The sequence below is a fragment of the Muribacter muris genome (genome assembly GCF_001038205.1).
Classification (GTDB): domain Bacteria; phylum Pseudomonadota; class Gammaproteobacteria; order Enterobacterales; family Pasteurellaceae; genus Muribacter; species Muribacter muris.
Genome location: NZ_JWIZ01000012.1, coordinates 1 through 57,671 on the forward strand (window position 1 = coordinate 1; position 57,671 = coordinate 57,671).

Consider the following 57,671-nt stretch of genomic DNA (forward strand, 5'->3'; position numbering starts at 1 on the left):
TTTTATCCTATTGAAATAATTTGATTTTTATAAAGGACACACGCAGTGTGTCCCTACATTCTGTTAAAATGTCTATTTTTGTGCATTTGCTACATATACCGCATTATGCAACAACAGGCGCGCCCTCTGTCTCATCAGAAAGTCAAATTTATGCTGCTGCACGTTTTATCGTGCGCTAATAGTAACATTTTTTTATGAGGGAAATTCACTCACCGCCAAATTACCGACACCATTTTGCCACTCGACTTCGGCGATCACCGCAGGGTAAAAATGCACGCTCTGCTGGTGTTGTGTCAGCCGTTGCACCAGATCGAATACCAAGGGCAGATGAGAAACCAATAACACATTTTCCACGCCGTTCTGTGCTAAAAAATCAAGGTAATTCAATACATTATCCGGTTCACCGTCCGGCGTAATACCCGCCCAACTTTCACGAATATTTGCAAAACTTTGCACAGAACCGACTGCTTGCATTCCCTGTTGCACAAAATCCGCCGTTTGCTGCGTTCGCACATAGGGGCTGACAATCACTTTATCCAAGCTAACATTTTGATTTTCCAATCGTTTTGATAGCCATTGTCCTTGTTTGAACGCCATTGTCTGACCTTTTTCCGTCAGCGTTCTTGCACTGTCTGTCGCCGCATTAAAGCCTGCTTCACCGTGCCGCATTACCCAAATCTTCATTTTGTTCCCCCTTCGGTTGTTTAAACTGAACCAATTTGGGCGTATAATGCACGGCGTTTTGAGCGGTGGCAAGCCGCAATGAAAAGATTTTTATCATTTTTACTTATGGAGTAACTCAATAATGTCTCGTAAACTCAGAAGAACCAAAATCGTTTGTACAATGGGGCCGGCGACAGACCGTGGCAATACCTTAGAGAAAATCATTGCGGCGGGTGCAAATATGGTTCGTATGAACTTTTCTCACGGTGTGCCGGAAGATCACATTGAACGTGCGAATAAAGTGCGTGAAATCGCCAAACGTTTAGGTAAACACGTGGCGATTCTCGGCGATTTACAAGGCCCGAAAATCCGTGTTTCTACCTTCAAAGACGGTAAAATTTTCCTCAATATCGGCGATAAATTCACCTTAGATGCGGATCTGCCTCGTGGCGAAGGACACCAAGAAGCCGTTGGTTTAGACTATAAAAACCTGCCGAATGATGTTGTGCCGGGCGATATTCTGTTGTTAGATGACGGTAATGTACAATTAAAAGTGCTTGAAATTCAAGGCGTTAAAGTTCTAACCGAAGTGATTGTCGGCGGCCCGTTATCCAACAATAAAGGGATCAACAAATTAGGCGGCGGTTTATCTGCACCGGCATTAACCGATAAAGACAAAGAAGATATTAAATTAGCGGCTAAAATCGGCGTGGATTTCTTAGCGGTCTCTTTCCCGCAATCCAGTGCCGACTTACACTACGCCCGTCAATTAGCCTTAGAAGCCGGCTTAGAAACCAAGATTGTCGCAAAAGTAGAACGTGCCGAAACCGTTGCCACCGAAGAAGCAATGAACGATATTATTTTAGGGGCAGACGTAATTATGGTTGCCCGTGGTGATTTAGGGGTGGAAATCGGTGATGCGGCGTTAGTCGGCGTGCAGAAAAAATTGATCCGCCGCTCGCGTAAATTAAACCGTGTGGTGATCACCGCAACGCAAATGATGGAGTCAATGATCAAAAAACCGATGCCGACCCGTGCGGAAGTAATGGACGTGGCAAATGCGGTCTTAGACGGCACAGATGCGGTGATGCTCTCCGGTGAAACGGCGAACGGCGATTATCCAGTTGAAACGGTTAAATCAATGGCGGAAGTGTGCTTAGGGGCAGAAACAATGCCGAGCATTAACGTTTCCCGTCATCGTATGGAAGATTCATTCACCACCATTGAAGAAGCCACTGCAATGTCGGCAATGTACACCGCTAACCACCTTGAAGGCGTGAGTGCGATTGTCGCATTAACTCACTCCGGCGAAACGGCAAAATTGATGAGCCGTATCAGCTCCGGCTTGCCGATTTATGCGATGTCCCGCAACGAAAAAGCGTTAAACCGTTGTGCGTTGTACCGTGGTGTAACGCCGGTATTCTATGACAAAGACAGCCGTACTATTGAAGGTGCAAAAACCGCAATCGCCCTCTTAAAAGAGCAAGGTTACTTAGTCAGCGGTGATTTGGTACTTCTCACCCACGGCGATGAACTAAGAGAAGGCGGTACTAACACTTGCCGTATCTTACGAGTTGAATAATCTTTTCATTTCAGTCAAAATCCACGCTTGGCGTGGATTTTTTATTAACGACAAACCGCTATGCTCACTCTGCTTTCGCACTTAAAATCCGAAAACCTGATTTCCGAACTTAATTACCAATTTGCCAAGCTCATCGACCGTAAGCAGCAAGCCTACGCCTACTCACCCTTGCAGCAGAATTTGGCTGTGCTGCTTAGTGCCTTAGTGTCGTTTAATGTGATGCAAGGTCATAGTTGCATACGGTTGAACTCCGCGTTGGCACTCAACCCGTTCGGGCTGAAAGGCAAAACGCTTACCCAAGATTATACGCTTTTGATTTTGCAAAAAATTGAGCATATCTCACCGCTTGAATGGCAATCAGTGTTGGCGGATCATATCGCCTTTAGCAGTAGTCCCGATCAGATTGCTCCACTCTTATTCCAACACGAACGGCTCTACTTTTATCGCTATTGGCAAGCGGAACATCGCATCGCCCGTTATTTTCAACAAGCAGTCAATTCGGCGGACGAGTTTGCAAATGATGATCAACACTCCGCTATCCTTGCTCGCTTTTTTACCCCACAAACGCAGATAGACTGGCAGCAAATTTCGGTGGCAACCGCCCTTGCTAAGCCGTTTTGCCTGATTTCCGGCGGGCCGGGTACGGGCAAAACCCGCACCGTTGCGATCTTACTGGCGGCGTTACAACTTAAACAATTAACGCTAAGCCAACCGCTGCTCAAAATGGCGTTAGTTGCCCCAACGGGCAAAGCGGCGGCACGGCTGAAAGAGTCGATTACGGCAAATATGGCACAGCTTGATATTCCGCACAGTTTGAAAGAGAGCGTACCGCAACAAGCCTCGACCATTCACAGTTTAATCGGGATTCGTCCCGACCGCGATACGCCCCGCCACCATCCTAAAAATCCGTTACATCTTGATCTGGTGGTAGTTGATGAAGCCTCAATGATCGACCTGTTTGTAATGGAAAAATTGCTCAACGCACTCAAGCCTCAAACCCGTTTAATTATGCTGGGCGATAAGGATCAACTTGCCTCGGTCGAAGCCGGCAACGCAATGGGGGAATTGGGAACGCTTACCACGCTCGGTTACAGCCAAACGCACAGCCAATATTTAACCAAGGCAACCGGCTACCCGATTTTCTCGCAAAATCAGCGAGTGCCGCCGATCTGCGATACCCTTTGCCACCTTCGCCACAGTTACCGCTTTGATGAAAAATCGGGGATCGGGCAACTGGCGGCACACATCAATGCTAAACAAGCGGTCGGATCTTGGCGGATTTTAGCAAATCGGGACTATGCTGATCTCAACTTACAGCCCTACCCTGCGGTAACGCAATTTTCGGATAAACGCCAATGGCAGCAAGCCTGCGTTAATCAGGTGGTAGAACAGGCAGTGTATTACTATCGGGACTATTTAACACTGGTCAAGCAAAGGCTCACATCACCTACACAGGTTTCAGTGGCAGATATTTTTCAGGCATTCCAAAAAGTGCGTTTTTTATCGGCATTGCGGGTCGGTGAATTAGGGGTGGAACGGCTTAATCAAACCATTGCCGAAGCCTTGCAAACCGCCCGTTTGGTACAGTTTAAGCAGAGCCGGGAAAGCTATCTCGGTAAGCCGATTTTAATCACCGAAAATGCCCCGCAGCAACAGATTTTCAGCGGCGATGTGGGGATTATTCTGCCGGACGAACAGGGCAAACCTCGCATCTATTTTGAAACGAACATAGACGGCAAACCGCTCAGCATTTCCCCTAGCCGTGTGCCGAGCTATGAGCCTGCCTATGTGATGACAGTGCATAAATCGCAAGGCTCGGAATTTGAACATACCCTGCTCATTATGCCGCTGACCTTTTCGCCGGTATTAACGAAGGAATTACTCTACACGGCAGTTACCCGTGCGAAATGCCGCTTTACCCTGTTCAGCGAAGAAATGATTTGGAAAAAAGCCGTACAAGCAGATATTCAACGCCAAAGCGGTTTAAATGCCCAACTGCTACAACTTTTTGAACAACAAATTTCAGAAGTGTGATATAGACCAAATTTTTTCCGGGCAAAACAGCGTAGAATAGCGACTATCATACGCTTAAGACAAATAAGGAAGTCAGATGATGGGCGAAAAACAACGTGTCGGGTCATTACTTAAACAAAATTTCTCATCGGGGCTGGTGGTGTTTTTAGTCGCACTGCCGCTCTGTTTAGGGATTGCCTTAGCCTCCGGCGCACCGCCCCTTGCTGGCGTGATTTCCGGCATTGTCGGCGGTATTGTCATCGGTTCGCTCAGTACCTCACCGATTAGTGTCTCCGGCCCGGCGGCAGGGTTGGCAGCCATTGTACTCTCCGCAATTGCCGAGCTGGGTTCGTTCGAGCTTTTTCTATGCGCCGGTTTAATTGCCGGCGTTATTCAACTTATTTTCGGTTTTATACGAGCCGGCAGCCTCACCAACTACATTCCCCTCTCGGTCATTGAAGGAATGTTAGCCGGTATCGGCGTACTGATTATCCTCAAACAAATCCCCTATGCACTCGGCACAAGCCAAGATAGATTACTGACACTAATAGACCTTGATATCCATTTCGGTTCGCTACTCGTGGCAATCGTCTCCCTCGTGATTATGCTAATTTGGGAACGCCACCCACGTTTCAAATACTATAAATTATTACCGTCTGCGTTAGTCGCCGTCGTTGCAGGTATTCTGCTTAATCAACTGTTTATCACCTTAAACAGCCGCTTAGCCATTACCGATCACCAACTCGTCCAACTGCCTGTGCTGCAAGATACCGCACATTTCGACCATTTTCTCCGTTTTCCGCACTTTGAAGGGCTAATGGATAGCCGTGTATGGCTAATCGGCATTACGATTGCGATTGTCGCCTCCATTGAAACATTACTCTCCATTGAGGCGGCTGATCGGCTAGACAAACATCGCCGCATTACCGACACTAACCACGAATTACGGGTACAGGGCGTGGGTAATCTTTGCGCATCGTTGATCGGCGGCTTGCCGATGACATCGGTAATCGTGCGTTCTTCTGCCAATGCCAATGCCGGTGCGACCCATAAACTTTCAACGATTATTCACGGTCTTTTACTGTTGGTCTGCGTCTTAGCAATGCCGATATTGCTGAATAAAATTCCCCTTGCAACCCTTGCGGTCGTGCTTATTTTAGTCGGGTTTAAACTCACTCACCCGAAAGTGTATAAGCAATTTTGGCAAAAAGGCATTTACCAATTTGTGCCTTTTATCGCCACAATGGTAGCCGTGGTCTATTTAGATTTATTGAAAGGGGTTGGTATCGGTTTGCTCATCAGCATTCTGTTCATTTTACACGGCAGTATGAAACGCTCTTACTATTTAAGCCGTGAAGAATTAGCCGCCGCCGATGAAATCGTGTTAGAACTGGGGGAAGAAGTGTCATTCCTGAATAAAGCAGCAATAAAGAAAACCCTAAAAAACGTGCAACCAAACTCAAAAATTACGATTAATGCCGAACGCAGCCTCTACATTGCCAGCGATGTGCTAGAGCTGTTGGAAGACTTTACCAATGTGTATGCGCAAGAAAACGATATTCAAGTTACCCTACGGGGATTTAAATATGATTATGAAGACCAATCCAGCCACGGCAGCCACATTCGTGTCGAACACCGTAGTCGGATTTAAGGTAAATTTAAGTACTTTTTAATTTTTTATATTTCTCACAGCTCCATAAACTTACCGACCACAGCAGCTATTTTCATCGTTTAGTCTTGCTTATCTATCAAAACAATTTACCTTTGGAAAAGGGCTGTCCTAGATAACTAGGCTAAGTCTCCTTTAACTACTTGTTTTAAAATTAAAACTTGAGTTTTATGTCACTGTCATTAAAACGCTATTCACATTCCTTTAAATAAAGCGCAAAATGCACTTTTGGAATACAATTAAACTTGCGCAAATGGCGTTTGGCTTTACCCCAAACCTTCTCAACTCCATTAATGTGGTTATGATGTTCGGCAAAATATGTGCTGAGATTGGGGCGGAAATGACTAAATTCACTGATACAAGTACATCATAACTACGATCAGTATCGGTATAAACAATACTGTCCGCCTTTACTTGTCTCGTATAATCGGTAACAATACAGTGGCAAGTTTAAATTGTAAAAATAGATGTCAGAGCATTTGAGGTAAGGTAGCCTAATAACTTCGAATACTAATCTGAAGGCTTATTTTCCATAAAAATTCCCTTGAGTATAGAGTAATTTAGATAATAAAGAGAAATATCAGTCAATTTATTTATTAACTCTTTAAGCAACAGAATATTTAAAAGAAATTTAAACAGCCTTGCTCCCTAGTGATAAATTTCCTAGTTTTATTAGTTCCCCCCATTTAACGGATGGATTGTTATTACCCCCTCAAATCACTCGCCTGCTGTAATAGATTACGGCTCTCTTTTAGGAATTGAGCCGAGTAATCGCCGAACCATTGGCGGACATTTTCAAATGCGTTGAGAAATCCCTGTTTATCATTCTGTTTGAATAACGCCAAACTCTCGGCAAAATGCTGTTGTAATGCTTCGATCACGGCTAAATTCTCCGGCTTATCCGCAATAATATCGGCATATAATTCACCATCTTGGGCAAATAAGCGCCCAATCATTGCAAGTTCTAGGCGGTAAATCGGCGAAGACAAAGCTAATAATTGCGGGAGCTTAACCGCTTGTTGAGAGAGATGCACACCGTAAACAAACGTGGAGAAATGGCGCAATGCTTGAATATAGGTCATTGCGTGATCGTGTTCGTTTGCATCAATCGACTCAATTTTACTGCCCCAAATCATCATTTGATCGAGCAGCCATTGGTAACGTTCCGCAAAGCGTCCGTGGCAACAAGCAATAACCTGCTTTGCCATACTGGTAATATCAGGCCCGAACATTGGGTGCAGTCCGACCACTGCACCTTGATGCACTTCCAACATCTTCGCAAGCGGCTGTGTCTTAACGGAGGTGAGATCCGCTAAAATCATATTTTCCGTTAAATACGGCTGCAGTCGCTCTATTGTTTCCAACGTTTTATCTATTGGCACACACACGATGACAATATCCGCATTGGCTAAAATTGCCTGTGCATCGTCCCAATCTTGCCGATCCAATACCTCAACATTGTAGCCGGATTGCTTAAAATAATGGGCAAACAGTCCGCCTAATTTACCTCGCCCACCAACGATAACCATTTTCTCAATATCAGTATTGATCTTTTTGAAGCCGTGCCGATTTTCATTCGCGTAAGATTCCCTCATCACTCGGCGCAGAACATCTTCAATTAAGTCGCCTGAAATTTGCTGCTTTTCCGCTTCCTGACGGCGGGCTTGAATCATTGCCGCTTCCCGATCAGGGGCATAAACAGGCAAACCGTACTGATGCTTAATTTTGCCGACCTCAGCAACTAAAGCGAGGCGTTTTGCTAAAAGTTGGATAAGTTGTTGATCAACCTGATCAATCTGCTCTCGGATAGGGGCTAAAGAGTTAAAATCGTTCATATTATCACCAAAAATAAAACAAGCGGTTAGTTCCTTCGCATTATTTGCAAAAATTCGGTATTATGTAGCAAATGCACAAAAATAGACATTTTAACAGAATTGTAGGGACACACTGCGTGTGTCATTTATAAAAATCAAATTATTTCAATAGGTTAAAATCCGGACACTTGCAGTGTGTCCCTACAACCTAACAAAAAACAACTTTGTGCAACTGCTACATAATATTGCAAAAATTAAAGCAGAACCGACCGCTTGTTAATGTTATCGATTGAGTTGTTGGGCAAAATTCGTCAGTAATGTTTCGGTCGTTTGCCAGTCGATACAAGCGTCCGTAATGGATTGACCATACTGCATCGCACTAAACGGTTGCTCCGAAGATTGATTGCCGGCAACCAAATGGCTCTCTAACATTAAGCCGATAATGGACTGATTGCCGGCATTCAGTTGTGCCAACACATTTTCTGCCACTAACGGCTGGCGGCGATAATCTTTGTTAGAATTACCGTGGCTGCAATCAATCATTATCGCTTCCGGCAATCCGGCTTTACGCAAAGCCAATTCGCATTCTTCGACAAACGGTGCTTCAAAATTCGGGGTTTTGCCACCCCGCAAAATTACGTGCCCGTCCGGATTTCCTTTCGTTTTGAGTAATGTAACCTGTCCCTGTTGGTTAATACCGATGAAACTGTGCCCCATTGCCGAGGCCTGCATCGCATTTATCGCCACCGCTAAATTGCCGTCCGTCCCGTTTTTAAAGCCCACCGCCATTGATAATCCTGATGCCATTTCCCGATGGGTCTGCGATTCGGTTGTTCTCGCCCCGATTGCCGACCAACTGAACAAATCGGCTAAATATTGCGGGCTGATCGGATCAAGTGCTTCTGTCGCAAGCGGCAAGCCCATTTCCGCTAAATCTAACAATAATTTACGGGCAATGCGTAACCCTTTCTCTACATCGAAAGAGCCGTCCAAATTCGGATCGTTAATCAGTCCTTTCCAGCCGACCGTGGTTCTCGGCTTTTCAAAGTAAACCCGCATTACAATGTAAAGTTTATCTGACACTTTATCCGCTAACGCTTTTAATTTTCTGCCGTATTCCAACGCAGAAATCGGGTCGTGAATCGAGCAAGGTCCGATCACGATCAACTGACGCTTATCTTTTTTGTGAATAATATTGGAAATGACTTGGCGGGAAGCCTCAATCTGCTTACGTAACGTATCGCTTAACGGAAACTCCTGTTTCAAGCCCTGTGGTGTGAGTAGCACTTTTTCATCAGAAATATTAACATTGTGAAGACTATCTTGGTTGATGACCGTGTTCATTTTTGTTTCCTTACCTGTAAATTATTTAGTACGAGATAATTTACAGCTTTACCGCTAAGGTTTCAAGCACTTTTTCAACCACTTGTTCAACTTTAATCTGTTGCATTAGCTCCTTCCCCTTCGCTTTAGTTGCCCAAGGCAATGCCTGCCAAGGTTTGCCATATTCTGCCAATATTGCCTCATCATAGACGGAAATCACCTTATCCAAATCCCGATACGGCCCAGTACGGCGGGGATTATGCACCGCATAAAGCCCTATCACAGGGGTATGTTGGGTTGTCGCAATGTGGGCGGGGCCGGAGTCGGACGACAGCACTAAATCCGCTTGTCGAATCAATGCCGCTAATTGTTTTAATGTTGTTTTACCCGCAAGATTAAGGCAGTTAGGCGCAAGTTGTTGAATTTTTTCAGCCGTTTCCATTTCATAAGCTGAGGGAGAACCGCAAATGATCACGTTGATATTATGGGCTGCCAGTATATTGGCAACCGCTGCATAATTTTCCGGCAGCCAATCTTTTTCTATCTTGCTGGAACAAGGGGCGATCAGGATATTTTTGCGAGCGGGCGCCAAAAACTGTGCCGTATAGTCCAAATCTTCTTGGGTAACAGGCAATGCCCAATGCGGTGTTAAATCTTGCACACTAAGGGCTTTGGCGAACATCATCTGTCCGTCTAAAACGTGGGGACACGCGGTCTGTTCCACTTTAACATTTGTAAACAGCCACTGCCCTTCCCTTGCTCTATCACGGTTAAATCCGATTTTCATTTTTGCCCGAATACCGAGAGATAAAACAGACGCACGCAACGCCGTTTGCATATTCAGCAGCGCATCGAACCGCTTGTGGCGTAGCATTCGCCAAAGTGTCAAGATACCTTTCCAGCCCGATTTTTTATCATAGGGAATCAGGGTAACATTTGCTATTCCTGACATTAAAGCAGCTTCGGTTTTCCCGATAATCCAATAAATTTCCGCTTCAGGATAGTGGCGCTGAATCGCTTGAATGACCGCGAGGGTGTGGCAAACATCACCGATAGCGGACAGACGTAATACACAAAGGGAGAGAGGTTTTTTCATTAAAATTCACGGTTCTTGAAATAGTAGCGACGATCGTCATCGTTAAGCATACGCAGCACCCGACACGGATTACCGGCGGCAATGCTATTGTCTGGAATATCACGGGTTACGACACTGCCTGCACCAATCACCACATTATTCCCAACACGCACATTCGGCATTATCACCGCATTACCGCCAATCCAGACATTATCGCCGATTCTGATCGGCAAGGCGAACTCTAGACCGCTGTTGCGTTTATCCGGATCAAGCGGGTGGGCGGCGGTAAATAATGACACATTCGGTGCAAACATCACGTTATTGCCGATCACAACTTCGGCACAATCCAAAATTGTGCAGTTATAGTTGGCGAAAAAATTATCGCCAAGCTTGATGTTATCGCCATAATCACAACGGAACGGCGGTTCAATATGAAATGTACCGCTTTGCCCAAATAATTCTCGGAACAACGCATTGCGTGCATCCACCTGATCCGGTGGCAACTGCGAAATCTTAAAACAGCACATTTTGGCACGCAAGCGGTCGGTTTGCAGGCTTTCATCGGCAGGATCATAAAGCTGCCCTGCTAACATTTTTTCACGTTCGTTCATTGTCATACCCTATAAACATTTTGCCGGCTTCGGCAAACCGGCAATTTTAGTCGCCTGTTTTGCCGGGCCGTCAGGAAAAAGGTGTTGCAAATAACGGCTGTTACCCTTTTCTTCACCAAATTTTTGGGCAAGGGATTTGACCAACATTCTGATCGCAGGCGAGGTTTTATACTCTTGATAAAATTCCCGCACAAAAAAAACGATTTCCCAGTGTTCCGGCGTAAGTGTAATGTTCTCTGCCTTGGCGATTTCTTCTGCCAACTCAGGCGACCAATCGGCTAAATTTTTCAGATAGCCAAATTCATCGGTGGCAAATTGTTGTTGATTTAATTGAATAAAATGATCCATAGTCCAATAAAAAATGCCACATTACTGTGGCATTTGTCAAAATCGAAAACTTAGTCGTCGCTGCCGAGTACCCCAAAAATATTGAGGAAACTCACAAATAAGTTGTAGAGAGAAACGTATAAATCCACTGTCGCACGGATATAGTTCGTTTCGCCACCGTGGATAATATTGCTGGTTGCAAGCAAGATCGCACCGCTTGAGAACACAATAAACAGCGCGCTAATCGCAAGGCTTAATGCCGGAATCGCTAAGAACAGGTTAGCAATCACCCCAACTAATAGTACGACAAACAACGCAATCATCATTCCGGAGAGGAAAGACATATCTTTTTTGGTGGTCAGCACATACGCCGAACAGGCAAAGAAAACCAATGCGGTTGCCCCAAAGGCTAATGCCACCACATCGCCTAAGCCGTGGCTGAGGTAAGCGTTTAAAATCGGCCCAAGGCTATAACCGAGAAAACCGGTCAAAGCGAAAACGCTGGCAATACCCGCCGCACTATTTGCGGTGGCGTTAGTTAAAAATAATAAACCGTAGAAACCCGCCAACATTCCCCACCAAGGTAAACGCGGCAGGTTCAACGTCATCGCCACGAAAGCGACAACCGCCGAAAAAGCAAGGGTCAGCCCTAATAAAAAGTAAGTATTGCGTAACACTTTGTGGGTGCTCAGCAGGGATTCACTGCGTGTATCCGTTACTAAACGATCTTGCATAAAAACTCCTGTCAATAAAAGGATTTGAGATGAAAAAACACGGATAAATTAGCGGTAAATTCAACCAAAGTCAATAGAAAACCGCCCGTTTAATTTACGCTACGTTTAATGCGCTTCGTCCCAGTTTGTGCCGATACCGACCTCGGCAATCAGCGGGACGGTCAGCGCTATTGCGCTCTCCATTTTCTGCTTAATCAGTGCCGAATAATGTTCAATACGTTCTGTTTTGACTTCAAATACCAGTTCATCGTGGACTTGCATAATCATTTGAATGTCATCGCAATCCCGAATTGCTTCATCAATCGCAATCATTGCCACTTTGATAATATCTGCCGCTGTGCCTTGCATTGGTGCGTTAATCGCAACCCGCTCGGCTGCTTTGCGGCGAATTTGGTTGCTAGAACGAATATCCGGCAAGTATAAGCGGCGACCAAACAGCGTTTCCACATAGCCTTTTTCAGCCGCACTTTCCCGAATATTCAGCATAAATTGTTGCACTGACGGATAACGTTGGAAATAGCGATCCATATAATTTTGCGCTTCGTTACGCCCGATATTAAGCTGATTTGCCAAGCCGAAAGCCGACATACCGTAAATCAGTCCGAAGTTGATCGCTTTGGCACTGCGGCGTTGCTCGCCGGTAACGGCGTCTAACGCTACGCCAAAAATTTCGGCGGCAGTGGCTCGGTGAATATCTTTGCCCTGCTCAAAGGCAGCAATCATCGTTTCATCGTTTGCCAAATGCGCCATTATGCGCAGTTCGATTTGGGAATAGTCCGCCGCTAAAATTTGATAACCTTCGCGGGCAATAAAGGCTTGGCGGATACGTCTGCCTGCGTCATTGCGGATAGGAATATTCTGTAAATTCGGATCGCTGGAAGAGAGCCGCCCGGTTGCCGTTACCGCTTGATGATAAGAGGTATGCACCCTGCCTGTGTGAGGGTTGATCATTTGCGGTAATTTATCCGTATAAGTGGATTTCAATTTGCTCAAGCCCCGATGTTCAATCAACAAGCGTGGCACACTATGCCCCATCGCTGCCAGTTCTTCCAACACCTCTTCATTAGTTGAAGGTGCGCCTTTCGGGGTTTTCTTCAACACCGGTAAATTTAATTTTTGGAATAAAATATCTTGGAGCTGCTTGGTCGAGGCAAGGTTAAACACTTCTCCCGCCGCCTGATGCACCTGTTGTTCCAATTCTGCCAAACGCTGTTCAATTTCGTTAGATTGTGCGTGCAATAAACTCGGATCAATCAACACCCCATTCCGTTCTACCCTTGAAAGCACCGACACGAGCGGCATTTCCACTTGCTCGAAAAGCTGTTGCAGGCTTGGCACGTCAGCTAGCTCGGCGGATAACACCTGATGCAATTTCATTGTAATATCCGCATCTTCGGCGGCGTATTCGGTTGCCTTGTCCAACGCAATATAATCGAACGTTTTTTGATGTTTCCCTTTACCCGCCAGTTCTTCAAACGGGATTGTTTGATGCCCTAAATAACGATCGGCAAGCTCGTCCATATTATGCCGCCCCGTGCTGTTAAGCGTGTAGGATTCCAGCATTGTATCAAACGCCACGCCTTGTAATTCAATACCATTTCGGGCAAAAATGGTTAAATCGTACTTGATATTCTGTCCGATTTTGTTGATCTGCGGGTTTTCCAAGATCGGCTTGAGGCGAGCTAAGCAATCGGCTTTATCAAGCTGTTGCGGTAACAGTGCCGCTTGCGGCTCAAGCTCGTCAAACAGATCATTCTGCTCGCCCGCAGCCCCTTTATGGGCAAGCGGAATATAGCAGGCTTCGCCGTTTTCAAGGGCAACGGAGATGCCGACCAAATCGGCAGACATTGCATCAAGGCTATTGGTTTCGGTATCTACTGCAATTAAATCCGCCTGCTGTAATTTCGTCAGCCATTGTTGGAACAATCCTTCACTGTTTACACATTGGTAAGCGGTGCGATCGATACTGATTTTTGCAATCGGTTTTGCAAGGTTTTGCTCGGTACTGACCGCTTGCGTAGCAGCATAGCGGTTAGGAATGGCTTCCGGTGCGGTTTGGGTAACCGGATTGGCATCGTTCATTACTTCATTCAACCAGCGTTTAAATTCATAACGCCCGAACAACTCCACCAGCTGATCCCGCTGCTGCGGCTGGGTCAATAGCTGATCGTGGCTGACCTCAAGTGCAACATCGGTTTTAATCGTCGCAAGACGATACGAGAGATCCGCCATTTCCTTATCAGCTGCCAGTTTCGGCGCAAAGGTTTTCGCCCCACGAAAGCTCAAAGTCGCCACTTTGTCTAAATTCGCATAGATTTCCTGCATTGAGCCGATCCCTTGGAGCAACGCCAGTGCGGTTTTTTCACCCACGCCTTTCACCCCCGGAATATTATCCGAGCTGTCGCCCAATAAAGCGAGATAATCAATGATCAACTCCGGCGGAATACCGTATTTTTCAACCACGCTATCACGGTCAAGTAGCGTATTGTTCATTGTGTTGATCAACATAATATGATCGTTCACCAGTTGTGCCATATCCTTATCGCCGGTGCTGATCAGCACGTTTTTGCCTGCCTGTGCCGCCTGCACGGCGAGAGTGCCGATAACATCATCGGCTTCCACCCCTTCCACCGAAATCAGCGGAATGCCGAGTGCTTTAATCATTGCGTGTAACGGCTGGATTTGTGCGCGTAATTCGTCCGGCATCGGCGGACGATGAGATTTATAGGCATCATAAAGCTCGTCCCGAAAGGTTTTGCCTTTGGCATCAAACACCACGGCAATATGGCTCGGCTCGACCTGCGCAATCAGGCTTTTCAACATATTCAACACGCCATACATCGCACCGGTCGGTTCGCCCTGCTTATTCGTCAAAGGCGGAAAAGCGTGAAACGCACGGTAAAGGTAGGACGAGCCGTCCACTAAAACAAGGGGGTTAGCTGCAATGGTTGCCATTTGGATTCTCTCGGTTGAACAAAAAAGAAAGCATTATAACGGAAAGTGGCAGGGCTGATAAATAGTTGCAAATATTTGACGATCGGCGACCGCTTGCACGCAAATTTATTCAAATAAAATCCTCCTGAAACGCACGACTAATAGATTAAGCCATCGTTACAGAGGGATAAGCACTTAGCACTTTTCAGTGATCGAACATCACTTACGTTGCAGGCTGCCTAATCGTCAATTAGTCAGACTGGGCTAATTGCAACGGCGGCACGTCCTTGCCGATGCGTTGATAAAATTCAACCACAAAATCGTCAAATCGGTCATCTTCAATCGCTTGGCGGATTTCCGCCATTAAACGTTGGTAGTAGCGTAAATTGTGAATAGTATTGAGCCGTACGCCTAAAATTTCATTACACTTATCCAAATGATACAAATAGGCTTTAGTGTAGTTTTTGCAGGTATAGCAATCACATTCTGCGTCTAACGGGGTGGTATCATTGCGGTATTTGGCGTTGCGGATTTTCACCACGCCGTTGGTAACGAATAAATGACCGTTTCGTGCATTGCGGGTCGGCATTACGCAATCAAACATATCAATGCCGCGGCGAACCCCTTCGACCAAATCTTCCGGTTTACCGACCCCCATCAAATAACGGGGCTTGTCCGCCGGAATTTGCGGGCAAACATACTCTAAAATGCGGTGCATATCCTCTTTCGGCTCACCGACCGCCAAGCCGCCAACTGCATAGCCGTCGAAGCCGATCTTTACTAATCCCTCAACGGAAATTTTACGCAGTTCTTCATAAACGCCCCCTTGGATAATCCCAAATAACGCGTTTGGGTTTTCCAATTCATCAAAACGATCACGGCTGCGTTTTGCCCAACGCAACGACATCTCCATTGATTGTTTGGCATAATCAAAAGTGGCAGGATAAGGCGTACACTCATCAAAAATCATCACAATATCCGAGCCGAGATCGTATTGGATCTCCATTGATTTTTCAGGGGAAAGGAAAATTTTCTCACCGCTAATCGGGTTTTGGAAATGCACACCCTCCTCTTTAATTTTACGCAATTTACCGAGACTGAATACTTGGAAACCGCCGGAATCGGTTAAAATCGGTCCGTGCCACTGCATAAAATCGTGTAAATCGCCGTGCTGACGCATCACTTCCTGCCCCGGACGCAACCATAAATGGAACGTATTACCCAGAATAATTTGCGCCCCCGTAGCCTGCACTTCTTCAGGAGTCATTCCTTTGACCGTACCATAAGTACCAACCGGCATAAACGCCGGCGTTTCCACGTGAAATTCACCTTTCGGGCGACTAAAAGTCAAACGCCCACGGCGTGCATTACCGCTGGTTTTTTTTAATTCGTATTTCATAAAGCCTCAAATGAACACTCTGAGAAATTCCCCTTATATTTCAATAACATATTAATAAATAAAGGTGATTTATTGATAAATATAGATAAATAAAAATTTCAACTACAGTTTTTACAGCCTATGGTTGGGCATAGGGTATCGCAATATTGATGTTTGTATGCCTCAAAATATCTTTCAGCACTAAAATATTGCCACCATTTACCATAGTGGTGGATTGCAAACCTATGCGTAAAATTGTCCACGAAACCAACCAATCCCCGCCAATTTAATTAACTTTCGGGTCGATAGACAAATATTTTTAATCACACCTAAATCTGATAAATACTGCTCACAATCCACTAAGAAGTACCTAATATAGTTATTGAGTAGAAAATATAGCTCTCTTTAATCTTAAATTCCCAAAACTCTTTCAACAACTTTGTCTATTTTCACTTTTTAGTCAAATCAAAACATTAATCATTGAAGTAAAAATACGCAAATTCATATTTTCCATATTAAGGGAAAACTGCCACTACAGTTGTTTTAAAAGAAAAAATTTTAAACATTTTCATTGACACTAAACAGTGGGATACGGCAAGGTATCCCTCTATAATCACGCTAGGCTTACCCAAACCCTTTTAAACCAACTACGTGGACGTATTCTTGGTTGTTGGTGATTTTTCGTACCAGTTTGTAGGTTGTGCCACGTTCCGGACTGATGTTTTCCGGCGCAGCAATAAGTAATTGCATATCCAGCCGTTCGCACAATTCAAATAAGGTATTGATTGAGAGTGCGTCTAAGCGTGCAGCTTCATCTAGGAATAACAAACGGCACGGTAGAATATCTTTGGCACGCAAGCGGCGGGATTCTTCTTCCCAACTTTGCACCACCATCAGTAAAATCGACATTCCCGTTCCGATCGCTTCACCGGTGGATAACGCACTACTTTCCGCTTTCAACCAGCCGTCTGCGCCGCGGAAGGTTTCCACTTCCAAATCCAAATAATTGCGGTAATCCAACAGTTCCTCACCAATGGTCTGCGGTGTACGTTGTCCCATTTCGATATGCGGATTGACCCGTTTATAGAGCATTGCCAACGCTTCGGAGAAGCTGAGTTTTTGGTTCTCAAATAAATCGCTGTGCTGGCTTTTATCTTGGGAAAGCGCATTGAGCAAAATGGCGTGGGTATCACGGATATTCACCACCAAACGCACCCCTTTCACCTGTCCGAAGGCAATATTTTGCAGCCCTTGGTTGAGCTGTAAAATGCGGTTTTGTTCGCGCTGAATTGTTTTACGCAGAATGTTCGCCACGCTTTCGGCGCTGATCGCTAATTTTTTCTCACGGCTGGTTAATTCATTGGTGAGGCGGGAAAGCTCGATTTCCATTTGCTCAATCGCATCAATCGGATCATCGGTTTTGATAATATCTTGGCGGATACGCTCACGCAAATGTTGATAAACCGAAATGAAGAACGCCACTTTATTTTCCGGTTTACGGCTGTCTTCGGACGCTCGCAGGCTATCCCGCAGATATTCGTTATTCTCCACCGCCGTGCGTAATGCGCCTAAGGCTTTATCGGAAATCGAACGTAATTCTTCGGCACTTTGGTAAGCAAATTCACCACAATAGAGCCGTTTTTCCACATCGCTGTTGCGGGATAATTTCAGCACCAAGCACCAACTGATCTTCGCTTGTACCACCATTTCCCGTTGAGTGTGGTAATCCTGCTCGGCTTTGCGGAGGGCTTTGGTGAGCGTTTTCATTTCCGCTTCAATCACGGCGATCTCTTTTTCCAAATACGATTTACGCATTCGGTGTTGGCTGAGACGTTGTTGCAGCTCATCTTTGCGCTCTCTTGCCCGCTGCTCTGCACCGGCATCATTTTGAATGCCGAACTCGTTCATCTCTTTAATCAGCTCTTGCAACATCTGATTTTTCGCCTCATAAGCACTGCGTAACGAGGTCAGTACCTGATGATATTGGCTAAATTGTACCTGTTGCTGACGCAGTTGATCCCGTGCCCGCTCCCGCTCACGTTGGGCAGTTTCAAGACGCTGACGAAGCTGTTCGTTTAAATTTGATCCCGCAGCGTCAAGGGTATCTTGATAGCTGAAGTGAGCCTTGCGGTTGATCACATCGGCAAGTGCAAATACTTTTTGTTGTAACAATTTTTGTTGTTCAACCGACCGCTTGTAGTCGGCTTGCAACCGGTCAAATTGGGTCGGATCACTCTGTAACGCCGCCGCAATCGGTTCTAACTGCATCAATATCTGCCCAAATTGGCGGATAAATTGTTCATCTTCCTGTGCAATCAATAATTGCTCACGGCATTCCGCTACCCGATCCGCTAAACTCTCGTCCGCCAATAGATTGAGCTGCGGCAGCAGTTTATGCAACAACTGCAACTGGGATTTCACCGTGTCAAGCTGATGACGTAACTGCTGCTCGTGCCCTGTTGCTTGGTTTAGCTCACGTTCAATATCGGTGCGTTGTTGGCTAATCTGCTGCATCGCGGCTTCAGGATCAGCCTGGAAAGCCAACGCAAGATGCGTGCCGACAAACTGGCTTAAATGTTGGTGCAAGCGTTGGCATTTCTGGACATCAAAAGCGCGCTCGGCGTGTTGCTCGGCGGTGTGATCGCGCTCGATTTTCAGTTTGTCTAACTGTTTCTCACGGGAGGCCCGTCCAAATAGCGGCACATCGGGGAATTTGGAGTAACGCCATTGACGCTGCGACACTTTAACCACCACGCCATCGCCCAACTCTTCCGCATTGAACACGTTATCATCGAAGCCATTCGGATCACCTTCAATCAAATAGAGATCATCAGGGCAATCGTCCAAATCTGCTAATTGTGCTTTTGCCGTCTCTAAATCCCGCACCACAATGGCGTGGCGGGCTTCGCCGTACAATGCCGAGAAATAAGGCGCATCTTCGAGGGAAACATCATCATATAGCTCGGATAGCAGCACGCCGCCAAATTTTTCCGCCAACTGATTTAAACGGGCATCTTCAGCCCCGTCCGGCTGACTAAGGCGGACAATTTGCTGCTCAAGCTGCTCTTCAAGACGGGCAAGCTCATCACGCTCAAGGGTCGCTTGCCGCTCTTTGTTGAGCATTTGTTGCATAAACTGCATCACACTTTGGCTACTGCTAAAGGTTTCGCCGCACTGCTCTTGCAAGCGGGCTAACGCCGATTGTGCCGTATGCCACGCCGGTGCAGTTTGGGCAAGCTGTTGATATTGTTGATTTAATTGTTCCCTCTGCTGACGCTGTGCCGAACGATGTTCGACACTGTCTGCCAATTCGGCTTCCAAATCGTCTAAACGGGCTTGTTGCTGCTCGTAGTAATCTTCAATCTCCGCAGCCGTTTCGAGATCCGTTTGCGATTTTTGGTTAAACTCGGCAAACAGACGCTCGGCATTTTGTTGTTGATGCAAACGCTGTTCCAGCTCGGTTAATTTTTGGCGTAATGTAACCGCTTGTTGTGCCTGTAATTTTTGGTTCGGGTAGGCGGCAAGTAGTGCTTTCGCTTCCTGCCACGCTTGCAAGCGGTCGGTTTCGCCGACAATTTTGCAAACCAGCTCATAGGCTTTGTCGAACTGGCTTTTTGCCATATCCGACACGGACAACCGCTGTTCCAGTGCTAATACCTGATCGGTCATTTCATCGGCTTGAGCGGCAAATTCAGCGTGATAATCGGCAATATTAGGCAGATCCAACTGCGGCAAGCCGCAAAGCTGCTTGGCTTTCTCCAAAGCTGCGATTGCCTGTTTATATTGCAACGCACGGGTTTGCTGCGCGTCCAGTGCTTGCTGGTAATCCGCCAGTTCAGCCCGTAACGATTCCACCAAATCTTCACGATCATCGGCGTGGGCTTGGGCGTGTTCCACCAAGTCCTCCATTTCTTCCACTGCCATTTGCTGCTCTTCTAATTTTTCCGCCAGCGTCTCCACTTCTTCTTGATAGCGTGCCATTTTTTCGTGGTGGCGAGCCGCCCCCATCACCAAGTTCAGATGATGATTGGCATTATTGAAATCCTCTTCCAACTGGCTTTCACTCTGGCTCAAATCGTGCAATTCACGGCTAAACTCAACCAAGCGTTGCTGTTCAAGGGTTATATGCGATTTGGCGTTGTACCATTCTTGGCGTTTTTGTAATGCCGTTTGCACATTGCCCCGCCGTTCGTTGGCGTGGCGCATATAGTCGGCGGAGACATAATTGGTCGATTCGGTAATCAACTGCTTAAACATATCCCGATCCGCTTGAGTAACTTTAATCGCCTCAAGGGTCATTCGGTTTTCACGCAGGGCGGATTCCATATCCTGAAACGCTTGACGCACACCGGTATTTTCCGGTAATAAATAATCCCGCAACGATTTAGTGATGACGCTCGAAATCCCGCCGTAGAGCGAGGCTTCAATCAATTTGTAGAACTTACTGCGATCCGCTGCCGAACGCAGTCGCTTTGGAATCACGCCGAGATCAAACAAAAAGCTATGGTAATCGGTAATGGAATTGTATTGTTTGAACTGAACCGGCGAGCCGTCAAATTTCGCTTTCAAATCGGCTAACGCCAACACCCGTGCGCTGTTCTCGCCGACCTGCTCGGTAAGAATGCCGATAATTGTTTGATCTTGCGGAATATTTTGCAGTGAGAACGGGCGAATATCGACTTTTTTATCCCGTCCGGCAATCTGTTGTAGCCGTACCCCCGAAATAATCCGCTCTTGGCGGGAATTTTCGCTCTCCAGCACCGCATAACACACGCCTGCTTTGAGCTTACCGTACAAGCCTTTATCACGGGAGCTGGAAGTCGAACCCGCCTCGGTGGTATTGCGGAAATTCAGCAGGGTCAGATCGGGAATCAGTGCGGTTACAAAGCCTGCCATTGTGGTGGATTTCCCCGCCCCGTTACCGCCGGACAGGGTTGTTACCAACTGGTCTAAATCAAAGGTGCGGGCAAAAAAGCCGTTCCAGTTAATCAACGTCAGTGAGCGGAACTTACCCCGTGCCGCCGTTTCCCTTGCAAGCGGTGCGATTGGCTGATTAGTTTGCAATAGCGTCTTTTCCATTAGTCTTCCTCACCCTGTTCTTCACTGTCATCGTCTAAATTTGCACTGTTTTCATTCAATCCGACCGCTTGTTGCACCACTGAGGTGGCTTCCCCTTCACGAATTAAGCGTAATTGCGCCTCTCGTGGATCATCACCGCTGCGAACGTCTGCGCCGAAGCGGAATACCGCCTCGGAAATCACAAATTTTTTACTGTTTTGATCGCCGACACGGCTGATCATTCCGATCCGCTGTAAACGGCGTAATGCCCCGCTGACTTTCTCCGCTAATTTGGCTTTGTCTAAATCCGAGCCGGTCGAGCGGGGATTTACCGCTTTCAACAATTTTTGTTCGTCCGCCAAGCTCAATAATTCATCATACACTTCGTCATAGCTGAAAATGCCTTGCTGCGCCAAACGTTCGGGGCTGAGATACAAATAACATAACACCTTGCCGACCAACATTTCCATTTCGCTTAATGCACTACGGGCAATCAAGGTGCTGGCTTTCGGGCGAAGGTAGAAAAACCCTTCCGGCGCACGAATCAATTCAACGTGATAACGGCGGTAAAACAGTTCCAATTCCGCTTGGAAATCCATTAAAAAAGCGTGTTCGTCTAAGGCTTCCAAACCGATATGCCTGCCTGAACGGAGCTGGCTGTCTAATTGCGGAAAAATCGGATTGGCAATCGCCGCCGCTAATTTCTGCGGCATTAGTGCTTGAGTGTCTGTCATTGTATGTTCTCTATTCATTCTCATTGGCGTTGTCGCACGCCGTTTGATCGGCTATTTCAGCCAAAATTGTCCCTTGAACAGTTTGTAAAGTGTATTGAAAACCAAAAGTAAAATCATTAGGTTAGCGAAAATAAACGCCCCGATAGCCAAGCCGCCGAGCTGGGTGCCGGCATAAAATGCCACCGCACTGTTTGCCATTGACGCTAAACCGAATGAAAACGCCCATAGCCCAAGCGGGAAGCCGTTTTTCACGATCCACGGCAACATTCTGGCTAAAAAGAGTAATTGCAAAAAGCCGTAGCCCCATAAAAATTTGGCGAAAATATCTACCTGCCCGCCATTAACGCTCAAATAGGCAGACACACCGACAAAAGCCGGTGCTAGAATAATGCCGAGGGTCGCTTTCGCCGGATCAGCAATCGGTGCAACCCGCAAACGTTGTAATAAAATCGGCTCAAACATTATCCACGCAATCATTCCCGCCCCTAAAAACAGATAGGCAAGATCGTTATAGCCCAGCAGCGCTAACGAGCTGGCACTGGTAAAATTACTTGCCACAGACGGCAAATAAAACGGCGGTTGCACAGACTCTTCTTTGAAAGTATCCCCCCGCCACAGCGAACCGATACGCAGGCAAGCATAGGCAAGCTGGCTAACCACCCCCAGCCAAACCAGCGTTTCACCTAGTCGGTTTATCTGCCAGTGATAGAGCAAATCGCCGACCAGCATTGTAGTAATCGGGATCAAGGCTAAAAAGGAAAAACGCACGGGGCATTGCCATTCCTCTTTCACCTGTTCAAAATAGGCGAACACTTTATAGCTAAATAAGCCGATAAACAGCAGCCATACCGCCACTGCTGCTACGCCGATAATATCGCCAACCGTCTCACCGCCTTGCCAAAAATGCCCTGCGTGAAACCACGCCAGCGCTACCGCCGATAGACCGAGGGGAATGGCAAAATAGTTTGTCGGCATTGGGAAAGTTTTCTTCATTGACTGCTCCTAATGATTGTCTATTTTTGAGAGTATCCGACCGCTTGTTAGCTGTTATATTGGTCAATCAGATTGGCTTGTACTTCCGCCCCTTGTTGATTGATTGGTTGCCACTGCGGATAAACGGCTTGACTGTCTTGGCTTGCCATACCGAGTTTTACCGCCTGATCCACAATAATCCGTGCCACATCAAAATGGCGGTAAAGCGGGTATTTTTCCAACTGCTCACGCAAAATTGCGCCTAAATCGATCGGCTTGCCTTGCTCACGGAACGGGGCAAGGTGGGCTTGCATTATCGCCACAATTTGCTCTTGCACTTGCGACATCGATTCATACTCTAACGCATTCGGCAATTCGCCGACCGCATCGGCTTCGTTAAACTGCAATTCATCATCACGCAGATCGACCAACGGCTCGGCTTTTGCCGTGTAAAGTTGCCACGGTTGCTCGAAATAGTCTTGGATAGATTGGCGTAGCCGTTGCCCGAATACCCGATTTTTGTCCATATCAATCGCCGTCCGAATAAATTTATGCACGTGGCGATCGTAGCCGATCCAAAGATCGATCGACTGCTGCCCCCAACTGATAATCCGATCGAGCTTATTCTGTAAATTCACCACCAACAGATCGATAAAATCTAGCTCCGCCCGCCCGATTAAACAACGCTGAATACGCAATAGCTGGGCTTGTAATTTATCGCCAGCTGCGTTTAGGGTATCTTGCAACTCACGCAAATTGCCGGAGGTTTCATCGAGTAATTGTTGGCAGGTGGAAATCGCCTCGTGCCAATTCTGGCTCAATAACGCTGCGATCCGCTCACGGATATGTTGTTGATTTTCGTCCATAATCCGCTGCGACAAATCAATGCTGTCAAAAATTTCCGCCACAGAATATTTCAGCGGTGCAAACACTTGGCTACGCCAAAAACGCTCATCGCCGTCTTCTTCGGCGGAGGCGGAGGCACGCTGAATTTCATCGGCAACAATCGACAGTTGAATGGATAAACGCAGGCTGGAAAATTCCCGCTGACGCAGATAATAATCGGATACCCCAACCCCAAGCGGTGTTAAGCGGTAAATTGCCAATCCCTCGGTAAATTCGCTGCTAAAGCGGTTAAGAAAGCGCTGTTTGACCAGATCGTTAATCGCATTATTGGCACGCAGACTGAGGGTATTATCCGATTGCTGAAAGGTGTGAGAGATATGACGAAAAAGATCCTGCAAATCGCTTTCTAACAATTCGCCGTCCATTCGCTCATTGTTCATCACCGCAATCGCCAATAAAAACGCCAAGCGTTCGGTGGAAAGGGAGAGGGAAAATTCCCGATCCTTCGTCCAAGAAATCAATTCGGGAAGGGTTTGTGCCCATTCTGTTTGCATAGAAACCGATTATTTATCCGTTAAAAAATAGCGACCATTGTACCCTATGCGCACCAAAATGGGAAAGGCAAGCGGTTGGATTGGCTGATTTTTTTACGAATCCCCACGGATAGCCCAAGGTAATTTGAAACATACCCAACAATAGCGGGAAAAATACGGTTTAGCGGATTGTTGCAATCAGATGATCGATCATCAAACCGGCGATATCGACTTGGCTGACCCGCTCAATCATTTCCAACCCCGGACTGGCGTTCACTTCCAACACCTGCAAGCCCTGCTCGGCACGGATCAGGTCCACGCCCGCAACCGCAAGCCCTATTGCGTGTGCAGCTGCCACCGCCATCTGCTGCTCCGCTGCCGATAGTGTGATTGCCTGTGCCGAGCCGCCCTGATGAATATTTGCGCGAAACTCGCCGTCCGCACTTTGCCGTGCCATTGCCGCCACAACCCGATCGCCGATCACAAAAGCACGAATATCCTGCCCGTTCGCTTCTTGAATAAAACGTTGTTGCAATGTGCCAATCTTCGCTGTTCTCAGCGTCTCCAGCAGACTTTTGGCACTGCTTGCCTGCTCTGCCAGCATTACCCCTGAGCCTTGCGAGCCGGACAAGGTTTTGATCACCAACGGTAACGGGAGATGGTGCAAGCTCTCCGCTGTATTATACTCTTCGCCGTAGATGAGGCTGTCCGGCACGGTAATGCCCTGTGCCGCCAGTGCCTGCAAGCTCTGCCATTTATCTCGTGCCAACCGAAAAGCCGCACTGTGATTAAGCACCGCCAAGCCCTGACGTTCAAAGTGAGCCAACACATTGCAGCCCATTTCGGTGCTAGTTGTGCCGAAGCGGGGCAACACTCCAAGATAATCCGCTAATTTTTGGGCATAACCCACCGCGTGATCTTGGTAATAGGCGTGAAACTTGCCCTGTTCTAATTTCAGCAAAAAACGGTTGGGATCGAGTATATCCAACCGATAGCCCCGTTGTTGTGCCGCCTGTTGTAAGCGTTGGCAACTGTAAAGACGAGGCTCACGGCAAAGCATCAGCAGTGTCATCGCTTCAGCAAACCGTGTTTTTGGAAGAACGGTAAAATTTGTGGACGCACCGGCTCATTCAAGGTTTTTTTGAGGGTATCCTGCCAGCTAAATTCAATGCCCGAACGCTTTTGGTAGTAAGCGGTCAGTTGTTGGTCGTAATCTGCAAAGGCTTGTGCGTCCCATTCGGGATAGCGGTTTTCATAGCACATCAGCGACTGTGGCAAACGAGGTTTGAGCGGCGGATCTTGGTCGGGGTAGCCCAAGCATAATCCGACCAACGGCACACAATATTCGGGCAAGCCGACTAATTCCGCCACCTGTTCGATTTGATTTCGTAATGCGCCTATATAAACCCCGCCTAAGCCAAGGGATTCCGCCGCAATCAGCACATTTTGCGCCATAATGCCGGTATCAACCGCACCGATCAGGCTGACTTCCGTCCAATCTAATTGGGATTCTGGATTGAGCCGTTTGTGTTTTTGAAAATCAATGCAAAAAAGTAAAAACTCCGCACATTCTGCCACATAACGCATACCGGAGGCATCACGGATACCTTCCCGCAGGGCTTTATCAGTGATGCGGATAATCGACACACATTGTAGATGATTGGAAGTTGAGGCTTGTCTGCCCGCATCAATTAACGCGGAAAAAATCTCGTCCGAAATCGGCTGTGAGGTAAATTTACGGATCGAACGGTGGGATAAAATAGTATCTAACGCCGGTTTGCTGTGCATTTGGGCTTCCTTCTCTTGAAAAAATGCCCTCATCTTACGCTTTCCGCCCGATAGGCTCAAGCCTATAATTTTTCTAAATAGTGCTGACCGCCTAAATTTTGGATTTGATGGATAATCCATTGTTGCCGTTTACGCATCATCAGCCCCGGTTTATTGACTTTATAGATCATCGGATTAGGTAACGATGCAGCTAATAAGGCAGATTCGGACAGGGTCAAATGCCGTGCGGATTTGTTAAAATAATGGCGGGCGGCGGCTTCCACCCCAAAAATGCCGTCGCCAAATTCGGCGATATTGAGATAGACCTCCAACACCCGCTGTTTATCCCACACGCTTTCAATTAAAAAGGTGAGCGGCACTTCTGCCCCTTTACGCACCCAACTTGCGCCGTGCCATAAATAAAGGTTTTTTACCGTCTGTTGTGAAATGGTTGATGCGCCAATGGCTTTTTTCTGGCTCTGCTTGGCGTTACGTTTGATCGCCCACTGTATCGCACTAAAATCAATGCCGAAATGACTGTCAAATTTCTGATCTTCGCCGGCAATCACTGCCATTTGCATTTGCCACGCAATGCGGTCAAGGCTGACCCATTTATACTGAATGCGATAATCGTCTTGCTGAATCAGATGTTCGATTTTCTTTTGTACCATATACGCCGAAAACGGCACGGGGACAACGGAAAAAATGAGGGTTAAACTGAGATAAAATCCCGCTATCGCCAAGCCGAGCCTGCTCACGCCGAACCAAAGCCACCCTTTTAGCGAGCGAAATTTAGTCGGGATAAAAAAGCTCATCAGCTTTTTGCAAAGGGAGCGGCTTTGTTTTTTTCTACGCTTTGCCATTGAGTTTATCGTTTACCCAGTTGAGCATCGCCGGATCAGTGGTTTTAAGCATATTCGAGCCGCGGGTGATGGTGGCGGCACTGGTGTTGAGTTGTTGCTGAATTTCACGCTGAGGGGCTTGGTTTTCCAATAATGCCCGCACAATTTGCACCCGTAGCCCAAGGGCGTTGCGTTCGTCTGCGGTGAGCAGCATTGCCAGCAACTCTTCCAGTTTATTTTCCTGCACCGCTTGAGTTAAGAGTGCGACAAACTGCTGCCACTCTTGCGGATCGCGTTGATGATAGGGAGATTTCATAAAGTCAGCCTCAACACAAGCGGTCGGTTTTCGCAAAAAATCGGCAAAAATCGACCGCTTGCAAGGATTATTTTTTCGCCTTTTTATTGCGTTGATCGTCCAACTCTGCGCCCTTCGGCACGCTGAATTTGAACAAGTCAGCGGCAACGTTTGCCGTGCTGATGTTTCTCAATACATAGAGATTGCTTTGTCCGTCCCGCTCAATCGTACTAAAGCCTTTGAGTAAACCGTTCGCATCAATGCGTACGTCAAATTGTTTGATTGCACTCTTTTTCGACTTCGGTTTAAGCACAAAATTATCCATATTTTGCGTTACATCATATTGATCCCAATGGTTTTTGTCATTGCTGGTCAATAGCACGAACGGGGTGTTACTCACTGCATCTTTCACCCAGTTAGCCGTTACCTGTGAAACGAAAGGATCGTAAAACCACAGGGTTTGTCCGTCAGACACAATCAAGTTCTCTTGCGGGCTTTTCGTGTCCATTCGGAACAAATTCGGGCGTTTAACGTAAAATTTCCCTTTGCCTTTTTGGATTTCTTTGCCTTTGCTGGAACGGACGGTTTGGTCAAAATCCGCGCTGTATTGGGTTGCCTGCTCTAAACGTTTTTGCAATTCCGCCACGGAGGCACTGTCTGCCAAGCTGAACGCCGAAAGCGAGAAAAGCGCTAATCCCACTAATGATGTTTTCATCATTTTTTTCATTTACAATCCTTTTTATGTTGATTAAGGTAGCCGTTGGACACTTCTCACGGAAAAGGTTCAATATTAAAAACGGATACCCGTGCCTAATCCTAGTCCGATCCCCACACCGTTTGAACCGCCACCGGCACTCACGCCGCCGTTTAAGCTGCAACCGGCTAACCATAAAATAGTTGCACAAAACAAGATTTTTTTCATTTTATTCCGCCTAACCGAAAACTATTCTAAAATATCGGGTCTAAAAGAAATCCTATTTTACCTGATTTAACCTTACAGAAAAGTCATTGTTTATGAAAATTTTCCGTCTATGTTTACTGATATGCGCCTTTTTCCCTCTTTTGAGCCAAGCCGCACCCTTTACGATCAGCGAAGAGCAGATTAATGACTACTTAGCCACCAAATTACACGAAAAAGTGCCGTTGCAGAATCGTGTCGGCATTCCGGCACTGTTTCAACTCGACTACAAACTGCATAACCTTGCCACGAAAATCGGGCAAACTGACGAAAAACGCGTGGAAATAACCGGCGTGGTGGAGGGGATCTTGCAAGCAAAGGGAAAATCCTACAATGCCGAAATCCAGTTAACAATGGATACTATTCCCTATTATGATGCGGAAAAAGGTGCACTCTTTCTCAAAGAGGTACGTTTAATCCGTTGGCAAGCCCGTCCGGAAAAATATCAGAAGGAATTACAACTGTTTTTGCCGTTATTAAGCGATGGGGTGAGCAGGTTGCTGAATCAGCACCCAGTCTATGTTTTGGACGACACCAAAACAACAGAGGCAATGGTGAAACGATTTGGCAAAGCCATTGTGGTCGAAAAAGGGCAGTTACGCCTTGAAACTGCGATTTTTTAATCAAAGTTGTAAAAAATTTTGTGATCAATGTCGAATTTTTAACGTTTCCCTGTTGAGCGTTTTACATTTTTTAATATATTTACAGTGAATGATTTAACTGTGGAGAAACATTATGGAAATCGGCATCGTAAAATGGTTTAACAACGCCAAAGGATTCGGGTTTATCACCTCGGAGGCTTATGAGGGAGATATTTTCGCCCATTTTTCTGTGATTGAAGGGGAAGGCTACCGTTCATTAAAAATGGGGCAAAAAGTCCAATTTGAATTAAGTAATAGCGACAAAGGCGCATCGGCAACCAAAATTATCCCGATAATTGAATAGTTGCGGACATTATACCCTTGTTTACCTAAACGGCTGGTCGGAACACCCGCCGTTTTTTATTGCTGCCGATTGCCCAACCCTCGCCGCCCTGTGTTAGAATGCCGCAGTTTTTTACGAAGGAATCCCTAATGAACAAAATCGAACGTCTCTTTGCCAATAATCACGCTTGGGCAGTCAAAATGAAAGACGAGCAGTCTGATTTTTTTAAACAACTGGCAGAACACCAAAAACCTAACTATCTTTGGATCGGTTGCTCCGACAGCCGTGTACCTGCCGAAAAGCTGACCGGCTTAGAGCCGGGCGAGCTGTTTGTCCATCGTAACGTTGCCAATTTAGTCATTCATACGGATTTAAACTGCTTATCGGTTGTGCAATATGCCGTTGATGTGCTGGATATTGAACATATCATCATTTGCGGGCATACCAACTGTGGCGGCATTAAAGCGGCAATCGGAATGGAAGATCACGGGCTGATCAGCAACTGGTTATTGCACATTCGGGATCTCTGGTTTAAGCATAGCCACTTACTCGGCAAACTCTCCGCCGAACAACGTGCGGATATGCTAGGGCGGCTAAATGTGGCGGAGCAGGTCTATAACCTTGGGCGATCAACTATCGTCAAATCGGCGTGGAAACGGGGCAAAAATCTCTCCATTCACGGCTGGGTGTATGATGTCAATGACGGTTTTCTGTTCGATCAAGGGGTAATTGCCACCAGCCGAGAAACCCTTGAAATTACCTACCGCAAAGCGATTGCCAAATTGATGGCGCAAGCAGACGAAATGGCGCTCAATAATCAAGAGGCAACTGCGGACAATCCGGAACAGGACATTATTGCCAGTGTGAAGGGGCTTTAGCCACAAAAAAGCCCATTTAAAAATAGCGTCATACTTTTAAATGGGCTTTCACCTCTTTCATAACCTTTACGATGTTTAGCTTTTCGTTGATAGCTTCCTTTGCCTTTTCGATTTCGCTCTACCCGCTGTCTGAATAACTTATCGGTTACCAGTGCTTTGATCGCACTCTGTTGAATATCGCCCCGCTGATGCGCATAGGCATTTGATTTTGCTGATTTTTCCATTAAAAGTTCCTTTATCTAAATACACGCCTTTTCCACTCTGAAAGGCAGGCGGAATTTTGCCAAAAATCTTGTTGATTGTATATATCAACAGATAAAAAAACGGTATAATCTTTGTCAATTTTCCCAAACTGGGCAACACGCGGTCAGTTTTTATTGATTTTTTGCAAATGAGGTTTATATGAATAAAGAAGAAGTTGGACATCATTTCTTAGCCCGTTTGGGCAAAACCCGTTTACGTCCGGGCGGCAAGCTGGCAACGGATTGGCTCATTGCAAACGGCGATTTCCGAAAAAATAAAAAAGTATTGGAGGTTGCCTGCAATATGGGGACAACCGCAATTGAAATCGCCAAACAATTCGGCTGCCAAGTCATTGGCATTGATTTGGACGAAGACGCACTCGCCAAAGCCCGTCAGCAAATTAAAGAAAATGAGTTGGAACATTTAGTGCAAGTACAACGGGGCAATGCGACCCGCCTGCCTTTTGACGATCATAGTTTTGATATTGTCATCAACGAAGCAATGCTGACAATGCTCCCCCGTGAAGCAAAAGAAAAGGCGATCAAAGAATATCTGCGTGTGCTAAAACCGAACGGTTTTCTGCTCACCCACGATGTGATGTTGAATACGGAAGATGCCGAAGATCTCCTTGCTCAACTGAGAGAGGCGATCAATATCAGCGTAACACCGATGACAAAAAACGGCTGGAAAACCCTATTCGCCGAGTGCGGTTTCCGCAATGTCGATACCTTTAGCGGCGAGATGAGCTTGCTCTCACCAAAGGGGTTAATCTATGATGAGGGCGTATTAGGCGCAATGAAAATTGTCGGCAACGCACTCAAGCCGGAAAATCGGGATACATTCAAAAAGATGTTCCAAACCTTCAATGATAACGAAAAAAAATTAGGCTTTATCGCAGTATGTAGTCAAAAATAATACGCTGTCGGCTAAAGCGCTCAACACAACAACAGGAAGGCACAATGTTTGAGATGTTCCAAAATTGGTATAAACAAAAATTTAATGACCCGCAAATTGTGGCGTTATTGGCGATTTTATTCATCGGTTTTGGGATCATCTATTTCTTCAGCCACCTGCTAATGCCGCTACTGATTGCGATTGTGTTTGCTTATTTGTTAGAGTGGCCGATTCGCTTTTTAACCATTACCCTCAAATTTCCCCGCCTATTAAGCCTGATAATCGTGTTGGGCGGCTTTATCTCTGTTTCCACCTTTCTGTTTGTGGTACTACTGCCGAGTTTGTGGAATCAAGCGGTAACATTTATTAAAGATTTACCGTCAATGTTCAACCTGCTCAATGCGTGGCTGCAAGCCTTGCCGGAACACTACCCCGAACTGATTGACTACGCAATGCTGGATTCTTTGATGGACTCGCTAAGAAGTAAAATTCTCTCCTTTGGCGACTCTCTGCTGGCATTTTCGGTTAATTCTCTTGTCAGCCTTGTCGGACTCGGCATTTATGCATTTCTCGTACCGCTAATGGTGTTTTTCCTGCTCAAAGATAAATCGCTATTTATCCAATCGGCAATCCGATTTATGCCGAAAAATCGCCGCCTTGCCATACGGATTTGGGGGGAAATGCAACAACAAATCGCCAACTATATCCGTGGCAAATTCTTAGAAATCTTAATTGTCGGTGTAGCGACCTATATCATCTTCTTATTCTTCGGGCTACGCTACCCGCTGTTATTATCTGTGGCAGTGGGATTATCCGTACTCGTCCCTTATATCGGCGCAGTTTTAGTTACCATTCCGGTCGCTTTGGTGGCACTGTTTCAATTCGGATTATCGCCGGATTTCTACTATTTACTCTTGGCATTTGTCATCAGCCAACTATTAGACGGCAATTTAGTCGTGCCGTTTTTATTCTCCGAAGCGGTGAACTTACACCCGCTCACCATCATTGTTGCCGTACTGATTTTCGGCGGCTTATGGGGATTTTGGGGCGTCTTTTTCGCAATCCCACTGGCAACGTTGGTTAAAGCGGTTATCAATGTGCTGCCAAATACGGCAGATTAAGAACTAAATCGGCTCAAACTTGTCTTATCCTTAAATTTTTTAGGTCTTAATACTTATGTTGCTTCAACAATCCCCTCGCCACCCCAATCTCCACGCCCTAAATAAAGTAGTGGCACTCGGTGGCGGACACGGCTTAGGCCGTTTACTCTCTTCCCTCGCCTTTTTAAAAGAGCGTCTAACCGGCATCGTTGCCACAACTGATAACGGCGGTTCAACAGGCAGAATCCGCTATCAACACGGCGGCATTGCGTGGGGGGATTTACGCAACTGCCTGACACAAATTATCGTCAAACCGACCGTAGCTTCCGCCCTGTTTGAATACCGTTTCGGCGGCAATGGTGAACTGTCAGGTCATAATTTAGGCAATCTGATTTTAAAGGCACTGGAAGATATGCGTATTCGTCCGCTAGAGGCAATCAATCTAGTACGGGATTTACTCAAAGTGCGTGTCGGGTTAATGCCAATGTCGGAAAGCCCCGTTCACCTCAGTGGTCGCTTATCCTGTGGCGAAACCGTACTCGGCGAAGTCTCAATTGATGCCTTAACAGAAGTCCCACAAGAAATCGCTCTCACCCCAGAGGTCAGTGCAACCCCGGAAGTCATTGATGAACTCAAACAGGCGGAGCTTATCATTCTCGGTCCCGGCAGTTTTTTCACCAGTATTATGCCCTGTTTACTCGTCAAGGAAATCGCACAGACAATCCGACATAGCCAAGCTAAAGTGATTTTTATTGACAATATCGGTAAAGAACACGGTATGGCAGGCTCACTCTCCTTACCTGATCGCATTGAATGGCTCGAAAAATCCCTCGGCTTCCAGCGATTAAACGGTGTCATCACCACCCCGATTGAAACCACAACACTCCCCGACCATATCATAACACTCCGTCGGGCATTACAAGATGATATCATCCACTACCGCCACGATCGCTATAAATTAAGTAAAGCGGTGGATAAGATAATTACCCAAATCTCTATTTAATATGCATTTTTGTAAAAACCACCGAAACACGCCATTTGTAAGGTGATTTCGGTGGGTAATGGGGAGTTAATCAATAATTACGAAAGATATTTCGCTTTTAAGGTTTTGACAACGGCTTTTTGTTCGTCAGAGAGTGATTTAGTCATTGGTTCGCGGCAATAGCCTGCTTCGACACCTTCACATTCGAGTAATCCTTTGATGGTTTGATACAAGCCGTTTGCTAAAATGCCTTCAATTAAATCATTAGTAACATTCTGAATTTCAAAGGCTTCTTTAATTTTGCCTTGTTGGGCTAACTCGAAAATTTGTCTTGCCCGCAAACCGTTCACATTGAATGTGCTACCGATTGCACCGTCAATGCCCAATACCGCCGCCGGTAGCATCATTTCGTCAAAACCGGCGTAAATTAAGTGGTTTGGGAAAGCTTTGCGTAAACGTTCTAAGAGATAGAAATCGCCTGCCGTAAATTTCACCCCGATAATTTTCGGATTTTCAAACAATTCGGCAAATTGGCTCACCCCGATATTCACGCCGGTTAAGAACGGGATAGAATACACAATCATTGGGCTGCCGGTTTCACGGATAATTGTTTCGTAGAAGTTTTTGATTTCAGGGAAGCTGAACTTATAGTAGAACGGAGTAACCGCCGATAAGCTGTCGTAGCCTAATGCCGTTGCGTATTTACCTAACTCTACCGCTTCTTTTAAATTCACGCTGCCGACTTGTGCGATCAACGCCACTTGGTCTTTCGCTTCATCTTTCGCAATGCGGAAGATCTCTTTTTTCTCTTCGGTTGAAAGCATAAAGTTTTCTCCCGTTGAGCCTCCAACATATAAGCCGTCCACTTTCATCTTGTCGATATTGTGGCGGATAATTTGGCGTAAACCTTTTTCGTTGATCGTGCCGTCTTCATTAAATGAAACGAGCAACGCACTGAAAATACCTTTGAGATTTTTCATTTTGTTTTCCTTGAGTTGATGAATGAAGGCAAGCGGTCGGTTTTACAAAAAAATCTGTCAATCCGACCGCTTACTTGGTTATTTAATTCGCTGTTCCAAAATGACATTGAGCGTTTTTTGCTTTTGCCGTATTGCTTTGTCCGGATCAGCTTTGACCAACAAAGTATAGATGAGATCCAAAACAAACAGTTGCGCCATTTTCGTCCCGATAGAGTCGCCCTGCATATTGCCTTGACGGTTGCCGTTAATCAGCACATAGTGAGCCACTTCGGTAATTGGCGAGCGTAAATTATGGGTAATCGCCACTGTTGTTGCTTTATTATCACGGGCAATGCGCAAGGCTTTGGTTGTTTCTTCAGAATGACCGGAATGGCTGATGCCGATGACTACATCGCCTTTTTTTAGCAATGCCGCCTGCATATACATAAAATGGTTATTGGTTACCGCATCGGTTTGTAGCCCAATTCGCATTAATTTGTGTTTGGCATCTTCGGCTGTCAGCCCCGATGAACCGACCCCAAAGAGAAAAATGCGATTGGCTTTACGCAGCTCTTCGACTACTTTTTCCAATACCGGATAATCGAGTAAATTCACCGTTTCGGCAATAACATTTGCTAATGTGGTTTGTAATTTCGCCGCAATCTCTTTCGGGGAATCCGTTTCCGCCACATCGGTATCCAGTAGTGTGCCACTTTCTTTGTCTTGGGTTGCCAGCTCAATCGCCAGATCCAATTTAAAATCGGTATAGCCTTTAAAACCGAGCGTGCGGCAAAAGCGGATAAAGGTTGCCTCGCCCACATCAAGTTGATGCGCTACTTCGGATAACGAGCATTGGCTCAACAAGCCCGGTTGAGATAAAATCGCACTGGCGATTTTCTTTTCCGTTTTAGTCAGACTATTTTGTAGTGCGCCTATGGTGTCTAAAATTTTTCCGTGTGCCGGCATTATGCCCCCCCTAGTAATTCAATCGGCACTTTGACGACCAATTTCTTAATTGTTTGATGGGTAACAACCGTATTACCCGGTTTATGCGGCTCAAAGGGTAAAAAAATCGCAAACATATTCGGTTTTAAAATCACTTCATTTTTATTTTCGATCGCCGACGTTAATTGGTAGTCATCTTCTTCACGATAGTCGTCATACAATGACAAATTCGGCTGACTCACCCCATACTCAATCATCTCTTCACCTTCGATCAACAACTGAATATCAATAAATTTACGGTGCATTTCCGCTTGCTTGCCTTCCGCTGCTGAAGTTTCAAAGGTCATCACATTCATTCGGATACCTGCTTCCAAATCCTGCCAACCTAACGGTAAATTAGGCAGATCGAGCGTTTTCAGTCGAGCGCATAATCTGGCAAAAACAGGGGGAAGTGAGTTTGCGTAGTCCGCACGAGATAAATCACCTAGTAACATAACATCTCCAAAAATAAAGGGGTGAGTTTATTGAGCAAATCGCTCCGTAACAAACAGAATAAAAGAAGATATACTCCGTAGAGTATCGGGTTATGGGAAGAATAACAAGGGGCAAAATAAAAAAATGCGAGGTAGATCAAATTTTTAACGGGGAAACACTCGGCTCACATTAGCCGCCGAGTGTTTTGCAAATCAATGCCACCATCTGACCGCTTGTCAGCTCACATTCAGCGTCAGACCAAGCGGCTGCAGATATTGCGCTTCTTCATCCAAATCCGCCAAAACCAGCGGATTTTGACTTAAAAAATCCGGCTCAAATTGTAGTTGCCACACTTTATCCTCAATAGAGAGTGATAGCTGGTTCGCCGCAACGGTTGCTTGGCGGGAACGGTTGAGCAACACCGCTAACCGAAAGAGGCGTAGTAGTGTCAGGATATCACGGTGATGAAAACGGCTTGTGCCCCTTAAATCGCTGCGTTTAAAATTCTTAAGGTGAAAACGCATTAAATTTGCCAACAAATTTTGCTGCTCGGTATCAAAGCCCGGCAGATCACGGTTTACAATGATGTAGGCGGAATGGCGATGCACACCGTTATGATTGATACTGATGCCGACTTCGTGCAACAAACTTGCCCATTTTAGCATTGAACGCAACTCGTTGATCTGCGTCTTATTCTTCCACGTTTTTACTTGTGCAAATAATTTTAACGCCGTTTCTCGCACACGGTTTGCCTGTTGCTGATCGATATTAAACTGCTTGGCAAGCGCTTCCGCCGTGCGTTGTCGAATATCGCCGACCTGAAAACGTTGCTCCAGCCCGTACATTACCCCTTCACGCAATGCCCCGTCAGAATAGCGCATTGATTGAATTTGGAAGGTGCGAAACAGGGCTAAGAGAATGGCAATGCCCGGTACTAATACATCAGCCCTCTCTTCCAGTAGCCCCTTTAATTGAATTGCCTTGAGTGAGCGAAAGGTTAAACAACGTTCAACAAGATCCTGCAAGCGAGCCTCGGTAATCAGCCCATCACGATAACCGTTTTCCATCAGCACTTTGCTCACAGTTTTAATCGTACCGGACGACCCCAACACGTGTTGCCAGCCTAACTCCCGATATTCCCAACCAAGATCCTCGATTTTTTCCATTGCAGATTGATAAGCCGCATCAAAATGTGCTTCGGTTAATTGCCCGTTGGGGAAAAAACGTTTCGCGAAACTAACGCAGCCCATATGGCGACTTTCCGCCCGTAGCGGCGTAAATTCATCGCCGATACTCATTTCTGTTGAACCGCCGCCGATGTCGATCACCAGTTTACGCCCTCGCTCCGGCTGGGTATGGCTTACGCCGGAATAAATCAGGCGCGCTTCTTCTTGACCGGTGATAATTTCGATCGGATACGGAAACACTTTCGCCGCCTGCGCCAAAAACGCTTGATTATTCACCGCTCGCCGTAAGGTGTAAGTGCCGACCACTTTGACATTATCTGCGGAAAAACCTTGTAGCCGTTTAGCAAATAGTCCCAAACACGCCACACCCCGATCGATCGCCGCTTGGCTTAACACGTGGTTGTCGTCCAGCCCTTCTGCCAAACGGACACGCCGTTTAATACGGGATAAAATTTGAATAGACCCGTTTACAATACGGGCAACAATCATATGAAAACTGTTCGAGCCGAGATCAATCGCCGCAAACTCACGGGGAGGCTGAATACCTAGAGGCATAGATCAAATGTCCTTCGCAAAAGTGAAAATCATAAATGTAGTGAGTTTATCATTTTTTGCCCAAAAAAGAATGATTACTTCAAGAAATTTACGCAATTCACCGCCGATATATACCGATAATCTATGCAATGATTAGGGGGTAAGACAACGAGCCTGCACATTCAGCGTTTTAGAGCAACGATGGCGGCTTGAGTGATCTGCCAGCCGCTGCGTAAAATAATAAGGCTGAGTAATAAGCTGGCAAGCGGGTCGATCCACTGCCAATCAAACAAATACGCCCCTAATCCCGATAAAATCGCCACTATCGAACCGAACAAATCTGCTAACACGTGTAAATAGGCGGCACGAATATTCAGGTTATTATGATCCGCATTCAACATTAAACGTGCCACCACAATATTGACAATCAGCCCAATGGCTGCAACCACCATCATTGGAAGCGGTAACATTTTGATCGGATTTTGCAAACGCGCTATCGCTTCCCAAATAATATAGCCTGCAATCAGTAATAACGATACCCCATTGACGACCGCCAAAATCTGCGATACCTTCGGACGCTGAACGGAAACCCACAGCGCGAGCAATGCCAGCCCCAGCGACAAGGCATCATTTGCCATATGACCGGCATCTGCCATTAAAGCAAGGCTATTAAACCAATATCCGCCGACAAATTCCACCAACATAAAACCGGCAATAATGCTAAAGCTGATCAGCAACATACGCTTATCTTGCGGAATATGGTGGTGATCGTGGTGATGATTATGCGCTGCGTGGGAATGAGAGTGGGACATAAAAACTCCTTAATTAACTTCACTGCTATTCGGTTGTTAAGATAAAAGGTGTAGTTACTACAAGGTCAATAGCGATGTTAACATTTTTCAAAAAAGGGCAACTCAGTCGAATCACCGGCATTCACCTCGAAACGATTCGCTACTATGAGAAAATCGGGCTGCTGACCGCGCCGCAACGAGCGGAAAACGGTTATCGCTTATTTACCCAAGCCCATATCAACGAGTTAAACTTTATTAAAACCTGCCGATCGCTTGGGTTCAGCATTGAGGAAATTAGGCAACTTAAAGCGTTGCAAAACGTCGAGCAGTCGCATTGCGCCGATGCGATCGTGGCACAACATATCCATACTATTGAACAGAAAATTCAACAACTTACCGAAATGAAACAAAGGCTATTGGCGATTTCCGACTGTCAGCCGAATGAGAAATGTAAAGTAATGGCGTTTTTAAAACAGGCAGAAACATAGAAAAGCAAGCGGTCGGTTTTGCAAGAAAAGTAGCAAAACCGACCGCTTGTTAGAAGATTAAATTAGCATTTCGGCCCTGCGGCAACAAGGGCTTTGCCTTCTTCGTTAGTGGTATATTTCTCGAAATTTTTCACAAAACGGGCAGCTAAATCTTCTGCCTTCGTTTGCCATTGTGCTGCATCCGCATAGGTATCACGAGGGTCAAGAATTGCCGGATCAACACCTGGTAAGGCTTTCGGCACAGCCAACTCGAAGATCGGTAATTGATGCATTTCCGCATTTTCGATAGATCCGTCTAAAATGGCATCAATAATACCGCGGGTATCTTTAATTGAGATACGTTTACCCGTGCCGTTCCAGCCGGTATTGACTAAGTAGGCTTCCGCTCCTGACGCTTCCATTCGTTTTACCAACACTTCGGCATATTTTGTCGGGTGTAGCGAGAGGAAAGCTGCACCAAAACAGGCGGAGAATGTCGGTGTCGGCTCGGTAATACCTCGCTCCGTACCGGCTAATTTCGCAGTAAAGCCCGATAAGAAATAATATTTGGTCTGCTCCGGCGTTAATTTAGATACCGGCGGTAATACCCCAAATGCGTCCGCAGTTAAGAAAATCACTTTTTTGGCGTGCCCCGCTTTAGAAACCGGCTCAACAATGTTTTTAATATGGTAAATCGGGTAAGACACACGGGTGTTTTCGGTTTTTGAGCCGTCATCATAATCTACCGAACCGTCTGCCCGAACCACTACGTTTTCCAATAACGCATCACGTTTAATTGCGCCGTAAATATCCGGTTCGTTTTCAGGGGATAGCTTGATCGTTTTCGCATAGCAGCCGCCCTCGTAGTTGAACACGCCGTCATCGTCCCAGCCGTGTTCATCGTCCCCAATCAATTTACGTTTCGGATCGGTAGAAAGGGTGGTTTTACCCGTACCGGATAAACCAAAGAAGACCGCCACATCGCCTGCTTCGCCCACGTTTGCCGAACAGTGCATTGACGCAATGCCTTTTAATGGTAGCCAATAATTCATCAGCGAGAACAAGCCTTTTTTCATCTCGCCGCCGTACCAAGTACCGCCAATAAGCTGAATTTTTTCGGTTAAGTTAAACGCAACAAAGTTTTCGGAGTTTAAGCCCTGCTCTTGCCAATTCGGGTTCGTTACTTTCGAGCCGTTCATCACCACAAAATCCGGGCTGAATGTTGCCAATTCCGCTTCACTCGGGCGGATAAACATATTTTTCACGAAATGTGCCTGCCACGCCACTTCCGTAACGATACGCACGGCAACACGGCTGTCTTTATTCGCCCCACAGAATGCATCTACCACAAACAAACGTTTATTAGACAGTTGATGAGTTACCAGCTCTTTTAAACTCTGCCAAGTGGCTTGGTTCATCGGTTTGTTATCATTTTTAACCGCATCAGATGTCCACCAAACCGTGTCTTTGGTATTTTCATCTAACACTAAATATTTATCTTTTGGCGAACGACCGGTAAAAATTCCCGTATCTACCGCTACTGCACCTGATGTTGTGAGCGTTCCTTTTTCAAAACCTTCCAACCCCGGTTTCATCTCTTCTTCAAAAAGCTGTTCATAGCTTGGGTTATGCACGATTTCTTTAACATTAGTAATGCCCAACGCTAAGAGTTCCTGTTCCACACGATTCAACATAAGATTCTACCTCGTTTAATAAATAAGAATAAAATTGATGAGCCAGATTATAGGGGATTTCGCTTCAAAAAAATGTTACATACTTCAAACTTTTCAATATTGGTAAAAAATTTTTTGTTTTTTGCCACGACTATTGCAAAATCAGAGTAAAATACGCTATCCGATAGTATTTTTAGACACTCTATGCGCTTACTGATTATTAGTTTATCCGGCGTCTTTTTTTATTTTCAATACCTTTTTTGGTTTGGGCAAAACGGCTGGTTAGAATATCAAGATGCCAAACAAGCCGTTGCGCAATTAAGTGATAAAAAAGCGCAACTTGAAGCACGCAATGCGTTGATTTCTGCCGAAATTCACGATCTGAAATACGGCGTAAATGCCTTAGAAGAACGGGCGCGCCTTGAGCGAGAAATGGTGAAAAGCGATGAAACCTTCTACCGTATCGTCCCGAAAAACTAATGGAATCAATGATGCGTGAAATTATAGCGATTATCCCTGCCTCCGGTGTCGGCAGCCGAATGAATGCGCCGTTTCCGAAACAATATTTAATGCTACACGGCAAAACAATTTTGGAGCATACGCTAGACTGTTTTCTCACCCACCCGCATATACGGAAAATTGTTGTCGCCGTCTCTGAAACAGATCAATATTACCCGCAAATCGCACAGCTAAAATCGGATAATATTCAGCTTGTGTTTGGCGGTGAAACCCGTGCCGAATCGGTCTTTAACGCGTTGAGCGTGGTGGACGATCACTGCTGGGTGCTGGTTCACGATGCAGCAAGACCTTGCCTCAAGCGGTCAGATCTCGACAAACTTTTGCAAATTGACGACCCGCAAGGTGCAATTTTAGCTACGCCGGCGATCGATACTATCAAACGGGCAAACGGCACGCACATTGCCCGCACCGAAGATCGCTCAGCCCTTTGGCACGCACTTACCCCGCAATTTTTTCCGGCAGGGAAGCTAAAAACAGCATTAAACGCTGCCTTTCAACAGGGATTTACGGTAACGGACGAAGCCTCCGCAATGGAATATGCCGGTTTTCACCCGCAATTAGTGGCAGGTCGCAGCGACAATATTAAAATCACTCGGCCGGAGGATTTAGCCCTCGCCGAATTTTATTTGATGAAAGAAGGAACATAAAATGATACGAATCGGACACGGTTTTGACGTACACGCCTTTAGCGAACAAGGCCCGCTGATTATCGGCGGCGTCAGTATTCCTTATGAAAAAGGTTTTATTGCCCACTCGGACGGCGATGTGGCACTTCACGCACTCACCGATGCTCTACTCGGTGCAGCCGCCTTAGGTGATATCGGCAAACTTTTTCCCGATACGGATATGGCATACAAAGGGGCAAACAGCCGCGGGTTATTGATTGAGGCTTATCGCCAGGTGCAGGCTAGCGGCTATAAAGTCGGCAATGTTGATGTAACTATTATTGCGCAAGCGCCTAAAATGCGCCCTTATATCGACCAAATGCGTCGGGCTATCGCCGAAGATTTGCAGTGCGACATCAGCCAAGTAAACGTTAAAGCCACTACCACCGAAAAACTCGGCTTTACCGGCAGAGGCGAAGGCATCGCCTGCGAAGCGGTGGCGCTGCTCGTGAAAAGCTAGCCTATCAACGCCGAATGATTACGGCGCATTTTTGCCTCAACATAACTGCAACTCGGTTTAATCTTTAAATGCTGTTGCAACGCAAACGCAATCAAGGCATTGTAGAGTTCCCCCGCAATGCCTTTGCCTTGTAACTCTGGCACAACTTTAGTGTGAAAAGCCTCAATTTTAGTCTCGGAAAGATAACGATACGCCAACACACCGCCCTGCTGCCCCTCATCTGTCAAATAGATAAATTGGTTTAATGAAGGTTGATGAATTACCGACATAGCACAGTCTCAATAATATAAAATAGGGATTTGAGTATAAAGGATTTGTTCAGCTTAAAAAAGGGAATTAAGAATAGAAAATATTAGAAATGGTTGCGGGGGCTGGATTTGAACCAACGACCTTCGGGTTATGAGCCCGACGAGCTACCAAGCTGCTCCACCCCGCGTCAGATGGGCTTATCATAGCGTAAAAACGTATAAACGCAAGTAGTAATTGCGTTTTAGCAGTTTAAATGCCTAAGAAAAAGGCAATATTAGGATAAAATCACCAAATTAAGCTCTTTTTTACGACAATAATTTTTATACCGTTTTACCTGTTTTTTTGTTACTCTAAGCACTCTTTTAACATCTTATTTACTTCGTTTAAAGGACACACATTCTATGGCTTGGAAAGCATCTCAAAAAATTGCTCTTTTAACCGGTATTGCACTGTTAGCAGTCGGCTGCAGCACCAAAACGACGAAAAAAACCTCACGTATCGATCCGGATACCGTCAAATTCGGGGCAAAATTTCAGGGGCGGCAATTTATCTCAAGCAGTTTGCCTATGGTATCGACGGCTCGGGTTGGCGTTAATGGCAAAATTGCCAATAGCCGTGATTTTATGCGTCAAATCGCTAATGTTCGGGCGTATTCCAACAATATCACCGCCCGCTACGCTCACACCTATGGCAAATTATCGTCTTGGGTTGCGGCGGGGGCAAATATCAACGATCTGTCAAGATACGGTATCAACGCCCGTTTAATGCGAGGGCAAGACGGCTATCAAAACGTGATGATGACCGGCTATTTCATTCCGGTGATTAAAGCCAGAACTACACCACAAGGGCAGTTCCGCCACCCGATCTACACTATTCCGAAAGGCAATAAAAAATATACTCGTGCAGAGATTTATAATGGTGCATTAGCGGGAAAAGGGCTTGAGCTGGCGTATAGCAATTCAATGTTGGACAACTTTTTAATGGAAGTCCAAGGAAGCGGTTTTGTCGATATCGGCAATGGCAATTTACGCCATTTTGCCTACGGAGATAAAAACGGTTACAGCTACACGGGCATCGGGCGGTTACTGGTTGAAGCCGGCGAAATTCCAAAGGAAAAGATGTCCACGCAAGCGATCAACGCGTGGGCAGCCCGCAACCCTTCCCGAGTACAATCCTTGCTTGAGCAAAACCGTTCGTTTGTTTATTTCCGACCGGACAATACCTTTGATGTGAAAGGCTCTGCCGGCGTGCCGCTCGTGGCATTGGCATCGGTAGCTTCGGATACCAATATTGTCCCTTCCGGTAGTGTATTATTAGTGGAAATGCCACTTGTCGACCAAAAAGGGAACTGGACAGGCAAACATCAGTTACGCTTAATGGTTGCTTTAGACAGAGGCGGTGCGGTGAAAGGGCAGCATTTCGATCTATACCAAGGCATTGGCGATCAGGCAGGTCATCAAGCCGGTCATATGAAGCACTTTGGGCGGGTTTGGGTGTTGAACTAATTGAAATGAATTTACAACTTAATCCAGTGGAGAATATCCGCTTGTGGATTAGCTACACATAAGGAATTTTCCTTTAAAAAAGACCGCTTGTCTTTCACAACAAGCGGTCTTGTTACTTATATTTTTTGCAAATTATAGATCGTCAATCACTAAATACACTTTAGAAACCGGGCCGTGTACTCCAACAACCTTGATTAATTCAATATCGGCAGTCGCACTTGGGCCGGAGATAATGTTGATACAAGACGGCATTCTTTCGCCCTGTTTCGCTTTTGCATCTAAAATATTTGCCAGTTGGGCAACGCGCGGCAAGACATTGCTTTTTCTCAACACAACAATCGAGGTTTCGGGCAATAAACTGACTGAACGTCCAAAGGCTTTGTCCGAAAATAATACGATACCGCCCGACTCCGCCAAGCCGTATTCGCCGTAAACAATGCCGATGTCCGCTTTTTCTGCCTGCGCAATATTATTTTGCCCTTGCTCGTGATCCCAAACATAGCTTTCAAATCGGCTTTGCACTGCCGATAGAATGCCTAAGTCGGCTAAACGGCTGTCGTTATTTAAAATCACACTACCGCCACCGTATTTCTCGCAGATCTCAATAAGAGTTTGTGCAGCATCTTCAGCGTTTGCCACCACAACATCTGCCATCATCCCTCGTGCAAACTCAATAAATTCGTTGCAGAGTACTGCTTGGCTGCGATCGGTTAAGCGGGTTTGCGGATAATCATTGACTAATTCCGGCATCGGTTCAGGCGTTAATTGGCGGGATTTCCCCATTTTTTCCGCCAATTTATTCAGAAAATTCTCACGATTTTGCATATCCATTTTATTTCCCTCTGCTATTAAACCAATCACGGAAACTTTGTCCCTCTGCCGATGGCAAATCCCGTGCTTTCGTCCATTCTGCCAATGCGCCGACTTCAATCGGTGCTTTGCCGTTTTTAATCAATTTACCAGCAACTTTTGCTCCCAAATTCACCCCGACTTTCCATAAGGTTGGATGAGAATTAGCAAAATTAAAGCCGAAAATAGATAGACGCTCTGCCGCCGGCGTCATACCGTTTTGAGCAATATGCTCGCGGTGTTTTAAGATCAACTGCGCAAGCGGAATTTTCACCGGACAAACCGAGTTACACGCCGTACACAATGAGCAGGCATACGGCAACTCTTTAAATTCCTCATAACCGCCTAACAATGGTGAAATCACCGAACCAATCGGGCCCGGATAAATCGAACCGTAGCCGTGTCCACCAATTTGGCGGTATGCAGGGCAGGTATTCAAACAAGCACCGCAGCGGATACAACGCAATACTTCCTTAAATTCGCTGGCTAAGATTTTTGAGCGACCGTTATCCACTACCACTAAGTGAAACTCTTCCGGCCCGTCCGTTTCACCCTCAAGGCGAGGGCCTGTCAGCCAAGTATTGTAAGCGGTGAGTTTTGCTCCTACCGCACTGCGAGCCAACATTGTAATCAGTACATCGACTTCTTTGAAAGTCGGCGCTAAACGCTCCATTCCCATTACTGCGATGTGCGTTTTCGGCACAGTGGTTGCCAAACGTAAGTTACCTTCGTTGGTAACTAAACAGACCGAGCCGGTTTCCGCCACTGCAAAGTTACAGCCGCTAATGCCGATGTCTGCTTCCAAGAAATCTTGGCGGATTTTTTCCCGTACAAACAGCGTCATTGCTTCCGGTGTTTCCGGCCCGTCATAGCCTAACGTATCGTGTAATTCTTGACGGATTTTATGGCGATCTTTGTGAATTGCCGGCACAACAATATGAGACGGTTTATCGCCAACGATTTGCAGCAAATATTCGCCCAAATCCGTTTCAACAACGCTCATTCCCTCTTTTTCAAGCACCTCGTTCAGCCCGATTTCTTCCGTTACCATAGACTTGGACTTCACAATTTTTTTCGCTTTCTTTTCCAGTGCCACTTGGCGAATGTAAGCGGTGGCTTCCTCTGCCGTTTCTGCAAAATAAATCTTACCGCCGTTTTGAATTACTTTTTCGCTAAGTTGATGAAGATAAGCGTCTAAATTGGCAAGAACGTGGTTACGAATTTGTTTGGAGAGATCACGCCACTCCTCCCAATGCCCTAGCTCGTCCACCATTTTTTGGCGATTTGTGCCGATAGTTTCTTGCGCTTTGACAATGGCTTTGCGCATCATTTCATTATGGATTTGGTTATCCACACGGGCTTTAAAGGCAAGATGACTGGTTTTTAACGACATTTTAGTTTCCCCCCTGCATCAACACTTCGGCAATGTGCATTACTTTGACATTTTTGCCTTCGCGGCTTAAACGCCCGCCAATATTCAACAAGCAACTGACATCCGCACCGATTAAATAATCCGGCTCCGCATCGGCAATATGTGCGACTTTCTCCGTAACCATTTCACCGGAAATCTCCGCCATTTTAACGGAGAATGTGCCACCGAAGCCGCAACAGGTCTGTTGGTTGTGAATTGGCAATAATTCTAGCCCTTTCACATTTTGTAATAGGGTAACGGGTTCATTGACAATGCCTAATTTACGGAAAAGGCTGCAGGAAGGGTGATAGACAGCACGTCCGGTTAATTGCGCGCCTACGTTGGTTACGCCCAATTTATTCACGATAAAATCGGTCAGATCGTGGAAACGGTTGGCAACTTTTTCTGCCCGTTTTGCCCACTCGCTTTCGCCGAAGCGCTCAAAATAGTCGGGATAGTTTTTGATCGCATAAACACAAGAGCCGGCAGGGGCAACAATGGGATCATCGTTTACCTCAAAGGTTTCAACCAAGTTCTTCATTCCCGATAAAGCCTGCTTGGTATAACCGCTATTGATTGCCGGTTGTCCGCAACAGCCCTGTTTTTCAAGGAAAGTTACGTTGCAACCGAGCTTCTCCAGCAATAATACGCTATTTTTGGCTACCCCGGCTTTCACCACATCGGCGATACAGGTTACGTAAAAATTAACGTTCATAATCACTCCAATAAACTCAAAATATAAAAAATAAATACCGTCATTCAAATATTACCTTGCTAAACCATAGTTTGCTTAATCGGCAATCCCACAAAACGGAAAAATGAAAAGCAGAAAACAAGCGGTATGATTTTGTAAAAAATTAACAAAATATACCCGCTTGTTTTGAAATAACAAAATACTAACGCGTTTTAAAGTGCGTAGAAAATCGGCACAATAAACAGTGCAACCAATGCGGCAATAATACCGTAAACAATCATTGGCACAACGGTTTTCTTAATAATTGCACCCTCTTGGTTTTCAATATTTAATACGGAATTTACCGCAACAATATTATTGATACACACCATATTCCCCATTGCACCGCCAACAGATTGCAATGCAAGAATGAGGCTTGCAGATAAACCGGTTAATTCCGCTGTTGATAGCTGTACGCTACCAAACGTTAAGTTTGAAACGGTATTTGAACCGGAGAAGAACGCCCCCACAGCCCCTAGGTATGAAGCAAACAACGTCCAGTATTCACCGGTAGCTTCAGCAAAACTTTTGCCGATAATTTTTACCATTGAACCGTCGCCGCCCACTAGCATTAAATTCACCATAATCAATGCACCGACTAAGGCGAAGAACGGATTTTTGGTCTGTTTAAAGCTGCCGACAAAAATATCTTTTGTTTTGCCAGCCGATACCGCAAATACCGGAATCGCAATTAACACGGTAATCACAAACGGGATAAGTGCCGGCACATAGAGTAATTTATAACTCGCATTGATTGAGGTACCAAAAATATTTTTCAAACTGAAAATTAACCCTTGGCTAATGTCAAACAACCCTAATGAACCGAGTTGGACGCTAAACCACGACGTCGCATCGTTCATCATTGCTTTAAACGGTAATTGGTGGATACGGGTAATAATTAAAATCGCAATCAATAAACCGGTCGGGAATAAGGCTTTAACCACTTCACCGGTCGAAACACTGGTCTGTTCCAGCGTATTTTCCACTTTTGCTAAGCCGATGCCTTTATTTGCCACCAAGACAGAAATCAATAACCCGATTGCACCACCGACTAATGACGGAAATTCGTAGTTAACTTGTGCTAACAAGAAATACGGCACTACACAGGCAAAGATGCTAATGTAAATAAACACGAGATTTTTGCGGATCTCTTGCCAAGAAACGATAAGCAATAACGCCATCAATGGAATCACCAACGCCGCAAAAGAGTGTATAAAGGCAGTAATTGAGCCGATCTCCAAAATTTGCGCTTCGCCCAGTTGTAACGGCCCCATTCCGAACCACGTCGGTGTGCCGACCGCACCAAAAGAGACCGGCACGGAGTTCATTACCAACGCCAACATTGCCACTCTTAACGGCGGGAAACCTAACCCGACCAAAATCGGTGCGGCGATCGCTGCCGGTGTACCGAAACCGCTCGCCCCTTCAATCATAAAGGCGAACGCCCAACCGATGATCATAATTTGCGCCACCGGATTCGGATTGATATTACCGAGCCATTTACGCAAGGTATTAGTTACCCCGGAGACTTCGGAAAAACGGTTGAATAAAATTGCCCCGAAAATTACCGTAATCGGCGTTTGCACCGCCACAATCGCAGAGGCAATATTGGCACTGACGAGTGTAATATCCGTGCCGAAATAGATAAGTTGGATAATCAGCACGACCACCGCAATCCACGGCAATGCAAGGTAAGAAGGAAGTGCATTGCGTTTAACCATTAGGTAAATCAGCAATACGATAGGAAAAATACTCAGAAATAGAGCCATAAGCCCTCCAAATCAGATAAATAAAAAAGAGAAGTTCCGAATTATCGCCGTATTTTAGTAAAAATTTACAAATAAGAAAGCGTAATGTTACTGATTTGTGAAATAGATCACAGTCATTCACGCTATCCGTTCAAAAAGTTAGCAAAATAGTCAACTATTGTCGTTTCGCTAAGATCATAAATCGGCAGTCATACGGATTTTGCTCATCTTTCGCTGCATATTTTTCGGCGGTCAAATCCCATTGGCTTTCATCAAAATCAAAGAAAGTATCCCCGTCAATATCGGCTTGAATTTCCGTTAAATACAGGGTATCTGCCAAAGCGATCGCCTGTTGGAAAATAGCCCCGCCGCCAATAATCATCATTTCATCGCCCGTTGCAAGTTTTTGCGCTAAAGCGACCGCTTGTGGCAAATCCGTGGCGGCATACGCCCCTTCTACCTCAAAATGCGTACGGGATAAAATAATATTTGGGCGTTTCGGCAATAGTCGCCCGATAGACTGGTAGGTTTTTCGCCCCATAATCACCGGTTTCCCCACTGTATTTTCACGAAACCACGCCAAATCCACCGGTAAATGCCACGGCATCGCATTATCTTTACCTATCACTTTATTTCGACTTCTTGCCACAATTAAGCTAATTTTCATTCACACTCTCTCTTTGAAATAAAATGGATTTTAGCAGATAATAGCGGTCAGTTTCTTTTCTTTTTCTTGCAAAAAATAATGACTAAAACCATCGTAATTAAATTGGGGACGAGTACCCTCACTCACGGGACAAAGCATCTCAGCCGCCCGCATATGTTGGACATCGTCAAACAGATCGCCGAGCTACACCAACAAGGGCATCGGCTGATTTTAGTTACCTCCGGCGCAGTGGCAGCGGGGCGGGATTATTTGGGACACCGTGAGCTGCCTGCCACCCTTGCCAGCAAACAATTACTGGCAGCCGTCGGGCAAAGCCAACTTATTCAAGTCTGGGAAAGCCTTTTTTCAATTTACAATATCAAAATCGGGCAAATGTTGCTCACCCGTGCCGATATTGAAAATAAAGACCATTTTTTGAACGCTCGTGATACCTTAGCCGCCCTGCTTGAGCAGCAAATTATCCCGATCATCAATGAAAATGATGCAGTGGCAACCGCTGAATTTCGCATTGGCGATAACGATAATTTATCTGCCCTTGTCGCTATCTTGGCACAAGCGGAGCAGTTGATTTTACTCACCGATCAAACCGCATTGTTCGACAGCGATCCCCGCACCAACCCAAATGCCAAACCGATTTCCGTGGTCGAAAAAATCACGCCTGATATTCGCCAAATCGCCGGCGGCAGTGTAACGGGTTTAGGCACAGGCGGTATGAGTACCAAAATTACCGCCGCCGATATTGCCACCCGCTCCGGCGTAGAAACCGTTATTGCCTCGGGTGAAACACCAAATGTGATTTTATCTCTCGTCAAAGGAGAGACCCTCGGCACACGCTTTTTAGTGCAAGCCGACCGTATTGAAGGACGTAAACAGTGGCTGTTCGGCGCTCCGCCAGCGGGCACGATTACGATTGACCAAGGAGCTGAAGACGCGTTGTTAATTCAGCATAAATCCTTACTTCCCGCAGGGATTATCCATATTGAAGGGCAATTTGCCCGTGGCGAAGTGGTGAAAATCCTCAATCAAGCAGGCAAGCCGTTAGCTCTCGGCATCAGCCGTTATAACAGTGAAGCATTGGTATTGATTAAGGGCAAAAAATCCAACGAGATCGAGCAACTACTCGGCTATGAATTTGGTGCGGTGGCATTGCACCGTAACGAGATGATTATCTATTAACAGTCGGAGGCACAGATGGAATTAGGATTGGATATGCTCTCGCTGCTCTTTGGCGTGGCATTAGTGGCGGGCTTTATTGATGCTATCGCAGGCGGTGGTGGGCTACTCACCATTCCGGCATTATTGGCAACGGGTATGCCGCCGGCAGTCGCCCTAGGCACAAATAAATTACAAGCGTGTGGCGGTTCGTTTTCTGCTTCGCTCTATTTTCTGCGTCAGAAAGCCGTCAATCTACGCCAAATTTGGTTGCTCATCCTAATGACCTTTGTCGGCGCATCGCTCGGCACGCTCTTGGTGCAAAACATTGATGTCAATGCCCTCAAAGCGATCTTGCCCTTTCTCATTCTGTTGATTGCGATCTATTTTTTATTCAGCCCGTCTATCAGCGATAGCGATCGTAAACAACGCCTTAGTTACCCGCTATTTGCCTTTACTGCGGCTGTCGGTATCGGCTTTTATGACGGCGTTTTCGGCCCGGCGACCGGCTCATTCCTCACCCTCGCATTTTTACTCTTACTCGGCTTTAATTTAACCAAAAGCGTCGCCCACGCGAAAGTGCTTAATTTTACCTCTAATATTGCCTCGCTACTCTTTTTCGCATTGGGCGGCGATATTTTGTGGAAAGTGGGGTTGGTAATGATGATCGGTCAGATTATCGGCGGCACACTTGGTGCAAAGATGGCAATCAGCAAGGGCAAGCAGATTATCCGCCCGTTGATTGTTACAATGTCGCTCATAATGGTTGGCAAAATGCTGATCGATCAAGGCTACTTTTCTTAGGATAAATAATGAACAAAGCAAAACGTATTGAAATTTTAACGCGTTTACGGGATCAAAATCCCCACCCCACGACTGAGCTTAATTACAGCAACCCGTTTGAATTACTGATTGCGGTGATTTTATCGGCGCAGGCTACCGATGTCGGCGTCAATAAAGCGACCGCTAAGCTCTACCCTGTCGCCAATACCCCACAAGCGATTTTGGATCTTGGCGTGGACGGCTTAAAATCCTACATCAAAACGATCGGCTTATATAACAGCAAGGCAGAAAATATAATCAAAACCTGCCGAGATCTCATTGAAAAGCACAACGGTGAAGTGCCGCAAACCCGTGAGGAATTGGAAGCTCTCGCCGGTGTAGGGCGTAAAACCGCCAATGTAGTACTGAACACCGCTTTCGGGCAGCCGACCATTGCGGTCGATACCCATATTTTCCGTGTGTCTAACCGCACCAATTTTGCCCCCGGAAGAGATGTGGTGAAAGTAGAGGAAAAGTTGCTGAAGGTTGTGCCTGATGAATTTAAAGTCGATGTGCATCATTGGCTTATTTTGCACGGACGCTACACCTGCATTGCCCGCAAGCCCCGCTGCGGCTCGTGCATTATTGAAGATCTGTGCGAATACAAAGAGAAAACAGAGATTTAAACCTCACCACAAGCGGTCGGTTTAAGGGCGTTTTTTGCAAATGGCGACATTGTGTCTCAGCTAGTTCAATCTAAAAGAGACACCACGTTGGTGTCCCTTTCATCATAATCAGCAATGACTTGAGCTTATCACAATCGCTAACAAAACGTGCCTAAAATTCAACTTTATCCCCTACGGCATATCATTGATTTTGCACATTTTCCACCGTAACTGACCGCTTGTAACGCCTCTATTTCGATCTCACACGCTCGGTAGCGTCAGTGAACAACTCGGCGATTTTAGGTTGCGTGGCAATCTGTTCATCGCTCATTGGCTCAATCTGCCAAATCTCACGGGCATAATCCAGCACGGATCGATCCGATGAGAAATAACCCATATTGGCAATGTTAATCATCGCTGAACGTGCCCACGCTTTTTTATCGCGGAAATAATCGGCGACCTGTTCTTGCGTGTCCACATAGCTGCGGTAATCGGCGCAGGCTTGATAGTAATCCCCTGAATTTAAAATCAGATCTTGGTAGCGATACGGATCGTCCGGTGAGAATTTGCCGTTCAGAATTTGTGAGATTGCTTCGTTGAGCTCGCCGTCCCGCTCAAAATAGTGGTAGGGTGAATAACCGTTGCGGCGTAAAGCCTCCACCTGTTCCACCGTATGACCGAAGATGAAAATGTTCTCCCGTCCGACTCTCTCCAAAATCTCGACATTCGCGCCGTCTAGCGTGCCTATCGTTAATGCACCGTTCAACGCAAATTTCATATTTGACGTACCGGAGGCTTCCGTACCGGCAAGGGAAATCTGCTCGGAAAGATCCGCCGCCGGAATAATCAGTTGCGCTAGGCTTACGCTGTAATTCGGGATAAACACCACTTTGATTAAATCACGGATACGAGGGTCATTATTCACCACGTTTGCCACATCATTGATCAGGCGGATCACCTTTTTCGCCGCATAATATGCACTGGCGGCTTTACCGGCAAAAATAAACACCCTCGGCTGCCAGTCTGCTGTCGGATTTTTCAAGATACGGTTATAAAGGGTGATGATGTGTAGCACGTTGAGCTGCTGGCGTTTATATTTATGGATACGCTTGATTTGTACGTCAAAAATCGCTTCTGGATTAAGCGTAATACCTTGTGTTTTTTCAATGTAAGCGGCAAGTTTGCGTTTATTTTCAACTTTAACCGCTATCACTTCCGCTTGAACATTCGGATCGTCAATCAAGCGGTTTAATTTATCCAACTCGGTCAGCGCCGTTCGCCAGTTTTGCCCGATATGTTTATCTAAAATGCGGGTCAATCCCGGATTGGCAATCTGAATCCAACGGCGAGGAGTTACACCGTTCGTAACATTGGTAAAACGTTCCGGGTAAATGCGGGCAAAATCGGCAAAGATAGATTCTACCATTAAATCGGAATGGATTTTTGCCACCCCGTTTACTTTGCTTGAGGCAATCACTGCCAGCCACGCCATTCGTACTCGGCGTTCGCCGTTTTCGTCAATAATGGAGACTCGGCGGACAAGATCGTCATCTCCGACAAATTTTTCCCGCACTTGTTGCAAGAACCATTCGTTAATCTCAAAAATAATCTGTAAATGACGAGGTAAAATACGGGCAATCATTTCTACCGGCCAGCTTTCAAGGGCTTCGCTCATCAAAGTGTGGTTGGTATAGTAGAAGGTCTTGCGGGTAATCTCCCACGCTTTTGCCCAGTCATAGCCTTTATCGTCGATTAAAATGCGCATCAACTCCGGAATGGCGAGGGTCGGGTGCGTATCATTCAAGTGAATTGCCACTTTATCGGCTAAATTCTCGCAAGATCCGGATTCGACTTCGTGGCGGCGAAGAATGTCTTGCACCGAGGCACTACATAGAAAATATTCTTGACGCAAACGTAATTCCCGTCCGTTGTAGGTAGAGTCGTCAGGATAAAGCACTCGAGACACATTTTCCGAGCTGTTTTGGTGGCTCATTGCCGCAAAATAATCACCTCGGTTAAAATCCGCCAAATCAAACACTTTTTCACCGGCGTGGGCAGACCAAAGCCGCAAACTATTGGTTGCGGAGGTTTCAAAACCGGGGATCAGTTGATCGTGTGCCTGTGCAATAATTTCTTCTTCCGCACGCCAATGGGTCTTCTTACCTTCCTGCCACGTTCTACCGCCAAAACGGACTTTAAAACGCTTACTGGCACGCACATAAGGCCAAGCAAATTCTTGCTCAAGCCAATAATCCGGATGCTCCACTTGTTCCCCATTTTTAATTTCTTGGCGGAACATACCGTATTCATAGCGAATCCCATAGCCGATAGCCGGAATTTTCATTGCGGCTAAGCTGTCCATATAACAGGCGGCTAAACGTCCTAACCCACCGTTGCCTAAACCGGGATCGCCTTCTTCGTTGATAATATCCTCTAAATCCTGCCCCAGTTCATCAAACGCCGCTTTCACTAATTCATAAACACCTTCTGCAATCATTGCATTACTGAAGGTTCTCCCCATCAAAAACTCCATAGAGAGATAATAGACACGGCGACTGGTATTTGCCGCTTGGCTGCGACGGGTTTGCAGCCACGATTGAGTGGACAGATCCCGCACAACACGCAGAGCTGCATTCAGCCAGTTGCGTCGGCTCGCCTCCCGTGGTTCAACCCCTAATGCAAATACCAATTTATGCAAAATCGCCTTCTTCACATCTTGAATGTTATCAGGACTTAATGATGTAGAATGCCCCATTTAACTAGACCTCCAAAGTAGAATGATACGTTAAAAAATCGCCGCATATTTTACAATTATTTTCCACAAAATCCCATTACTTACCCTGTTTAAAATAAACTGACAAACCATTAAAAATAACATTATCAAACAGGATATTCGATGAAATTAGTCTTGCTTTTTAATAAAACCGCATTAAAATATGCGCTCGGCTTTTTGCCGTTAATTTTTTTGGGAATAGCTGGGTCGCCTGCTATTTTTGATTCACGGAACATTCGTTCCCCAATAATGAGACTTAAACAATGTCATTCAAATTTGAAGCTGAAGTTCGTTCGGCGCAAGGTAAGGGTGCGAGCCGCCGCCTGCGTCATAATGGTCAAGTGCCTGCAATCATCTACGGTGGTAAAGCAGAGCCTGTATCCATCATTTTAGATCACGATAAAGTTAACAACGCTCAAATCCACGATGCGTTCTATAACGAAGTATTAACTATCGTTGTTGCCGGCAAAGAAGAGCAAGTCAAAGTACAAGCCATTCAACGCCACCCGACTAAACCAAAACTTGTTCATTTAGACTTTAAACGCGTTTAATTTTAGCGTAGCCTAAACGAAATAGAAAAAGCCCTTTTAGAATGAAAGGGCTTTTTAGTCGCTAAAATATAAGCCCTCAAATAAATAATAACTATAATCATAGCGATACCAACGAATCTGTTAGAAGCCTATTTATAGTATTCCTTTTCGTTTTAATTACAAATCTTTCCATTTCTTGTAATATTTCCTTAACCAAGATGACTTAAACGAACGAGTCATTGCGACTATTTAACGAATACGGTATCTCACTTGAGGGTAGAATTCTTTTAGTTTTTCACTTAAAAGGAACTGAAAATGAACACTCTCATTGAATTTGCGGCGAAAATCATCGCCCCGTTACAACGCCAATTTATCCATTTTATCCGTATTGCCATTTTTATTGTGATGCTTTGGATTGGAGGCTTAAAGGCCTTTCAATATGAAGCAGACGGTATTGCACATTTTGTATCAAACAGCCCGTTTATGAGCTTTTTATACAATAATAGCGACAAATATGCACCGAATGAAAAAGGTGAAATGGTTAAAGAGTATGTATTACATAAAAACCCGGAAGGCAAAATGGTGCTGAAAAATATTGAATGGCACAAACAAAATGGGACTTATACATTCTCCTACGGTTTAGGGACAGTGATTGTGTCTATCGGCATTTTAACCTTACTCGGTATTTGGTTTCCGAAAATCGGCATTGTCGGCGGCTTACTGACGTTTGGAATGTCGATTGTTACCCTCTCTTTCCTGATTACCACACCGGAAACTTGGGTGCCGAATTTAGGCGGGGATCTCCCAACCCCAAATCACGGTTTCCCTTATTTGTCAGCGGCAGGCAGGTTGATTGTAAAAGATATTATTATGATGGCGGGTGGCTTAACAGCGGCAGCAGAATGTGCTAACCGTCTTTTACATCGTCAAACAGCATAACAATATTTTGTATTCAGTATAAAAAAACAGGCGGTCTTTTCCGCCTGCTTTTATTTGAGTTACAAAAAAACCGTTGCAACCGACCGGGTGTTATACCACGCCCTGCTCCAACATTGCGGTTGCGACTTTTTTGAAGCCGGCAATGTTTGCGCCGTTCACATAATTGACAAAACCGTTCTCCGTGCCGTTTTCCACACAGTTCTGGTGGATATTTGCCATAATGTCGAATAAACGCTGATCCACTTCTTCACGGCTCCAAGACAGGCGAATAGCGTTTTGGCTCATTTCCAAACCGGAAGTCGCCACACCGCCCGCATTGGAGGCTTTACCCGGTGCATAAAGGATTTTCGCTGCAACAAACACCTCTACCGCCCCTAATGTCGAAGGCATATTTGCCCCTTCCGCCACGCAGATACAGCCGTTTTTGAGCAAGGTTTTGGCATCTTCGGTATCCAACTCGTTTTGGGTTGCACAAGGCAATGCCACATCACACGCCACGCCCCACGGTTTTTGTCCGTCAAAATAGGCTAAACCCTGTTCTTGAGCATAAACGGATAAACGCTCACGGCGTTCGTTTTTCAAGGTTAATAACGCCGCTAACTGCGCTTCGGTCATTCCGTTATCCCCAAACTGTACATAGCCGTTAGAATCGGAAACGGTTAAAACTTTACCGCCTTTTTGCAATACTTTTTCCGCCGCATATTGAGCAACATTACCCGAACCGGAAATCACCACTCGTTTACCTTCAATGCTTTGCCCACGGGTGTTTAGCATACTCTCGGCAAAATAGACCGTACCGTAGCCGGTCGCTTCCGGACGGATTAAGCTGCCGCCCCAAGTTAAACTTTTACCGGTTAGCACAGAGGTAAACTCATTGCGTAATTTTTTGTATTGACCGTACAAGTAGCCGATTTCACGACCGCCCACGCCAATATCCCCCGCCGGCACATCGGTGTCCGCCCCGATATGACGATATAATTCACTCATAAAGGCTTGGCAAAAACGCATTACTTCCGCATCGGATTTGCCTTTCGGATCGAAATCCGAACCGCCTTTACCGCCGCCCATTGGTAAGGTTGTCAGCGCATTTTTGAACACTTGCTCAAACGCCAGGAATTTCAGCACGCCTAAATCAACGGTCGGATGGAAACGTAAGCCGCCTTTGTAAGGCCCGATCGCCGAGTTCATTTGAACACGGTAGCCACGATTTACCTGCACTTGTCCGTTATCGTCCACCCAGGTTACCCGAAAGCTAATCACCCGTTCAGGCTCAACGATACGCTCTAATAATCCTTGTTGGGTGTATTTTGGATTTTTCGCCAAAAACGGCGCAAGGCTACCAAAGACTTCTTCAACGGCTTGGTGGAACGGAGCTTGCTCCGGATCACGTTGTTTGATTTTTTGGAAAAGGGCATTCAAATCGCTCATAAAAACTCCAGTATAAAAAAGAAAAGTTGTGTTTGATGGGCGATGAGTTTAGCAATGTTGTTGAGATTTGCAATATCAAATTAGAAAAATTTATATCAATAATTAAAAAAACTATGCTTAACCGCCGTTTTTTTGGTCTGTTTTGTGAAAGTGATCACACTTTTAAGCTGAATATTACCGCTGACCAACAAAATATCTCCACCAGTCCCTTTTCCTGCGGAATTAGGCTACAATAACGGCAGGTTGCAAGCGGTCGAATACCGGCGTTTTTTTGCAACCGCTTTACATTCAGGTAAGTTATGAAAAATATCGATCAACACGAAATTGCAAAATTTGAAAAAATGGCGAAAAGCTGGTGGGATCCGCACGGCGATTTCAAGCCCCTTCACTTGCTCAATCCGGTTCGGCTCGCCTATATCAATGAAAAAGCGGGCGGT

Annotated in this window: 55 protein-coding genes, 1 tRNA gene and 1 pseudogene (1 of these 57 running past the window's edge); 20 read left to right on the plus strand and 37 right to left on the minus strand. The window is 45.9% G+C overall.

Going from position 1 to position 57,671, the window contains the following annotated elements:
- Nucleotides 1–192: 192 nt before the first annotated feature.
- The gene (gene sixA, locus RO21_RS02160; protein WP_047976162.1) at nt 193–684 is read right to left on the minus strand and encodes a phosphohistidine phosphatase SixA; all 492 of its coding nucleotides are present in this window, start codon (nt 682–684) and stop codon (nt 193–195) included.
- A complete protein-coding gene (locus RO21_RS13615) occupies nt 656–781 on the minus strand; it encodes a hypothetical protein (RefSeq protein ID WP_265588425.1) in 126 nt (41 codons plus the stop codon). Before RO21_RS13615 ends, sixA begins: the two co-directional genes overlap by 29 nt.
- Before the next feature lie 24 nt (nt 782–805).
- Between RO21_RS13615 and pyk the strand changes: the two genes are divergently transcribed.
- The 3 genes from pyk to RO21_RS02175 all read left to right on the plus strand — a co-directional run bounded on the left by pyk (nt 806) and on the right by RO21_RS02175 (nt 5,909).
- Nucleotides 806–2,245 (plus strand): pyruvate kinase, encoded by a 1,440-nt coding sequence (gene pyk, locus RO21_RS02165; protein ID WP_047976163.1) that lies wholly within the window; start codon nt 806–808, stop codon nt 2,243–2,245.
- 60 nt (nt 2,246–2,305) lie between these two features.
- The gene (gene recD, locus RO21_RS02170; RefSeq protein WP_047976164.1) at nt 2,306–4,279 is read left to right on the plus strand and encodes an exodeoxyribonuclease V subunit alpha; all 1,974 of its coding nucleotides are present in this window, start codon (nt 2,306–2,308) and stop codon (nt 4,277–4,279) included.
- A 76-nt stretch (nt 4,280–4,355) separates the two neighbouring features.
- On the plus strand, nt 4,356–5,909 hold the full coding sequence (locus RO21_RS02175) for a SulP family inorganic anion transporter (protein WP_206539764.1): 1,554 nt from the start codon (nt 4,356–4,358) through the stop codon (nt 5,907–5,909).
- A gap of 137 nt (nt 5,910–6,046) precedes the next feature.
- Here the strand turns inward: RO21_RS02175 and RO21_RS12385 are convergent.
- The 19 genes and pseudogenes from RO21_RS12385 to RO21_RS13620 form a co-directional block, all read right to left on the minus strand.
- Nucleotides 6,047–6,373: pseudogene (locus RO21_RS12385) on the minus strand (transposase); the annotation flags it as partial.
- A 258-nt stretch (nt 6,374–6,631) separates the two neighbouring features.
- On the minus strand, nt 6,632–7,762 hold the full coding sequence (tyrA, locus tag RO21_RS02180; protein ID WP_047976165.1) for a bifunctional chorismate mutase/prephenate dehydrogenase: 1,131 nt from the start codon (nt 7,760–7,762) through the stop codon (nt 6,632–6,634).
- A 261-nt stretch (nt 7,763–8,023) separates the two neighbouring features.
- Nucleotides 8,024–9,085 carry a 3-deoxy-7-phosphoheptulonate synthase gene (locus RO21_RS02185; protein ID WP_047976166.1) on the minus strand — a complete coding sequence of 354 codons (1,062 nt, stop codon included), beginning with the start codon at nt 9,083–9,085 and terminating at the stop codon, nt 8,024–8,026.
- A 40-nt stretch (nt 9,086–9,125) separates the two neighbouring features.
- Complete coding sequence (locus RO21_RS02190) at nt 9,126–10,160, minus strand: glycosyltransferase family 9 protein (RefSeq protein WP_047976167.1); 1,035 nt, start codon at nt 10,158–10,160, stop codon at nt 9,126–9,128.
- Complete coding sequence (locus RO21_RS02195) at nt 10,160–10,750, minus strand: sugar O-acetyltransferase (protein ID WP_047976168.1); 591 nt, start codon at nt 10,748–10,750, stop codon at nt 10,160–10,162. Before RO21_RS02195 ends, RO21_RS02190 begins: the two co-directional genes overlap by 1 nt.
- A gap of 9 nt (nt 10,751–10,759) precedes the next feature.
- A complete protein-coding gene (locus tag RO21_RS02200; protein ID WP_047976169.1) occupies nt 10,760–11,098 on the minus strand; it encodes a TusE/DsrC/DsvC family sulfur relay protein in 339 nt (112 codons plus the stop codon).
- A gap of 50 nt (nt 11,099–11,148) precedes the next feature.
- Complete coding sequence (locus RO21_RS02205) at nt 11,149–11,811, minus strand: Bax inhibitor-1 family protein (protein WP_047976170.1); 663 nt, start codon at nt 11,809–11,811, stop codon at nt 11,149–11,151.
- 105 nt (nt 11,812–11,916) lie between these two features.
- Complete coding sequence (gene polA, locus RO21_RS02210; protein ID WP_047976171.1) at nt 11,917–14,766, minus strand: DNA polymerase I; 2,850 nt, start codon at nt 14,764–14,766, stop codon at nt 11,917–11,919.
- Between the two features lie 229 nt (nt 14,767–14,995).
- Nucleotides 14,996–16,144: a tRNA guanosine(34) transglycosylase Tgt gene (gene tgt / locus RO21_RS02215; protein WP_047976172.1), complete on the minus strand. Its 1,149-nt coding sequence runs from the start codon at nt 16,142–16,144 to the stop codon at nt 14,996–14,998.
- 603 nt (nt 16,145–16,747) lie between these two features.
- On the minus strand, nt 16,748–21,202 hold the full coding sequence (mukB, locus tag RO21_RS02220) for a chromosome partition protein MukB (RefSeq protein WP_047976173.1): 4,455 nt from the start codon (nt 21,200–21,202) through the stop codon (nt 16,748–16,750).
- Nucleotides 21,202–21,915 carry a chromosome partition protein MukE gene (mukE, locus tag RO21_RS02225; protein WP_047976174.1) on the minus strand — a complete coding sequence of 238 codons (714 nt, stop codon included), beginning with the start codon at nt 21,913–21,915 and terminating at the stop codon, nt 21,202–21,204. The genes mukB and mukE overlap by 1 nt, the downstream gene beginning before the upstream one ends.
- A gap of 51 nt (nt 21,916–21,966) precedes the next feature.
- Nucleotides 21,967–22,908, minus strand: coding sequence for a dicarboxylate transporter/tellurite-resistance protein TehA (tehA, locus tag RO21_RS02230; protein ID WP_047976175.1), 942 nt, complete (start codon nt 22,906–22,908; stop codon nt 21,967–21,969).
- Nucleotides 22,909–22,955: 47 nt separating this feature from the next.
- On the minus strand, nt 22,956–24,287 hold the full coding sequence (mukF, locus tag RO21_RS02235) for a chromosome partition protein MukF (RefSeq protein WP_047976176.1): 1,332 nt from the start codon (nt 24,285–24,287) through the stop codon (nt 22,956–22,958).
- A 160-nt stretch (nt 24,288–24,447) separates the two neighbouring features.
- Nucleotides 24,448–25,338: an ATP-grasp domain-containing protein gene (locus tag RO21_RS02240; RefSeq protein WP_047976177.1), complete on the minus strand. Its 891-nt coding sequence runs from the start codon at nt 25,336–25,338 to the stop codon at nt 24,448–24,450.
- Nucleotides 25,335–26,054, minus strand: coding sequence for an oxygen-insensitive NADPH nitroreductase (nfsA, locus tag RO21_RS02245; protein WP_047976178.1), 720 nt, complete (start codon nt 26,052–26,054; stop codon nt 25,335–25,337). Before nfsA ends, RO21_RS02240 begins: the two co-directional genes overlap by 4 nt.
- A 62-nt stretch (nt 26,055–26,116) precedes the next feature.
- A complete protein-coding gene (gene mtgA / locus RO21_RS02250; RefSeq protein ID WP_047976179.1) occupies nt 26,117–26,896 on the minus strand; it encodes a monofunctional biosynthetic peptidoglycan transglycosylase in 780 nt (259 codons plus the stop codon).
- A complete protein-coding gene (trpR, locus tag RO21_RS02255) occupies nt 26,883–27,191 on the minus strand; it encodes a trp operon repressor (protein WP_047976180.1) in 309 nt (102 codons plus the stop codon). The genes mtgA and trpR overlap by 14 nt, the downstream gene beginning before the upstream one ends.
- Before the next feature lie 67 nt (nt 27,192–27,258).
- Entirely contained in the window at nt 27,259–27,897 is a 639-nt protein-coding gene (lolA, locus tag RO21_RS02260) for an outer membrane lipoprotein periplasmic chaperone LolA (RefSeq protein ID WP_047976181.1), read from the minus strand.
- Between the two features lie 63 nt (nt 27,898–27,960).
- Nucleotides 27,961–28,092 (minus strand): hypothetical protein, encoded by a 132-nt coding sequence (locus tag RO21_RS13620; protein ID WP_277619726.1) that lies wholly within the window; start codon nt 28,090–28,092, stop codon nt 27,961–27,963.
- Nucleotides 28,093–28,184: 92 nt separating this feature from the next.
- On the opposite strand from RO21_RS13620, the gene RO21_RS02265 reads away from it, so the two are divergent.
- From RO21_RS02265 to can, 3 genes are all read left to right on the plus strand, one after another.
- Complete coding sequence (locus RO21_RS02265; protein ID WP_047976182.1) at nt 28,185–28,751, plus strand: YceB family lipoprotein; 567 nt, start codon at nt 28,185–28,187, stop codon at nt 28,749–28,751.
- Nucleotides 28,752–28,863: 112 nt separating this feature from the next.
- Nucleotides 28,864–29,073 carry a cold shock domain-containing protein CspD gene (gene cspD / locus RO21_RS02270; RefSeq protein ID WP_047976183.1) on the plus strand — a complete coding sequence of 70 codons (210 nt, stop codon included), beginning with the start codon at nt 28,864–28,866 and terminating at the stop codon, nt 29,071–29,073.
- 128 nt (nt 29,074–29,201) lie between these two features.
- A complete protein-coding gene (gene can / locus RO21_RS02275) occupies nt 29,202–29,930 on the plus strand; it encodes a carbonate dehydratase (RefSeq protein ID WP_047976184.1) in 729 nt (242 codons plus the stop codon).
- On the opposite strand, the gene RO21_RS02280 is transcribed toward can, so the two are convergent.
- The gene (locus tag RO21_RS02280; protein WP_047976185.1) at nt 29,927–30,154 is read right to left on the minus strand and encodes an alternative ribosome-rescue factor A; all 228 of its coding nucleotides are present in this window, start codon (nt 30,152–30,154) and stop codon (nt 29,927–29,929) included. The two genes, can and RO21_RS02280, sit on opposite strands and share 4 nt — an antisense overlap.
- A gap of 178 nt (nt 30,155–30,332) precedes the next feature.
- On the opposite strand from RO21_RS02280, the gene RO21_RS02285 reads away from it, so the two are divergent.
- Genes RO21_RS02285 through RO21_RS02295 form a run of 3 tightly spaced genes read left to right on the plus strand, consistent with a single transcriptional unit; the run spans nt 30,333 to nt 33,170 of the window.
- Complete coding sequence (locus RO21_RS02285) at nt 30,333–31,088, plus strand: class I SAM-dependent methyltransferase (RefSeq protein WP_047976186.1); 756 nt, start codon at nt 30,333–30,335, stop codon at nt 31,086–31,088.
- Nucleotides 31,089–31,132: 44 nt separating this feature from the next.
- On the plus strand, nt 31,133–32,188 hold the full coding sequence (locus tag RO21_RS02290; protein ID WP_047976187.1) for an AI-2E family transporter: 1,056 nt from the start codon (nt 31,133–31,135) through the stop codon (nt 32,186–32,188).
- 55 nt (nt 32,189–32,243) lie between these two features.
- Complete coding sequence (locus RO21_RS02295; RefSeq protein ID WP_047976188.1) at nt 32,244–33,170, plus strand: gluconeogenesis factor YvcK family protein; 927 nt, start codon at nt 32,244–32,246, stop codon at nt 33,168–33,170.
- Nucleotides 33,171–33,247: 77 nt separating this feature from the next.
- On the opposite strand, the gene nanA is transcribed toward RO21_RS02295, so the two are convergent.
- From nanA to RO21_RS02320, 5 genes are all read right to left on the minus strand, one after another.
- Complete coding sequence (gene nanA / locus RO21_RS02300; protein WP_047976189.1) at nt 33,248–34,129, minus strand: N-acetylneuraminate lyase; 882 nt, start codon at nt 34,127–34,129, stop codon at nt 33,248–33,250.
- Nucleotides 34,130–34,207: 78 nt separating this feature from the next.
- Nucleotides 34,208–35,074, minus strand: a complete 867-nt coding sequence (locus RO21_RS02305) for a MurR/RpiR family transcriptional regulator (protein WP_047976190.1) — start codon at nt 35,072–35,074, stop codon at nt 34,208–34,210.
- Nucleotides 35,074–35,547, minus strand: coding sequence for an N-acetylneuraminate anomerase (gene nanQ, locus RO21_RS02310; protein WP_047976191.1), 474 nt, complete (start codon nt 35,545–35,547; stop codon nt 35,074–35,076). The genes RO21_RS02305 and nanQ overlap by 1 nt, the downstream gene beginning before the upstream one ends.
- 216 nt (nt 35,548–35,763) lie before the next feature.
- Nucleotides 35,764–37,269 carry an exopolyphosphatase gene (ppx, locus tag RO21_RS02315; protein ID WP_047976192.1) on the minus strand — a complete coding sequence of 502 codons (1,506 nt, stop codon included), beginning with the start codon at nt 37,267–37,269 and terminating at the stop codon, nt 35,764–35,766.
- A gap of 161 nt (nt 37,270–37,430) precedes the next feature.
- Complete coding sequence (locus RO21_RS02320) at nt 37,431–38,060, minus strand: cation diffusion facilitator family transporter (RefSeq protein ID WP_047976193.1); 630 nt, start codon at nt 38,058–38,060, stop codon at nt 37,431–37,433.
- A gap of 74 nt (nt 38,061–38,134) precedes the next feature.
- On the opposite strand from RO21_RS02320, the gene RO21_RS02325 reads away from it, so the two are divergent.
- Nucleotides 38,135–38,527 (plus strand): MerR family transcriptional regulator, encoded by a 393-nt coding sequence (locus RO21_RS02325; protein ID WP_047976194.1) that lies wholly within the window; start codon nt 38,135–38,137, stop codon nt 38,525–38,527.
- A gap of 62 nt (nt 38,528–38,589) precedes the next feature.
- Here the strand turns inward: RO21_RS02325 and pckA are convergent, their stop codons facing one another.
- Complete coding sequence (pckA, locus tag RO21_RS02330; protein WP_047976195.1) at nt 38,590–40,200, minus strand: phosphoenolpyruvate carboxykinase (ATP); 1,611 nt, start codon at nt 40,198–40,200, stop codon at nt 38,590–38,592.
- 183 nt (nt 40,201–40,383) lie between these two features.
- Here pckA and ftsB point away from each other — a divergent pair, with 183 nt between their 5' ends.
- Genes ftsB through ispF form a run of 3 tightly spaced genes read left to right on the plus strand, consistent with a single transcriptional unit; the run spans nt 40,384 to nt 41,823 of the window.
- On the plus strand, nt 40,384–40,659 hold the full coding sequence (gene ftsB, locus RO21_RS02335) for a cell division protein FtsB (RefSeq protein WP_047976196.1): 276 nt from the start codon (nt 40,384–40,386) through the stop codon (nt 40,657–40,659).
- An 8-nt stretch (nt 40,660–40,667) separates the two neighbouring features.
- On the plus strand, nt 40,668–41,345 hold the full coding sequence (gene ispD / locus RO21_RS02340) for a 2-C-methyl-D-erythritol 4-phosphate cytidylyltransferase (RefSeq protein WP_047976222.1): 678 nt from the start codon (nt 40,668–40,670) through the stop codon (nt 41,343–41,345).
- A gap of 1 nt (nt 41,346) precedes the next feature.
- Nucleotides 41,347–41,823 (plus strand): 2-C-methyl-D-erythritol 2,4-cyclodiphosphate synthase, encoded by a 477-nt coding sequence (gene ispF / locus RO21_RS02345; protein ID WP_047976197.1) that lies wholly within the window; start codon nt 41,347–41,349, stop codon nt 41,821–41,823.
- Here ispF and RO21_RS02350 read toward each other — a convergent pair.
- Entirely contained in the window at nt 41,820–42,092 is a 273-nt protein-coding gene (locus RO21_RS02350) for a GNAT family N-acetyltransferase (RefSeq protein WP_047976198.1), read from the minus strand. The genes ispF and RO21_RS02350 overlap by 4 nt on opposite strands.
- A 90-nt stretch (nt 42,093–42,182) precedes the next feature.
- Nucleotides 42,183–42,259, minus strand: a tRNA-Met gene (locus tag RO21_RS02355).
- A gap of 214 nt (nt 42,260–42,473) precedes the next feature.
- On the opposite strand from RO21_RS02355, the gene mltA reads away from it, so the two are divergent.
- Nucleotides 42,474–43,577, plus strand: a complete 1,104-nt coding sequence (mltA, locus tag RO21_RS02360; protein ID WP_047976199.1) for a murein transglycosylase A — start codon at nt 42,474–42,476, stop codon at nt 43,575–43,577.
- Between the two features lie 132 nt (nt 43,578–43,709).
- Here the strand turns inward: mltA and RO21_RS02365 are convergent, their stop codons facing one another.
- From RO21_RS02365 to RO21_RS02385, 5 genes are all read right to left on the minus strand, one after another.
- Nucleotides 43,710–44,408 carry a LutC/YkgG family protein gene (locus RO21_RS02365; RefSeq protein ID WP_047976200.1) on the minus strand — a complete coding sequence of 233 codons (699 nt, stop codon included), beginning with the start codon at nt 44,406–44,408 and terminating at the stop codon, nt 43,710–43,712.
- A 1-nt stretch (nt 44,409) separates the two neighbouring features.
- The gene (locus RO21_RS02370) at nt 44,410–45,819 is read right to left on the minus strand and encodes a LutB/LldF family L-lactate oxidation iron-sulfur protein (RefSeq protein ID WP_047976201.1); all 1,410 of its coding nucleotides are present in this window, start codon (nt 45,817–45,819) and stop codon (nt 44,410–44,412) included.
- A gap of 1 nt (nt 45,820) precedes the next feature.
- The gene (locus RO21_RS02375; protein ID WP_047976223.1) at nt 45,821–46,552 is read right to left on the minus strand and encodes a (Fe-S)-binding protein; all 732 of its coding nucleotides are present in this window, start codon (nt 46,550–46,552) and stop codon (nt 45,821–45,823) included.
- 191 nt (nt 46,553–46,743) lie between these two features.
- Entirely contained in the window at nt 46,744–48,339 is a 1,596-nt protein-coding gene (locus RO21_RS02380; RefSeq protein WP_047976202.1) for a lactate permease LctP family transporter, read from the minus strand.
- Nucleotides 48,340–48,493: 154 nt separating this feature from the next.
- Nucleotides 48,494–48,985: a dihydrofolate reductase gene (locus RO21_RS02385; RefSeq protein ID WP_047976203.1), complete on the minus strand. Its 492-nt coding sequence runs from the start codon at nt 48,983–48,985 to the stop codon at nt 48,494–48,496.
- Nucleotides 48,986–49,063: 78 nt separating this feature from the next.
- Here RO21_RS02385 and proB point away from each other — a divergent pair, with 78 nt between their 5' ends.
- Genes proB through nth form a run of 3 tightly spaced genes read left to right on the plus strand, consistent with a single transcriptional unit; the run spans nt 49,064 to nt 51,585 of the window.
- On the plus strand, nt 49,064–50,161 hold the full coding sequence (gene proB / locus RO21_RS02390; RefSeq protein WP_047976204.1) for a glutamate 5-kinase: 1,098 nt from the start codon (nt 49,064–49,066) through the stop codon (nt 50,159–50,161).
- A 15-nt stretch (nt 50,162–50,176) separates the two neighbouring features.
- Nucleotides 50,177–50,941 (plus strand): TSUP family transporter, encoded by a 765-nt coding sequence (locus RO21_RS02395; protein WP_047976205.1) that lies wholly within the window; start codon nt 50,177–50,179, stop codon nt 50,939–50,941.
- An 8-nt stretch (nt 50,942–50,949) separates the two neighbouring features.
- Nucleotides 50,950–51,585, plus strand: a complete 636-nt coding sequence (nth, locus tag RO21_RS02400; RefSeq protein WP_047976206.1) for an endonuclease III — start codon at nt 50,950–50,952, stop codon at nt 51,583–51,585.
- Nucleotides 51,586–51,814: 229 nt separating this feature from the next.
- On the opposite strand, the gene RO21_RS02405 is transcribed toward nth, so the two are convergent.
- Entirely contained in the window at nt 51,815–54,319 is a 2,505-nt protein-coding gene (locus RO21_RS02405) for a glycogen/starch/alpha-glucan phosphorylase (protein WP_047976207.1), read from the minus strand.
- Between the two features lie 281 nt (nt 54,320–54,600).
- Between RO21_RS02405 and rplY the strand changes: the two genes are divergently transcribed.
- Together rplY and RO21_RS02415 are read left to right on the plus strand one after the other, a co-directional pair.
- Nucleotides 54,601–54,888 (plus strand): 50S ribosomal protein L25, encoded by a 288-nt coding sequence (rplY, locus tag RO21_RS02410; protein WP_047976208.1) that lies wholly within the window; start codon nt 54,601–54,603, stop codon nt 54,886–54,888.
- A gap of 294 nt (nt 54,889–55,182) precedes the next feature.
- Nucleotides 55,183–55,806, plus strand: a complete 624-nt coding sequence (locus tag RO21_RS02415) for a DUF417 family protein (protein ID WP_047976209.1) — start codon at nt 55,183–55,185, stop codon at nt 55,804–55,806.
- Between the two features lie 90 nt (nt 55,807–55,896).
- Here the strand turns inward: RO21_RS02415 and gdhA are convergent, their stop codons facing one another.
- On the minus strand, nt 55,897–57,234 hold the full coding sequence (gene gdhA / locus RO21_RS02420; protein ID WP_047976210.1) for an NADP-specific glutamate dehydrogenase: 1,338 nt from the start codon (nt 57,232–57,234) through the stop codon (nt 55,897–55,899).
- Between the two features lie 299 nt (nt 57,235–57,533).
- On the opposite strand from gdhA, the gene ubiG reads away from it, so the two are divergent.
- Nucleotides 57,534–57,671, plus strand: the 5' portion of a protein-coding gene (gene ubiG / locus RO21_RS02425; protein WP_047976211.1) for a bifunctional 2-polyprenyl-6-hydroxyphenol methylase/3-demethylubiquinol 3-O-methyltransferase UbiG. Its footprint extends 576 nt past the window's final position; 138 of the gene's 714 nt are visible here — the first part of the coding sequence; it begins with the start codon at nt 57,534–57,536; the stop codon falls past the right edge of the window.

Coding starts and splice junctions, on each gene's coding strand:
- sixA (WP_047976162.1), bottom strand. CDS start 684: ATGAAGATTTGGGTAATGCGGCACGGTGAAGCAGGCTTTAATGCGGCG.
- RO21_RS13615 (WP_265588425.1), bottom strand. CDS start 781: ATGATAAAAATCTTTTCATTGCGGCTTGCCACCGCTCAAAACGCCGTG.
- pyk (WP_047976163.1), top strand. CDS start 806: ATGTCTCGTAAACTCAGAAGAACCAAAATCGTTTGTACAATGGGGCCG.
- recD (WP_047976164.1), top strand. CDS start 2,306: ATGCTCACTCTGCTTTCGCACTTAAAATCCGAAAACCTGATTTCCGAA.
- RO21_RS02175 (WP_206539764.1), top strand. CDS start 4,356: ATGATGGGCGAAAAACAACGTGTCGGGTCATTACTTAAACAAAATTTC.
- tyrA (WP_047976165.1), bottom strand. CDS start 7,762: ATGAACGATTTTAACTCTTTAGCCCCTATCCGAGAGCAGATTGATCAG.
- RO21_RS02185 (WP_047976166.1), bottom strand. CDS start 9,085: ATGAACACGGTCATCAACCAAGATAGTCTTCACAATGTTAATATTTCT.
- RO21_RS02190 (WP_047976167.1), bottom strand. CDS start 10,160: ATGAAAAAACCTCTCTCCCTTTGTGTATTACGTCTGTCCGCTATCGGT.
- RO21_RS02195 (WP_047976168.1), bottom strand. CDS start 10,750: ATGAACGAACGTGAAAAAATGTTAGCAGGGCAGCTTTATGATCCTGCC.
- RO21_RS02200 (WP_047976169.1), bottom strand. CDS start 11,098: ATGGATCATTTTATTCAATTAAATCAACAACAATTTGCCACCGATGAA.
- RO21_RS02205 (WP_047976170.1), bottom strand. CDS start 11,811: ATGCAAGATCGTTTAGTAACGGATACACGCAGTGAATCCCTGCTGAGC.
- polA (WP_047976171.1), bottom strand. CDS start 14,766: ATGGCAACCATTGCAGCTAACCCCCTTGTTTTAGTGGACGGCTCGTCC.
- tgt (WP_047976172.1), bottom strand. CDS start 16,144: ATGAAATACGAATTAAAAAAAACCAGCGGTAATGCACGCCGTGGGCGT.
- mukB (WP_047976173.1), bottom strand. CDS start 21,202: ATGGAAAAGACGCTATTGCAAACTAATCAGCCAATCGCACCGCTTGCA.
- mukE (WP_047976174.1), bottom strand. CDS start 21,915: ATGACAGACACTCAAGCACTAATGCCGCAGAAATTAGCGGCGGCGATT.
- tehA (WP_047976175.1), bottom strand. CDS start 22,908: ATGAAGAAAACTTTCCCAATGCCGACAAACTATTTTGCCATTCCCCTC.
- mukF (WP_047976176.1), bottom strand. CDS start 24,287: ATGCAAACAGAATGGGCACAAACCCTTCCCGAATTGATTTCTTGGACG.
- RO21_RS02240 (WP_047976177.1), bottom strand. CDS start 25,338: ATGACACTGCTGATGCTTTGCCGTGAGCCTCGTCTTTACAGTTGCCAA.
- nfsA (WP_047976178.1), bottom strand. CDS start 26,054: ATGCACAGCAAACCGGCGTTAGATACTATTTTATCCCACCGTTCGATC.
- mtgA (WP_047976179.1), bottom strand. CDS start 26,896: ATGGCAAAGCGTAGAAAAAAACAAAGCCGCTCCCTTTGCAAAAAGCTG.
- trpR (WP_047976180.1), bottom strand. CDS start 27,191: ATGAAATCTCCCTATCATCAACGCGATCCGCAAGAGTGGCAGCAGTTT.
- lolA (WP_047976181.1), bottom strand. CDS start 27,897: ATGAAAAAAATGATGAAAACATCATTAGTGGGATTAGCGCTTTTCTCG.
- RO21_RS13620 (WP_277619726.1), bottom strand. CDS start 28,092: ATGAAAAAAATCTTGTTTTGTGCAACTATTTTATGGTTAGCCGGTTGC.
- RO21_RS02265 (WP_047976182.1), top strand. CDS start 28,185: ATGAAAATTTTCCGTCTATGTTTACTGATATGCGCCTTTTTCCCTCTT.
- cspD (WP_047976183.1), top strand. CDS start 28,864: ATGGAAATCGGCATCGTAAAATGGTTTAACAACGCCAAAGGATTCGGG.
- can (WP_047976184.1), top strand. CDS start 29,202: ATGAACAAAATCGAACGTCTCTTTGCCAATAATCACGCTTGGGCAGTC.
- RO21_RS02280 (WP_047976185.1), bottom strand. CDS start 30,154: ATGGAAAAATCAGCAAAATCAAATGCCTATGCGCATCAGCGGGGCGAT.
- RO21_RS02285 (WP_047976186.1), top strand. CDS start 30,333: ATGAATAAAGAAGAAGTTGGACATCATTTCTTAGCCCGTTTGGGCAAA.
- RO21_RS02290 (WP_047976187.1), top strand. CDS start 31,133: ATGTTTGAGATGTTCCAAAATTGGTATAAACAAAAATTTAATGACCCG.
- RO21_RS02295 (WP_047976188.1), top strand. CDS start 32,244: ATGTTGCTTCAACAATCCCCTCGCCACCCCAATCTCCACGCCCTAAAT.
- nanA (WP_047976189.1), bottom strand. CDS start 34,129: ATGAAAAATCTCAAAGGTATTTTCAGTGCGTTGCTCGTTTCATTTAAT.
- RO21_RS02305 (WP_047976190.1), bottom strand. CDS start 35,074: ATGCCGGCACACGGAAAAATTTTAGACACCATAGGCGCACTACAAAAT.
- nanQ (WP_047976191.1), bottom strand. CDS start 35,547: ATGTTACTAGGTGATTTATCTCGTGCGGACTACGCAAACTCACTTCCC.
- ppx (WP_047976192.1), bottom strand. CDS start 37,269: ATGCCTCTAGGTATTCAGCCTCCCCGTGAGTTTGCGGCGATTGATCTC.
- RO21_RS02320 (WP_047976193.1), bottom strand. CDS start 38,060: ATGTCCCACTCTCATTCCCACGCAGCGCATAATCATCACCACGATCAC.
- RO21_RS02325 (WP_047976194.1), top strand. CDS start 38,135: ATGTTAACATTTTTCAAAAAAGGGCAACTCAGTCGAATCACCGGCATT.
- pckA (WP_047976195.1), bottom strand. CDS start 40,200: ATGTTGAATCGTGTGGAACAGGAACTCTTAGCGTTGGGCATTACTAAT.
- ftsB (WP_047976196.1), top strand. CDS start 40,384: ATGCGCTTACTGATTATTAGTTTATCCGGCGTCTTTTTTTATTTTCAA.
- ispD (WP_047976222.1), top strand. CDS start 40,668: ATGATGCGTGAAATTATAGCGATTATCCCTGCCTCCGGTGTCGGCAGC.
- ispF (WP_047976197.1), top strand. CDS start 41,347: ATGATACGAATCGGACACGGTTTTGACGTACACGCCTTTAGCGAACAA.
- RO21_RS02350 (WP_047976198.1), bottom strand. CDS start 42,092: ATGTCGGTAATTCATCAACCTTCATTAAACCAATTTATCTATTTGACA.
- mltA (WP_047976199.1), top strand. CDS start 42,474: ATGGCTTGGAAAGCATCTCAAAAAATTGCTCTTTTAACCGGTATTGCA.
- RO21_RS02365 (WP_047976200.1), bottom strand. CDS start 44,408: ATGGATATGCAAAATCGTGAGAATTTTCTGAATAAATTGGCGGAAAAA.
- RO21_RS02370 (WP_047976201.1), bottom strand. CDS start 45,819: ATGTCGTTAAAAACCAGTCATCTTGCCTTTAAAGCCCGTGTGGATAAC.
- RO21_RS02375 (WP_047976223.1), bottom strand. CDS start 46,552: ATGAACGTTAATTTTTACGTAACCTGTATCGCCGATGTGGTGAAAGCC.
- RO21_RS02380 (WP_047976202.1), bottom strand. CDS start 48,339: ATGGCTCTATTTCTGAGTATTTTTCCTATCGTATTGCTGATTTACCTA.
- RO21_RS02385 (WP_047976203.1), bottom strand. CDS start 48,985: ATGAAAATTAGCTTAATTGTGGCAAGAAGTCGAAATAAAGTGATAGGT.
- proB (WP_047976204.1), top strand. CDS start 49,064: ATGACTAAAACCATCGTAATTAAATTGGGGACGAGTACCCTCACTCAC.
- RO21_RS02395 (WP_047976205.1), top strand. CDS start 50,177: ATGGAATTAGGATTGGATATGCTCTCGCTGCTCTTTGGCGTGGCATTA.
- nth (WP_047976206.1), top strand. CDS start 50,950: ATGAACAAAGCAAAACGTATTGAAATTTTAACGCGTTTACGGGATCAA.
- RO21_RS02405 (WP_047976207.1), bottom strand. CDS start 54,319: ATGGGGCATTCTACATCATTAAGTCCTGATAACATTCAAGATGTGAAG.
- rplY (WP_047976208.1), top strand. CDS start 54,601: ATGTCATTCAAATTTGAAGCTGAAGTTCGTTCGGCGCAAGGTAAGGGT.
- RO21_RS02415 (WP_047976209.1), top strand. CDS start 55,183: ATGAACACTCTCATTGAATTTGCGGCGAAAATCATCGCCCCGTTACAA.
- gdhA (WP_047976210.1), bottom strand. CDS start 57,234: ATGAGCGATTTGAATGCCCTTTTCCAAAAAATCAAACAACGTGATCCG.